We start from the raw sequence: 55,697 nt of genomic DNA, 5'->3' as shown, positions 1-55,697 counted from the left end.
CTTGACACTTCCCGCATATGCTCGAATGCCGTAGGACAAGTAGGTAAAGGGGGATCGGTGCTGGAAACGCTGACGGCGGGCCTGCGCTCGCTGCTGCCCCACGACTCGGTGATCACCGATCCGGTACGCCTGCGCACGTACGAGTGCGACGGCCTCACCTACCACCGGGCGACCCCCGGCGTGGTCGTGCTGCCGGACACGGCCGAGCAGGTCGCCCGCGTGGTCCGCCTCTGCAACGACTTCGGCGTGCCCTTCGTCGCCAGGGGCGCGGGCACCGGCCTGTCGGGCGGCGCGCTCCCCCGCGAGGACGGCGTGCTCATCGTCACCTCCAAGATGCGCCGGATCCTGGAGATCGACCTCGGCAACCGCAGAGCCGTCGTCGAGCCCGGCGTCACGAACCTGGCCATCACCGAGGCCGTGCGCGACCGCGGCTACTACTACGCCCCCGACCCCTCCAGCCAGCAGGTCTGCTCCATCGGCGGCAACGTCGCGGAGAACTCCGGCGGCGCCCACTGCCTCAAATACGGATTCACCGTCAACCACGTCGAAGCCTGCGAGATCGTCACCCCGGACGGCGACCTGGTCACGCTCGACCGCATGGACCCGGGCTACGACCTCCTGGGGGCCTTCATCGGCTCGGAGGGCACGCTGGGCATCGCCACCAAGATCACGGTACGCCTCTGCCGCACGCCCGAGTCCGTGACCACGGTGCTGGCCGCGTTCGAGAGCATCGAGCAGGGCGGGCAGGCCGTCTCGGCGATCATCGGGGCGGGCATCGTGCCGGCCGCGATCGAGATGATGGACGCGCTGGCCATCGAGGCGGCGGAGGCCGCGGTGGCCTGTGCCTACCCCGAGGGCGCCGGAGCCGTGCTGATCGTGGAGCTGGACGGGCCGGCCGCCGAGGTGGAGTGGCAGTTCGCGCAGCTCAGGGAGATCTGCTCGGGGGCGTTCGAGCTGCGGGTGGCGGCCGACGCGGCCGAGCGGGCGGCGATCTGGAAGGGGCGCAAGTCGGCGTTCGCGGCCGTCGGGCGCATCAGCCCGGCCTACATCGTGCAGGACGGCGTGGTCCCGCGTACGGCGCTGCCCGGGGTGCTGGCCGCCATCGACCGGCTCTCGCAGGAGCACGGGATCAAGGTCGCGAACGTCTTCCACGCCGGTGACGGCAACCTGCATCCGCTGGTGTTGTTCGACGACGCGGAGCCGGGGGCGGGCGAGCGGGCCGAGGTGGTCTCCGGGGCGATCCTGGACCTGTGCATCGAACACGGCGGCTCGATCACCGGTGAGCACGGGGTCGGGGTGGACAAATCACGCTATATGCCGAGGATGTTCAGCGAGGACGACCTGGACACCATGCAGCTCGTACGGTGCGCGTTCGACCCCCAAGGGCTGTCGAACCCGGGCAAGGTGTTCCCCACGCCGCGGCTGTGCGGCGAGGTGCCCGGGATGCGCAAGGGCGTGCATCCACTGGTGGAGTCCGGGAAGGCGGAGCAGTTCTGATGCTGGCCGACAGCGGCGTGACCATCAGGCAGGCGGACGCGGATGACGCCGTCAACGGCGTGCGCCCCCGCTGGGTGGCCCTGCCCGAGACGGTCGAGGAGGTCTCGGCCGTGCTGCGCGCCTGCGACGAACGGGACCTGGCGGTGGTGCCCGCGGGCGGCGGCACGAAGCTGCACTGGGGCAGCCCGCCCGAGCGGTGCGACGTGCTGCTCGACATGTGCTGCATGAATTCCCTGCTGGAACACGCCGCCGGCGACCTCGTGGTGCGCACGCAGGCCGGGCTGACCATGGACGCCCTGGCCGCCGCTCTCGCGGAGAAGGGCCAGGAGCTGGCGCTCGACCCGCCGTTCACGGAGCTGACGACGGTCGGCGGCACGCTCGCCACCGCGACGGCGGGCCCGCGCTCGTTCCGGTACGGCACCGCGCGCGACCTGCTCATCGGCATCACCGTCGTGCTCCCCGACGGCACGATTGCGAAATCCGGCGGCAAAGTGGTGAAGAACGTCGCGGGCTACGACCTCGGCAAGCTCTTCACCGGCTCCCAGGGCACGCTCGGCGTCATCGCGGAGGCGACCTTCCGCCTGCACCCGCTGCCCGCCGACCGCCGCTGGGTCACGGCCGAGCTCGATCGTGCCGAGCTGCCGCCGGTCGCCGCGGCGCTGGCCGCCTCGCAGGCCGAGCCGAGCGCGGTCGAGGTGGACTGGCCGGATCCCGGCGGACCGATTGGCCTGGCCGCGCTGGTGGAGGGCACGGCGGCCGAGACACGGGCCCTGGCGCTGCTCGAACTGGTCGGCAAGGGCTCCGTGACCGAGCAGCGGCCGCCCTGGTGGGGGCTGATCCAGCGGGACGAGGTGCTGGTGGAGGTGCGGTTCCCGGCGGCGGCGCTGCGGGCCGTGCTCGACGCGGCGGCCGAGACGGGGCTTTCCCTGCGCGGCTCGGCGGTGTCCGGGCGGGTGCTGCTGGAGTCGTGGCATCCGATCGGCGAACGCGAGCTGGCCGCCGCGGTGTCCGGGTTGCGGGAGAAAGTGGAGGCGGCCGGTGGGCGGGTGAGCGTGCTGTCCACGCCGTACGAGAGCGTCGACCGGTGGGGGCAGGTGAGCGGGCTGCCGTTGATGCGGCGGGTCAAGGAACGGTTCGATCCCGGGCGCAGGATGTCTCCCGGACGGTTCGTGGGAGGGATCTGACGTGTCATCTACGGATGGGGTTTCCAGGGAGGGGCCTGGCATGGACCCGAAGCTGATCAACGACTGCGTGCACTGCGGGTTCTGCCTGCCGACATGTCCGACTTATGCGTTGTGGGGCGAGGAAATGGACTCGCCGCGCGGGCGGATCCACCTCATGAAGCAGCACGTCGAGGGCACGCCGATCACCCCGGAAATGGCGGGACATTTCGATGCCTGTCTTGGTTGCATGGCGTGTGTCACGGCTTGTCCGTCGGGGGTGCAGTACGACCGGCTGATCGAGCAGACCAGGGTGGTGGTCGAGCGGGAGCACGTACGCGAGCCGCGGGAGCGGGCCGTGCGCGGGATCGTGTTCAGCCTGTTCCCCTACCCGCGCAGGCTGCGGCTGCTGCGGCCGACGATGTGGTTGTCCGCGCGGATGGCGCCGTTCCTCACCCGGGTCAATCCGAGCCTCGGCGCCATGGCCGCGCTCGCGCCGCGGGTGCAGCACCGGCAGCGGATGCCGCGCGTGGTCAGGGCCAGAGGGGAGCGCAGGGCCGTGGTGGGGATGCTCACCGGGTGCGTGCAGGGAGAGTTCTTCCCGCAGGTCAACGCGGCCACCGCGCGGGTGCTCGCGCTGGAGGGCTGCGACGTGGTGATCGCGCGCGGCCAGGGCTGCTGCGGGGCGCTCAGCGTGCACTCCGGGCTCCAGGACCAGGCCAGGCGGCTGGCGCGCCGGACGGTCCGGGCGTTCGAGCGGGCCGGAGTGGACACCGTCGTGGTGAACGCGGCCGGTTGCGGCTCGACCATGAAGGAGTACGGCGAGCTGCTCGGCAGCGAGCCCGGGTTCAGGGTCGTCGACCTGTCGGAATATCTGGCCGAGCTGGGGCCCGTGGCCAAGCGGCACCCGCTGCCGCTCACCGTCGCCTACCACGACGCCTGCCACCTGGCCCACGCCCAAGGGATCCGCTCCCAGCCGCGCGAGCTGCTGAGCGGCATCCCCGAGCTGGAGCTGCGCGAGATCCCCGAGTCGGCGATCTGTTGCGGCTCGGCGGGCACGTACAACATCCTGCAGCCCGAGGCCGCCCGCGACCTCGGCGACAGGAAGGCCGCGGCGGTCGGCACGACCGGCGCCGAGCTGCTGGTCTCCGCCAACCCCGGGTGCACCATGCAGATCGCCTCGGCCATGCGGCGCGCGGGAGCGGAGATCAGGGTGGCGCACACGGCCGAGGTCCTCGACGCCTCGCTGCGCGGGGTCTCCCTATGAGTGTGCAGTCGGTCGAGCGGGCGCTCGACGTGCTGGAGGCCCTGGCCGAGCACGGGGGCGAGGCGGGCCTGTCGGAGATCGCCGCCAGGACCGGCCTCCCGTACGGGACCATCCACCGGCTGCTGCAGACCCTGCTCGCCCGCGGCTACGTGCGCCAGGAATCCGACCGCCGCTATGCCCTGGGCGGCGGGCTCGTGCGCCTGGGCGGCATCGCCGAGAGCATGGTGGGCGTGTGGGCGCAGCCGTACCTCACCAAGATGGTCGAGCTGTCCGGCGAGACCGCGAACCTGGCCGTGCTCGAAGGCGACTTCATCGTCTACGTGGCGCAGGTGCCGTCGCCGCGCAGGCTGCGCATGTTCGCCGAGGTCGGCCGGCGGGTGTTGCCGCACAGCACGGCCGTGGGCAAGGTGCTGCTAGCCGGGCGGGCCGCCGCGAACGCGGTCGCGGTGTTCGAGCGGACGGGCATGCCGAGGCGCACCCCGAACACGATCATCGACCTGACCGCCATGCTCGCCGAGCTCGACCTGGTCAAGACCCGCGGCTATGCCATGGACCTGGGCGAGGAGGAGCTCGGCGTGCACTGCCTGGCCGTGCCCGTGTGGGACGGCGACCGGGTGGTGGCCGCGATGTCAGTGTCGGGGCCCGCCGAGCGGATCGCCGCGCTGGACCGCGACGACCTGGCGGAGGGCATGCGTAAGATCGCACTCGACTTCGGCAACGAGCTCAACCCCGTGGCTGACGCAAGCTGAAGAATCCGCCGCCTCCCGGGTGGTTGACGACCGCGATGCGGCCGTAGGGCGACTCGAACGGCGGCACCGGCACCTCGCCGCCCAGCTCGGCCACCTTCGCGGCGGCGGCGTCGAGGTCGGCCACGTCGAAGTAGACCATCCAGTGCGGCGGCACGCCTTCCCAGTGCTCGTCCATCTGCAGCCGCCCGCAGACGGGCTCGCCGCCCGCGTTGTAGACGGTGTAGTCGATGCCGCCAAGCACCGGCTCCGTTTCGTACGGGAACACCGCGCCGTAGAACGCGTCCGCCCCCTTGCCGTCGGGGGTGTTGACCTCGGCCCAGCTCATCGCCCCCGGCTCGGCCTGCACGCCCGCCCCGATGAACTCGGGCGTCGGCTGGTAGATCGCGAACTTCGCCCCGAACGGATCCCTCGCCAGCGCGTAGCTCGCCACCGGCCCCTCGATCAGCTTGCCGCCCGCCGCGTCGAGCCTGGCGATGGTCGCCGACAGGTCGGAGGTCGACAGGTAGACCGTCCACGCGGCCGGGTCGTCGGCCTGCGGGTCGGGCGTGATGGCGGCCACGGGACGGCCGCCGACGTGGCAGATCGTCCACCCGCCCTGGTCACGGCACTCCCAGCCCAGCAGCTCGGCGTAGAAGCGCTCCGCGGCGACGGCGTCTCTGGTGAGGAGCTGCGCCCAGCAGGGCGCGCCGTCGGCGTAACTGGTTTTCTGTACCATGCCGCGAGCCTGCCACACGGCTCCGACAAAGTATTCTGTTGCGCTATGAGCAACACTACGACGGTTCAGTCGGTCGATCGGGCCATCGCGATCCTGGAGATCCTCGCCCGCGAGGGCGCCACCCGCGTCACCGACCTCGCGGTGGAGCTCGACGTGCACAAGTCCACGGCGTTCCGGCTGCTGGCGGCACTGGAGCAGGGCGGGCTGGTGGAGCAGAGCGGCGACCGGGGGCGCTACCGGCTCGGATTCGGCGTCGTACGGCTGGCGGGCGCCGCCACGGCCCAGCTGGACCTGTCGCGGGAGAGCCGGCCGGTGTGCCTGCGTCTGGCGCAGGCGGTCGGCGAGACCGTCAACATCGCGGTGCCGCAGGACGGCGACACGGTCAACATCAGCCAGGTACGCGGCCCCGCGGCGATCAGCGGCCACAACTGGGTCGGGCAGCGCACCCCCTCCCACGCCACGTCCAGCGGGAAGGTGCTGCTGGCCTTCGGCGCCCTGCGGCTGCCCGCCGGGCTGGAGCGTTACACGCCGCGGACGATCACCTCGGAGGCCGGGCTGGAGCTCGGCGAGATCAGGGAGCGCGGCTGGGCCGCCACCGTGGAGGAGCTGGAGGTGGGCCTGAACGCGGTGGCGGCGCCGATCAGGGGCAGCGACGGCTCGGTGGTGGCCGCGGTCAGCGCCTCGGGGCCGTCCTACCGGCTGACGCCGGACCGGCTGCCGGAGGTGGGCGAGCTGCTCGTCGAGGGCGCCCGGGAGATAAGCCAGCGAATCGGCTATTACCGTTAGGGCATGTGTCGAAGCATCAAGACCCTGCGGCCCCCGTTCACCGAGAATGTGACCGACGAGGACGTGCGAGCGGCCGCGTTGCAGTACGTCAGGAAGATCTCCGGCTTCCGCGCCCCGGCCGCGCACAACGCTGAGGCGTTCGATCGGGCGGTCGAGACGATCGCGAAGGCATCGGAGGAGTTGCTGGGGGCGCTCCAAGTTCGCGGAGCTCGTTGACAGCCACTCGCGGCGGGAGAAGTGTTCCCTCGTAGAAGCCCAAGCGAGGGAGCTCCCATGATCAGCGGGCTGTACCAGGGACAGGACGGCGACTCGCGGCTGGCGCTCCGGGTCGACGTCGACGGGGCCAGGCCCACCGGGCGGGTGAGCGGCGACCTGTTCACCGTGGCGGGCGCGACGACGTCCTACGTCGGCTCGTTCGTGGTGAACGCCCCATCCGTGCGGGCCGAGCGGATCCAGGGGCGGGGGGTCTTCACGTTCGACACCGCGGTGAAGGACGTGAGCGTCACGATCATCGACGGGTCGGGGACCGCCGCGGTGGCCGGGCGTACTTATCAGGTGGCCTTCGCCTCGCCGTACTTCCGCAGCGTGCTGCTGGAGCAGGACTCCGTGACGGGGACCGTGCCGTTCGTGTCGTACCAGACCGGTACGCTGCCCGGGCCGAGCGGCTCGCCGGCGAGGGAGCTGAGCGTGAGCGCGGCCTACGCGGAGGCGGGCATCGAGCTGACCCTGGCGCAGCCGGGCGTGATCCCGGTCGACGGGTCGGGCGCGGACCTGGCGTGGGACGACGCCGAGTTGCACCACGCGATGACGCAGCAGTTCAGCGCGTTCGGCGACGCGCCCGCGTGGCGGGTGTGGCTGCTGGTGGCCAGCAAGCACGTGGGCGGCTACCGGGGGATCATGTTCGACTACAACGACGCGCACCAGCGGCAGGGGTCCGCGGTGTTCTACGACGCGATCAAGGGGGCGACGCCGCAGGCGCAACGGGCGCAATTACGGACTTATGTCCATGAGTTAGGGCACGCCTTCAACCTCCTGCATTCGTGGCAGAAGAACCTCGCCACTCCACCTCAACCGCTGGGCCCTGACGGGGGCTTCGGTGATCTGTCGTGGATGAATTATGTGCAGAACTACCGCCCCAACGGCGAGCCCGGCTACTGGGCCGCGTTCCCCTTCGAGTTCACCGATCCCGAGCTGGTGCACCTGCGCCACGGCTTCTACCGGGACGTGGCCATGGGGGCGAACGCGTTCGGCATCGGAGCCGCCGAAATAGCCCCCTTCGAGCAGCCGGTCGAGGACCGCTCGGGGCTGCGGCTGGAGTTGCGCGCCAAGGAGTCGTTCGAGCTCGGTGAGCCCGTCGTGGTCGAGCTCAAGCTGTCCTACGCGGGCGAGCCCCGCGCCACGCACGGCCACCTGCATCCCGACACGGAGTTCACCCAGGTGTCGATCACGCAGCCGGGCGGCAGAACCGTGCTCTACCGGCCGATGATGCGGCACTGCGTGGACACCTCGCCGGAGATCCGGCTGGACGCGGGCAACCCGGCGATGTACCGCAGCGCGTACATCGGGCACGGCCGCGACGGCCACTACTTCCAGCAGCCCGGCGAATACCATGTGCGCGCCCAGTACGTCGCCGCCGACGGCTCCCGCATCGTCTCCCCCGCCTGCCTGGTCAGGGTGCGGTTCCCGGTCACCCGCGACGACCACCAGGTGGCCGAGCTGATGCTGGGCGAGGAGCAGGGCAAACTGTTCTCGCTGCTGGGCTCCGACTCGCCGGCGCTGCGCTCGGGCAACCTGGCGCTGGACGAGGTGATCGACAGGTACGGCGACCACCCGCTGTCCGTCTACGCCCGGATGGTCAAGGGGTTGAACGCCGAGCGGGAGTTCAAGGCGCTGACGGCGGGCAAACGGCTGCGAGTCCGGCCGCCGGACCCCAAACAGGGCATCGAGCACCTCACCCGGGTCGCCCGCGCGGCCAGCATCGACAACATCACGCTCAACCTGGTGATGCGCCGCCTGGCCAGGGCCGAAGCGCGGCAGGGCGATCTGGGGCGGGCGAACGCGGTCATGGACGAGATGGTCGCCACGTTCGAGTCCAAGGGCGTGAACGCCGTCGTCATGGGACAGATCCGACGGCAGGCCGAGCTGACGAAGGCCGCGCTCAGTGCCGAAGCGTGACCGGCTGGCCGCCCGAGCAGATGATCTTGAGTTCGACCTCTTCGCCCTCGTCCGGCTCGAACTCGACCTTGGCCTCGCGGGCCGGCCCCGCCTCGACGCCGTCCACGGAATAGCCCTGGGCGGGGCTCCACGAGCGCAGCGTGACCTGGTCACCGTCGCAGGAGGCGATCACGGTGCCGCCCGCGCTGCGGATCAGCTTGCCCTGGGACGCCTGTGCGGGAGTGCCGGTCGGCGCGGCGACGGTGCGCGGGGTGGCCGTGGTGAGGGCGGCGCGGACCTCCGCAGGGCTGAGCACATGGCTGGAGCTGCCGGTGAGGCCGGTGCCGAGCAGCCCGAGCACCGCCACCGCCGCGCCGGTGGCGGCGACGGCGGTGACGGCCCAGGCCAGGACGAGTCTCTTCATCGCCTTCACCTTTCCCCAGGTACGGCTAAGGCCAGGTTAAGGCGACGCTAAGGCTGCCCAAGGCACGCTCATCGAGCGTCTACGTTCTTGTACATGGCCGACATCCTGCTCATCGAGGACGACGTGGCGATTCGCACGGCGCTCAGCCGTGGGCTGCGGGAGCTGGGGCACGCCGTCTCCTCCTCGCCGACGGCGCTGGACGGGCTGCGGCTGGCCGTACAGGATCGTCCTGATCTGATCGTGCTCGATCTGGGGTTGCCCGACCTCGACGGGGTGGAGCTGCTGCGGATGTTGCGGGCGGTCAGCCGGGTGCCGGTGATCGTGGCGACCGCCCGCGACGGAGACGCCGAGATGGTGCCGGTGCTGGACGCGGGGGCCGACGACTACGTGGTCAAGCCGTACAGCGCGGCGCAGCTCGACGCGCGGGTCAGGGCGGTGTTGCGGCGGGCGGGCGGGTCGGCGCCTGAGCCGCTGGCGGTGGGTTCGCTGCGGGTGGACCCGCGGGCGCGCACCGCCACGCTCGACGGGACGGCGCTGGATCTGACGCCGCGGGAGTTCGACGTGCTGCACTATCTCGCCGCGCGGCCCGGTGAGGTGGTCACCAAGCGGGAGCTGCTGACGGAGGTGTGGCAGTTGCCGTACGGCGGGGCGGACAAGACCGTGGACGTGCACCTGTCGTGGCTGCGCAGGAAGCTGGGCGAGACGGCGTCGGAGCCCCGCTACCTGCACACGGTGCGCGGCGTCGGCGTCAAGCTGGTCGAGCCGTCGTGAGGCGGTGGTTGGCGCTGCTGGTGGCGGCGACGACGTCGCTCGTGCTGATCGCGTTGCTGGTGCCGATGGCGCTGCTGATCCGCGCCGTGGCCGAGAACGGCGCCATGAGCCGGGCCACGGCCGCCGCCGAGTCCGTCGCGCTCGCGGTGGGCACGCCCGACCTCGCGCTGGCCGTGGAGCAGGTGTCGCGTCCTGTGACGGTGTTCCTGCCCGACGGCCGTACGGTGGGCGCGGCCGCCACCCGTACCGACGCCGTACGCCTGGCCGCGACGGGACGCAGCGTGACCGCCTCCGCCACCGGGGGCAGGGAGGTGCTCGTCTCGGCGCAGTCGCCCGGGGGCACGGCCGTGATCAGGGTGTTCGTGCCGGACACCGAGCTGATGAGGGGCGTGCGGGAGGCGTGGCTGGCGCTGCTCCTGCTCGGCCTCGCGCTCGTGGTGCTGGGGATCGTGCTGGCCGACCGGCTGGCGCTGGCCGTGACGCGGCCGGTGGACGGGCTCGCCCGGGTCTCGCACCGGCTCGCTGGCGGCGATCTGACGGCTCGGGCGGAGCTCGGCGGGCCTCCCGAGGTGCGTTCCGTGGCGCTGGCGCTCAACCAGCTCGCGGGGCGGATCGACGAACTGCTGGTGGCGGAGCGGGAGTCGGTGGCGGACCTGTCGCACCGGCTGCGTACCCCGTTGACGGGCCTCAGGCTGGACGCGGAGTCGCTGCGCGACCCGGAGGAGGCGGCGCGGGTGCAGGCCAGGGTGGACGCGCTGGAGCGGGCGGTGAGCGCGGTCATCACGGAGGCGCGGCGCCGCTCGGCCGGGCGCGACTCCTGCGACGCGGCGGTGGTGGTGCGGGAGCGGGTGCGGTTCTGGTCGGTGCTGGCCGAGGACCAGGGGCGCGAGTTGACGATCTCCCTGCCCGCCGCCCCGCTGCCGGTCGCGGTGGGCGCCGAGGAGCTGGCGGCCTGCGTGGACGCACTGCTCGGCAACGTCTTCGCGCACACCCCCGAAGGGTCCGCCATGTCCGTACGGTTGGCGCCCCATCCTTCGGGCGCCCTGCTGGCGGTCGAGGACTCGGGACCCGGGTTCGATCCGGCGCTGCTGGAACGGGGCAACAGCGGCGGCGGCTCGACGGGGCTCGGCCTCGACATCGCCCGCCGCACCGCCGAATCATGCGGCGGCCACCTGACCGTCTCCACGCCTTCTGGGGGCGGCGCGTGCGTAGAGGTGCTCTTGACGACGCGACCCATGCGTGATCGGTCGTTCACGCTTGGTGGCGGCGGGAGCCATTAACCATGGCTTAGCGCGCGGTTATCGATGATCGCGATTTCGTGGAGACATGCGGATCACGAAGAAGTTCATCGTTGCAGGTGCCGGGGTCGTCGCGCTGGTCGCGGGCGGGGGCGCCGCCTTCGCCGCCACCACCTCCGCCGCCGCGCCGAAGGTCACGGCGGAGGGGGCCATGGAGATCGCGCACAAGGCGGTGCCGGGGGCCTGGGTCAGCGAGGTCGACTACGACCGCCGGGGCACGCGGCCGGACGTGTGGGAGATCGAGCTGGTCAAGGGCTCGCAGCGGCACGAGGTGGACGTGGACGCGTCCTCGGGCAAGGTCACCAAGCAGGAGACGAAGCGGGCGGACCGGGACGACGACCACGGGCACGACGACCACGACGACCACGACGACGACTGATCCCCCTGTGCCGGCCCGCCGATCACGACGGCGGGCCGGCGTTCCTATGCGACCTCGAACGTCTGGCCATCCACGGGAAACGCGATGTTGGGCCGCGACGATCCGGTGACCTCGTCGCCGAGATGGGTGGCGATCAGCGGGTCATTCTCATGACGATCGGTCTGTGGTCGGAGAGGGTGCTTGAGAGTACGGAGCCGCTCGTGGTGGTGACTCCTCTCGTGTACACGTAGTCGATGCGGGCGTCGCCGAGGGTCGGCTGGTTGGCGTACCTGGCGCCGGTGTCCGCCCAGCCCGCGCTCACGAACCGCTTCGACAGCGCGTCGGTGGGCAGGGCGTTGAAGTCGCCGGTGAGGATCAGCTGGGATCTGGAGCCGAAGTAGTTGAGGATCTTGTTCGCCTGAGCCTCGCGGCTGACCGCGCGTATAGCCGTCAGCAGCCGTCCAGGATGGTCTCCATGGCGTCCTTCTCCGCCGAGGTGAGCCAGACCTCGTACTTCGCCTTCACGTCGATCTGCCTGGCGATGTAGGCGCAGCGGTACTGCTTGCGGGGCGGGAGCCAGGTGGCGGCGTCGGAGTCGCTCTTCTGGCCGTTCAGGGGGCCGTCCACCGCCATGAGGTTCAGCGGGTCGTTGGCGAACTCCTTGCGCTTGGTCGCCGACCACTGCTGCGCGCCCTTCTGCCAGGCGTCCGACAGCGGTATCAGGTGGTCGATCTGGACCTCCGTGCTGGTGTCCTGGCCGCGCTTGAAGCTGATCGTCTTGCCGCTGTACGGGTCGTCGAGCGTGCCGCTCAGCACGATGCAGTCGTGGGTGCCCGCCTTGAACTTCTCGTTCTCCAGGTCGCGCTTGAGTATGTCGTTACGGGTGTCGCAGCCGTTGTGGTCCACGTCGGACCAGGCTGGGCCGAACTCGTCGCGGTCGAAGCCGGTCTTGGGGGCGCGGCCCTTGACCGCTAACTTGGCCAGCTTCTGGCGGGCCTCCGTCACCGAGGCCGAGTCGGGCTTGGCGGTCTCGGGGCTCGTGGACTGCGCCTCCAAACCGCCACAGCCGGTCAATACCGCCATCGTCGCCAAACCGGCCATGAACGTCCGAACTCGCACCCGTACCCCCAGACTCCGATTTTTCCGTAAAGTCTAGGTAATCAAGTGCCCATAAATGGTCTTATAACGCCGCGAGGGCGTCGATCAGCCACTCTGCCAGGTATCTGGTGAAGGATGATCTGACGTAGATGCGGTACGTGCCGGGGGATCTCCGTTCCAGTAGCACCGCGGTCTGAGCCAGCAGGGTCTGAGCGTGGCCGGGGAACGCTGATGGGTGCAGGTCGATGGGGCAGCCGGTGATCAGCACGTCCTCGGCCTGGGGGCCTGAGAGCTCCAGGATCGTGCGTTGGTCCGATACGTCCACCCATTCCGGCTGTGGTTGGAAATTTCCGGATATGAGCCACCACGACGGGCCCAGCCGGAGGCCCACGCCCGGGTCCGTTCCACGCACCTCCCACGTGGGCTCGAAAGGGGCTTCGCGCAGGCGTACGGACGGGGTGCTCACGGCCTCGAAGCGGGCGGCGAAGGCGGCGGCGGGGCTCTCCACGCGGCATTCGCCCACGTACGAGGGAAGCGAGCCCTCCAGCGGGTCGCCGTCGCGGCGGGCGTTCTCCGGGTCGTAGAAGACGGGCTCCACGACGGTCACGCCGTGCGCCGCTCCCCCGGACACCGCCGTGATCCGGTCGCCTTGCGCGACGTTCCTGGCCATGGCGAGGCTGAACGTGCGGCCGAGCGCGGCGCTGGCATAACTGGAGGTCACATGGCCGATCATCGGTGCGGCGCCGTCCAAGATCCCGCCGGACGGCGCCCCAGCGTCCGCGGGCCGGGCGAGCAGCTGGGCGCCTTCCTCCACGAGCGTCGCCGGGTCGTCGGTCAGCAGGCCGATCAGACGCTTGCGGTCGTTCCTGGCGGTGTCCGGCCGGGCGTGGGAGCGCTTGCCGACGAAGTCCGGCTTGCGCTTGGAGACGATCCACGACATGCCGAGGTCCTGCGGGGTGACGGTGCCGTCGGTCTCCTGGCCGACGATCGCGAACCCCTTCTCGGCGCGCAGCACGTGCATGGTCTCGGTCCCGTACGGCACCGCGCCCAGGTCCAGCACCGCCTCCCACAGCGCCCTGCCGTACCGCCAGGGCACGTTGACCTCGTAGGCCAGCTCGCCCGAGAAGCTGATCCTGAACACCCGGCCTTCGACGCCGAGCACGGAGGTGCTCGCGTACCGCATGAATGCCAGTTCGACCGCTCCGGGCGCGACGGCCGCGATGATCTCCCGGGCGCGTGGTCCGACGACGGCGACCGTCGCCCAGTGGTCCGTGACCGACGTGAACGACACGTCCAGGTCCGGCCACTCCGTCTGATGCCACTCCTCCAGCCAGTCGAGCACCGCGGCGGCGTTGCCCGTGGTCGTGGTCATCAGGAAGTGGTCCTCGGCGAGCCTGGTCGTGGTGCCGTCGTCGAACACCATGCCGTCCGCCGTGCACATCAGCCCGTAGCGGCAGGCGCCGACGGCCAAGGTGGAGTACATGTTCGTGTAGATCCGGTCGAGGAACTCCCCCGCGCCGCCGCCCCGGATGTCGATCTTGCCGAGGGTGGAGGCGTCCATGGCGGCGACGGAGGTGCGGGCCGCGCGGCATTCGCGCCGCACGGCGGCCTCCATCGGCTCGCCGTCCTGGGGGAAGTACCACGGGCGCTTCCACTGGCCGACGTCCTCGAACACCGCTCCCCTGGCCACGTGCGCGTCGTGCATGGCGGTGGTCCTGACGGGGTCGGACAACGCGCCGCGATCACGTCCTGCCAGGGTGGCGAAGGACACCGGCGCGTACGGGGGCCGGAACGTGGTGGTGCCCACCTGGCCGGGCGCGGCTCCGAGGAGGGCCGACATGACGCCCACGACGACCGCTCCCGAGGTCTTGCCCTGGTCGGCGCCGGTGCCCGCGGTGGTGTAGCGCTTGACGTGCTCGACCGACCGCATCCCGGTCGCCGTCGCCCTGGCCAGGTCGGCGACGGTCACGTCCCGGTGCAGGTCCACGAACGCGGGCTCGTCCGAAGGTGCGTCGACCGTCCAGAGGGCGGCTGGTGGCCGTTGAGGCCGCTCGTCGCACTCCGGCACCCGCAACTCGGCCGCCTCGGGGCGTCTGCCGTCAAGCGCCGGCTCGGCGGCCTCCGCGCCGGCGGCGTACCCGTCGGCAATGGCCTCTCGGGTGCCGTAGACGCCCCTGCATGCTCCGGCCGAACGCTCCGCCTGGGCCGAGGTGCCCGGGACGAAAGCCTGCAAGGCCTCGTCGAAGCGAACCCGTCCCTGCGACTGGCTGAACAGGTGCACGGCCGGGTTCCAGCCGCCCGCGACCGCCAGCAGGTCGGCCGGGAAGTGCCGATCACCGACCTGGACGCCCGTGAGCACGCCCTCCGCGTCACCCGTCGTCCCGGTCACCACCTGACCGGCCAGCACCTCGACGTCGTGCGCAAGCCCCTCGGGGCGCGGATCAACGACCGTCACGTCCATTCCGCAAGCCACGAGGTCGCGCGCCGCCTCATAGCCCGAATCCGCGCACGCGAACACCACCGCCCGCCGCCCGGCACGAACGCCGTAGCGGTTCGCGTAGGCCCGCGCGGCCGAGGCCAGCATCACCCCCGGCCGGTCGTTCCCGGGGAAGGCGACCGAGCGCTCGTGCGCCCCCGTCGCCAGCACCACCCTCCGCGCCCTGATGTGCCACAGCCGCTCACCCTGAGCCCTACGCTCCACGGCCACCACATAGTTGTGGTCGTAGTAACCGACAGCGGTCGTCCTGGTGAGCACCCGGGCAGGCAACGAGAGTCCAGCCACCCACTCCAGAGCGGGAGCGCCGTCCAGAACAACCTGGCTGTTCAGCAGGTCACCGCCCAAAAGGGGCTGGTCGTCCACGAGGATCACCCGCGCCCCCGACTGCCCGGCCGCGACGGTGGCGGCCAGCCCGGCGGGGCCACCGCCGATCACCAGGACGTCGCAGTGCAGGTAACCCTTGTCGCAACGCCGATCGTCCGCGGCGTCCAGGTCCACCCGCCCCTTGCCGCGCAGGCTCCACGCCTCCAGCCCGTCGTACAGCTCCACGGTGGTGGCCGCCAGCATCGGATCGGCGCCCACCCGGACCAGCGCGTTCGGCTCCTCGGGCCCGGCGGTGAAGATCCCGCGCGGCCGCCCCAGCTCCACGCTGCGGCCCACCACCCGCACCCCGTTGCGCAGCAGCGCCGCCGCCAGCGTGTCACCCGGCTCAGCCACCAGCGACCGGCCGTCGAACGTGAACCTCATGGGGCCTTCCTGATCTCGTGGGTGACCGTGTGCCGCTCGACGTCGAACCAGGTCCGGCAGCCGTGCCCGTGGAACCAGCGCTCGCGGAACCAGCCCTTGGGGTTGTCACGCAGGAACACGTACTCGGCCCACTCCTGATCCGACGTCTCGCCGGCGGGGTAGGCGATGCCGGCCTGGCCGCCGTACCGGAACTCGTTCTCGTCTCTGGGGCCGCAGTGGGGGCAGGCGATCAGCAACATCAGTGCGCCACCGCCGCCGCGCCGTGCTCGTCGATGAGCGCCCCCGTGCTGAACCTGTCCAGCGCGAACGGCTCCGCCAGCGGATGCGGCCTCTCGTGAGCGAGCGTGTCGGCGTACACCCAGCCGGCGCCGGGAGTGGCCTTGAAGCCGCCGGTGCCCCAGCCCGCGTTGATGTAGAGGCCGTCCACGGGGGTCGGACCGACGATGGGCGACGCGTCCGGGGAGACGTCCACGATGCCCGCCCAGGTGCGCAGCACCCGAACCCGGCTGAAGATCGGGAACAGCTCCAGCGCCGCCGCCATCTGCGCCTCGATGACGTGCACGCCGCCGCGCTGCCCATAGGAGTTGTACGCGTCGATCCCCGCCCCCATGACCAGCTCACCCTTGTGTGCCTGGCTGACGTACACGTGGACGGCGTTCGACATGACCACGCAGTCGAGCACCGGCTCCAGCAACTCTGACACCAGCGCCTGGAGCGGGTGCGACTGCAGTGGCAGCCGGATCCCGGCCTGCGCGGCCAGCACCGACGTGTGCCCGGCCGCCGCGAGCGCGACCTTCCCGGCCGCGATCCGCCCACGCGAGGTCTGTACGGCCATCACCCGATTTTTCGTGATCTCGAACCCCGTGACCTCGCACCCCTGGATGAGATCGATCCCGTACGCGTCCGCCTTGCGAGCCAGCGCCCAGGCCACGTGATCATGCTTGGCGATCCCGCCGCGCCGCTGCAAGGTCGCGCCCATGACCGGGTAGCGGGCCCGGTCGGACACGTTGATGATCGGGCAGAACTTCTTCACCTCGTCCGCGTCCAGCCATTCGGCGTCCACGCCGTTGAGCCGGTTCGCGTTGACCCGCCGCCGGCCCTCGCGCACGTCGCCCAGGCTGTGCGCCAGGTTGAGCACCCCGCGCTGGCTGAACTGCAGGTCGTAGTCCAGCTCCGCGCTCAGCCCCTCCCACAACTTCAGCGAGTGCTCGTAGATCGCGGCGCTCTCGTCCCACAGGTAGTTGGAGCGGATGATGGTGGTGTTGCGGGCCATGTTCCCGCCGGCCAGCCAGCCTCGTTCCAGGACGGCGACGTTCGTCAGGCCGTGGTTCCTGGCCAGGTAGTACGCGGTGGCCAGGCCGTGCCCGCCGCCGCCCACGATCACCACGTCGTACGCCGGCTTGGGGTCGGGGTTACGCCAGAGGATCAACGTTTGATCTTCTCCATCCCGGGGTCGAACAGCGGCTCGGCGGCGACTTCCGCAGGGACGCGGCGGCCGAAGTAGGAAATATCCACAATTGTCCCGGGCACGGCGAGCTCGATCGGCAACCAGGCGTACGCGATGGGACTCTGGATGGTGTGGCCGTAGGCCGCGCTGGTGACGTACCCGACCGTGCGCCCCTCATGCCTTACTGGCTCCTTGCCCATAACCACTTCGGTGCTGAGCAGCGGCACCAGCTTGCGGGTGATCTCCGTGGAGAGGGCGTCGCGGCCGATGAAGTCCTTGTCGGTCTTGACGGCGAAGGCCAGCCCCGCCTCGTACGGGTTGTGCTCGGTCGTCATGTCGACCCCCCACAGCCGGTAGCCCTTCTCCAGCCGCAGGCTGTTGAAGGCCGCCCGCCCACCCGCGACGGCCAGCCCGGGGGCCCAGAGCGTGTCCCACAGCTTGAGGCCCATGTCGGCGCTGGTGTAGAGCTCCCAGCCCAGCTCGCCCACATAGGAGACGCGTAGCGCCAGCACCGGAACATGCCCGATATATCCGGACTTGCAGGTGAAGTAGCGGAAGCCCTCGTGGGACAGGTCCATGTCGGTCAGCCCCTGCACCAGCTCCCTGGCCCGCGGTCCCCACACGCCGACACAGCAGGTGCCGGGCGTGATGTCGCGTACCTGCACGCCGCCGGGCGCGTGCCGGGTCAGCCAGTCGAGGTCGAGGTTGCCGTTCGCGCCGATCTGGAAGCGGTCCTCCGCCAGCCGCGCCACCGTGAGGTCGGACCTGATGCCGCCCCTGGCGTCGAGCAGCAGCGTATAGGTGACCGAGCCGGGCTTCCTGTCGACGTTGTTCGTGGTCATGCGCTGCAGGAACCCCACCGCGCCAGGGCCGCCGACCTCGATCCGCTTGAGCGGCGTCATGTCGTAGAGCGCGGCCTCTTCCCTGGTGGCGTGCGACTCGCCGGCCGCGATCGGCGACCAGTAGCGGCCGGCCCACTCGTCCCGCTGCGCGGCGCCCAGCTGCACCTTCGCGGGGAAGGGGAGATGGGAGGATCTGAGCTTCACGAGGTCCTCAAGGAGCGGCGCGTTGGACTCGAACCAGTGGGGCCGCTCCCACCCGGCCGCCTCCAGGAAGCTCGCCCCCAGCTCCCGCTGGCGCGGGTAGAACGGGCTGGTACGCAGCGGGCGCGGTGACTCCATCGGCTGGAGCGGGTGGATGATGTCGTAGACCTCGACGAAGTTCTGCTTGCCCCGCTCCTCGACGAACGCGGGCGCCAGCTGCGCCTGCTCGAACCTGCTCAGCTCGCACTCGTGCAGGTCGAACCCGGACGTCCCGGTCACCAGCAGCTCGGCGACGGCCTTGGCGACCCCGGCCGAGTGCGTCACCCAGACGGCCTCGGCCAGCCAGAACCCGTCCAGATGCGGCGCCTCGCCGATCAGCGGGAACCCGTCGGGCGTGAAGGAGAAGATCCCGTTGATGCCGTCCTCGTACTTGGACTCGGCCAGCGCGGGCAACAGCTCGACCGCGTCCCGCCAGGCGGGGTCGAAGTCCTCCTCGGTGAACGCCTGCACCGACGGCATGGTGGTGCCCTTGGGACCGATCTCCTCCTGGGTGACCGGCATGGGCCGGTGCGAGTAGGAGCCGACGCCGATGCGGTCGCCGTGCTGGCGGAAGTACAGGTCGCGGTCCTGGTGCCGGAGGATGGGGCCCTCCGGCTGGGGTGCCAGGGGACCGGACTTGGCGTACTGGTGGGCCAGCGGCAGCAGCGGCACGTTGAGCCCGGCCATCTTCCCGATCGAGGGCCCCCAGAACCCCGCTGCGCACACCACCACGTCGGCGGGGATCGTCCGGTATTCGCCCGAGGTCACCACCGAGACGCCGGTGACCCGGCCGCCCTGCTGCTCGATGCCCACCACCGTGTGCCCCGGCAGGAACCTGGCCCCGCGTTCCGTGGCCCGCGCCGCCTGCGCCTCGCCGCACGCGACCGCCGCCGCCAGCCCGTCACTGGGTACGTGGAACCCGCCGAGCACCTTGTCCCGGTCGAGCAGCGGCCACAACTCGGCGCACCTGCCGGTGTCGACCAGGTGCCCCTCGACTCCCCACGACTCGGCCCAGCCGTGCTTGCGGTGCAGGTCGGTCCAGCGTTCCGGGGTGGTGGCCACCTCCAGCCCGCCGACCTGACGGAAGCACCGCTCGCCGAGGGCGGTGTACTTGCGCACCGTGTACGCGGCGAACTCGGTCATCGTCTTCGACGGGTTCGTCTGGAAGACCAGGCCGGGGGCGTGCGAGCTGGATCCCCCAGCGGCGAAGAGCGGCCCCTGGTCGACGACGGTGACATCGGTCCACCCCCGCTCGGTGAGCTCGTCAGCGAGGGCACATCCCACGATCCCCGCCCCCACGATCACCAATCGGGGCCGACTCATGACGCCTCCGGTTGTTCCTTAATGCGCAACACGTACCGGACTACGCAACGACCATAGAGCCCCAGGCACTGCCGAACAAGCCTGACGTAATCTGAATCGGGATCATGGCACGTCAGGAAGAGAGTGACATGGCGCAGCGGCGCTTACTCGAGGGGCTCGGTGTCACCGTCGCCGAGGAGACGGCCTACCGCGCGCTGCTCAGGCACGGCCCCGCCACCCTGAGCCAGCTGGCCACCGAGACCGGCTCGTCCGCCGCCGCCATCCGGCGCATGTTGCCCAGGCTGGAGGACCTCGGGCTGATCTCCCGGGTCGCGGGCCGGCCGCTGCGACTGATCGCCACTCCCCCGAACATCGCCATCGACATCCTCGTCGCCCGCCGCCAGGAGGAGATCACCCACAGCAGGGCGGCCGCCGCGCTGCTGGCCACCGAGGTCGCCGAGCGCACCGGGCCGCACCCGGAGGAGGTGCTGGAGGTGGTGACCGGACGCGACGCCGTGGCCCGCCGCTATCTCCAGCTCGAGCGCAACGCCACCCAGGAGATGCTGGTGCTGGTGCATCCGCCGTACGCGGTGGACATCAGCGACGACCAGGAGAACCGGCAGCGGGCGGCCCGCCAGCGGGCGCCCACCCGCGGGATCTACAGCCCGCTGGCGTTCGAGCATCCGGGCATGCTGGCCCACACGCGAGAGGCCATCGCCGACGGCGAGCGGGCCAGGCTCGGCCAGGTGCCGGTCAAGCTGGCCATCGCCGACGCGGGCACGGCCATCCTGCCGCTGGTCTCCGACGAGGACAGGGCCGTGGAGAGCGCCCTCGTGGTGCACCCGTCGGCGCTGCTCGACGCCCTGGTGGGACTGTTCGAGACGTTGTGGCGCGCGGCCGTGCCGCTGCACCTGACCGCCGAGGACACCCTGGAGCCCGAGGTGTGGCCGCAGCCCCCGGACACGGAGGTGCTGGCGTTGCTGGCGGCCGGCATGAAGGACGACGCCATCGCCAGGCAGCTGGGGCTGAGCCCGCGTACGGTGCAGCGCCGCGTACAGGTGCTGTGCGAGCGCCTGGGCGCCAGGACCCGCTTCCACGCCGGTTTCCTCGCCGCCCAGCACGACCTGCTGGTCGCGCCCGAGAGCTAGGTGAGCAGGACCCCGCCGTCCACCGGCAGCGTCACCCCGGTGATGTACGAGGCCGCGTCGCTCGCCAGGAAAACGGCCGCGGCCACCAGCTCCGCCGGATCGCCGGGCCGCTTCATCACCGTCCTGGACTCCACGATCTGCTCGACGAAACCGGGTTTGAACTGCTCGGTCATCTCCGAGCGGAAGAACCCCGGCTCCAGGCAGTTGACCCTGATGCCGCGCCGCCCGGTCCACTGCTGCGCGAGATCCCGGGTGAGCCCGATCAGCGCCGCCTTCGACGCGCTGTAGGCGGCCTGCGGCAGCCCCACCGTGGTCTCGCCCAGCACGCTGCCGATGTTCACGATCGACGAGCCGGGACCCATCACCCGCGCGCACGCCTGCGCCATCCAGTAAGTCCCGTACAGGTTGACGTCGAAGACCTGCCGGAACTCCTCGGGGGTCTCGCGCACGGCGGGCACGGCACTGCCGATCCCGGCGTTGTTGATCAGCACGTCCACCTGGCCCATGGCCTCGACGGCCGCGGTGACGAGCGCGTCGCAGTCCTCCGGCTGTGACACGTCGGTCCGCACGGCCAGGCACCGGCGGCCGGTCTCCTCGACCAGCCGCCGCGTCTCCACCAGCCGGTCCTCGCGCCTGGCGCCGATCACGACGTCGGCGCCCGCCTCGGCCAGGCCGCGGGCGAAGGCGACGCCCAGCCCCGAGGAGGCACCGGTGACGATGGCCACCTTGCCGTCGAGGCTGAACCGCCCCAGCACGTCAGAGCCCGTATTCCTTGACGATCCGCTCGTGCCGCTCGACCTCGACGTCGATCTCGCGGGCCAGGTCGAGCCAGGCCAGCGGATGCACCCAACGCTCGGTGGCGTCGTCGAGCAGCGCGTCGACCTCGGAGGCCGACACGTCCGGCGGCACCGCGACCCACCCGAACACGCCCGGCAGCGACTCGCCGCTGGTCGGGTGGGTGACGGAGTAGTTTTCGTCGCTGTAGACCCACATCGGCCAGCCGCGCTCGGCCATGACCTCGGTGAAATCCGCCCAGTCAGACTCGCTCGGCGCGGCTCCGTCGAAGAAGTAGCTGGTGTAGCCGCCGGGCCGCAGGATGCGTACCGCCGCGAAGGGCGGCACGAAGTTCTGCTGCTCCTGGGGGTCGTCCGGGACGGGCTCCAGGAGCTGCGGGTCGAACACGACCAGGTCGCCGGCGTTGTAGTCCATGCCGCGTGGCTGCGGCAGGGCCAGCCTGGCGGTGGCGGGCCCGGTGCGGATCGAGAGCACCTGGCGCTGGCCGCCGTCGGGCGCGGGGAGGATGACCCTGATGAGGCCCATCTCCTCCTCGATCGGACCCTCCTTGGACTTGATCGGCATGCCGATCTTGGCCGCGCCCTTGCGCACGGTCTCCCAGTCCTCCGCCGAGGTGGCCATGACGATCATGCGCCAGACGTCCTCCTCGGCGAGCTCGTCGAGCACCTCGAGCAGCACCTCGGCGGCCCTGGCGTTGTGGTCGAGCTGCTGGGCGGCACCGGACAGCAGGCGGCGGGCCTCGACCCCGGCCCCGGCCGCGACGGCGTGCTCGGCGGCGTCGAGCGCCTCCTGCCAGCGCTCACGCGCGGTGTGCAGCCTGGCCAGGGCGACGTGCTGGGCGTCGTGCGGGAGCAGCGCGGCCAGCTGCTCCAGCCGCTCGTCCTGGCGGGCCTCGATGAGCAGCGTGGTCAGGTAGGCCACGTCGTCGGGGTCGGCGCCGGCGATGTCACCGCTGTCGACCAGCAGCTTCCAGTAGATGTCGGCGCCGGTGGCGGGGTAGCCGAGGAAACCGAGCGTGGTGGTGTGGCGGCGGGTGGCCTCCAGGTCCTGGCCGGACAGCGGCGCCAGCCAGCCGACCCACCTCTCCGGGTCGGCGTTGAAGCCGTCGGCGGCGTCGAAGAGGCCGACCCTCTCCTCCAGCGGGCCCGGAGCCTCGGGCTCGGTGGCGGCGCCGGCGACGGTCCGCAGCGCGGCGATGCGCTCGGCCAGCCCGCCGGTCTCGCGCAGCTCGGCGGCGCCCGACTCGGCCAGGTCGGCGAGCAGCCTGGCCTGCCACACGCCCTGCCTGGCGACGGCCAGGTCGCCCGCGATCAGCGCGAGCTCGACGCGGGCGCGGTAGCCGCCCATCATGCCGAAGTAGTCCATCCACTGGCGCAACACGCGGCCGAGCTGCCAGGTGTTGGTGATCTGCGAGGAGCCGGCCAGCTTGCTGACCGCCTGTGACCACTCCACGAACACGCGCGGGTGCTCGCCGACCACGTCGAGGTCGGGCAGCGCGTCCACGGCCTCGGCGGTGCGGCCGAGCGTGGCGAGGATGAGCGAGCGTCGCACGCCGTCGCGGTGCTCCTTGGCCACCGGGTCGTCCGGCTGGAACCCGGCCGCGGTCTGCAGCGCGTCGAGCGCGTCCGCGGCACGGCCCGCGGCGAGCAGCGCGCGGGCGCTCTCGGCGCCGAGCTCCCAGCTCGCCTCGCGCCCGGCCGTGCGCAGCCGCTCGACGGCGGACTCGGCGTAGGTGACGGCCTCGCCGGGCTTGCCCGCGTCGATGAGCGCGGCGACGTATTGCGTCACGAGCCCGGTGAAGGCCGGCCGCTCGGGGCTCACGCCGTCGATGAACGACCCCAGCGTCTCCAGGCGGTCACCCGCGTAGCCGGGGCCGTCGGCGTTGGCCCACGCGATCGCCAGCGCCTCCACCGCGGCCGGGGCGGCCGGGCACTCACGGACGTCTTCGCGCTGAGCGAACGCGAGAAGCTGCTGCGCATCGTCGATCGCGACCGCGCCCTGCGCCCGGTCGCCGATGCGGCCGATCAGGTGCCAGTAGCGGGCGTAGAACTCGAGCCAGGGCAGCTCCAGGGTCTCGGCCTGCTGCGCGATGGCCGGGGCCATGACGTCGAGCTGCGGATATCGGCCCTCATAGGCCTGTGCGGGGAGGTCTCCCAGCGCCATGGCGAGGCCAACGTTGCCCGCCTCGGAAAGCTGCTGCTGGGTTTCGCCGACCCAGGCCCAGATGTCCACGTCCATGGGCAGTCAGTCTGCCAGGTCAACGGGCGTGCCCAAAACGCAGAAGCTCGATGAGCTCGTCCGATTCACCGTCGTCGAGGGCCGAAAATACCGGCGCCATCAGGTCGTCGGTCTTCTCCTCCACCGCCGCCCGCCGCGCCACGACGTCAGGCCCGGGCGTGGCGTAGGGCTCTGGCCAGTTGAAGAACCTGGCGATCATCTCGCCCGCCGCCGTCCCGAACGGGGTCGCGTCGTGCCTGGTCGCGAGCGTCGCCTCCAGCGGGTGCAGGCCCGCCGCGATCACGGCGTTGGCGTGCAGGCCGCCGCGCAGCTCGCGTACGACGTGCATGAGCTGGACGGCGCGAGCGGGCGGGTCGTCGGCCAGCGGCACGGTCCGCCACCCGGCGAATAACGGGACGCCGACCGGCGAGGCCCGCTCGACGACCGGCTGGAGCAGCTCGGCGATCCTGCCGCAGCCGTCGTAGCCGCCCAGCTTGCGCCTGCCCCAGGCCCTGCACACCTCGGTGTAGAGTTCGACGGCGCGCTCGACGGGGAGCTTGCGGCCGCCGTTCCAGCTCTCTTCGACGTGTTCCGGCGGGAAGAAGACGACGACCGAGTTGACCACGTCGGCGTCGCACTCGCCGAGCACGCCGCAGCGGCCTCTGAAGTAGAGCTCGCGGGCGCCGAGCCCGTGTTCCTCGCAGACGGCCTTGGCCTCTCTGGAGACCATGAACCCGCCGCCGAACTGGCCGATGGGCGCCTTGGCCAGGGCCGCGGTCGTGCGTGGATCAGCCATGTCCACCACCTCGGTTCGGGAAGCGGACTCAGCATCCCTCAGGAGAACATCATTCTGCAAGCATCAGTTCGCCCTCGGCCACGATGATCGCGGCGCCCGTAAGGTAGCTGGTGTCCTCGTCGAGGGTGACGGTCAGCGTGCCGCCCGGCACCTCGACCGTCCACGTGCCGGTGGTGTCGCCCGACAGGTGCGCCGCGGCGATGGCCGTGGCCACCGCGCCGGTGCCGCAGGAGCGGGTCTCGCCGGAGCCGCGCTCGTAGACGCGCATGACCACGCGGCTGACCCCGACCGGGTTGAACAGCTCGATGTTGACGCCGCCGGGGAAGACGCCGGGGTCGAAGCCCGGCTGGTGGGTGAGGTCGAGCTGGACGACCGGGTCGCCGATGGCGCAGGCCAGATGGGGGTTGCCCATGTCGACGTGGAGCCCGGTGTATTCCTGGCCGCCGACGCTGGCCACGCTCTCGCCGTACACGACGGGCTTGCCCATGTCGACGGTGATGTCGCCGCTGGGCTCGACCCGGATCCTGCGCACGCCGCCCCTGGTGGCCACCGCGAACTCCGGCGGCTCCACCAGCCCGGCGTCGACCAGGTAGCGGGCGAACACGCGTACGCCGTTGCCGCACATCTCCGCCATGCTGCCGTCGGCGTTGCGGTAGTCCATGAACCACTCGGCCGCGGACGCCTGCTCGGTCACCTCGTGGCTCTGCTTGGTGCGCGCCACCCTGAGCACTCCGTCGGCCCCGATGCCGGCCCTCCTGTCGCAGATCCTGGCGACGAGCGCGGCGGACACGTCCACCCCGCCGTCGGGATCAGGCAGGATGACGAAATCGTTCTCGGTGCCGTGCCCCTTGAGAAAGCGCATTCTAGGAGTTTATGCGCACGGGTGTCCTGCGATCCGCGCGAGGGATCTCTCCAGGAGGTCGGGAGCGTCGTAGGGCAACCAGCACACCCGGGGGTCGCGGCGGAACCAGGACTCCTGGCGGCGGGCGAAGCGCCTGGTGGCCCTGACGGTCTCCTCGATCGCCTGCTCCTCGCTCCACTCGCCGTCCAGGAAGCGGATGACCTGGGCGTATCCGAGTGCGCGGCCCGCCGTGCGGCCCTCGGCCAGGCCCTGCCCGAGCAGCGCCCGTACCTCCTCGACCAGGCCCGCCCGCCACATGCGCTCGACCCTGACCGCGATCCGCTCGTCCAGCTCCGGCCTGGGCACCTCCAGGCCGAGCTGCACGCTGGGGTAGACGGCGTCGTAGGAGGGCATGGTGGCCGAGAAGGGACGCCCTGAGTGCTCGATCACCTCCAGGGCGCGCACGATGCGGCGGCCGTTGCTCGGCAGGATCGCCGCCGCGGCGGCCGGGTCGAGCTCTTTGAGCCGCTCGTAGAGGGGATCCGGGCCGCGTTCGGCCAGTTCGGACTCCAGCCTGGCCCTGATCTCCGGGTCGGTGCCGGGGAACTCCAGGTCGTCGATGGCCGCCCGGACGTAGAGGCCGCTGCCGCCGACCAGCACGGGCGTCTCGACGGACTCGAAGACCGCCCTGGCCAGCCGCTGGTATTCGGCCACGCTGGCCGTGACGGTGACGTCCCAGATGTCCAGCAGGTGGTGCGGGACCCCGCGCCGCTCGGCCGGGGTGAGCTTGGCCGTGCCGATGTCCATCCCCCGGTAGAGCTGCATGGAGTCGGCGTTGACGCATTCGCCGCCCAGCCGGAGCGCGAGGTCCACGGCGAGGTCGGACTTTCCGGCCGCGGTGGGGCCCACGACGGCGATGACTGGCTGCTGGCGCACAGCGACAAGTGTGCTAGAGATCCAGCAGTGTCGGCTGCAGGTAGCCCTCGTGGGTCAGCAGCCAGCGCTTGGTCTCCACGCCCTCGCCGCCGCTGAAGCCGCCCAGGCCGTTGCCCGCGATCACGCGGTGGCAGGGCACGACGATCGGGATCGGGTTGGAGCCCATGATCGAGCCGATCCCCCGGGCGGGCACGCTGGAACCGCTGCGCCGGGCGAGTTCGCCGTACGTGACGGCGGTGCCGTACGGGACCTGGTGGAGCGCCTGCAGGACCCGCAGCCGCGAGCCGGACATGAGCCGCCAGTCGATGGGCGTCTCGAAGGCCCGCAGGTCGCCGGCGAAATAAGCGTTGAGTTCGGCGACCGCGAAGGCCGTACGATCCGCATCATGGACTTCAGCCAGCCCGAGACGGTCGGCCAGCCCCGCACGGGACCCCCAGCCCGACGCCATGAGACCGACCTCGGTGACGGCCAGCACGAACGGGCCCACCGGCGTCGGCACCTCGGCCAAGGCGACTGTGGTCATCATGTCCTCACGTGAGCTCGTGGTGCTGGGCACTTCCAGCGCGGTTCCTACCCGACACCGTAACCACAACGGGTACCTTCTGCGCTGGGACGGTCAAGGCTTCCTTTTCGACCCCGGCGAGGGCACGCAGCGGCAGATGGTGCACGCCGGGCTGAGCGCGCACGACGTGCACTGGCTGTGCCTCACGCACTTCCACGGCGACCACTGCCTGGGCGTGCCCGGGATCGTCCAGCGCATCGCCCGCGACCGGGTCAGGCATCCGGTGCGCGCGGTCTTCCCCGCCTCCGGCGAGTCCTACTGGCGCAGGCTCCGCCACGCCGCCGCGTTCGCCGACACCTCCGTCATCTCCGAGCATCCCGTCTCCGGCGACCTGGCCGGCGTCGGCCCGCTGACCGCGCGCCGCCTGTCCCACCCCATCGAGTCGTACGGCTACCGCGTCCAGGAGCCCGCCGGGCGCCGCATGGTGCCCGGCAAGCTGGCCGCGCACGGCATCCGCGGCCCTGAGGTCGGCGAGCTCCAGCGCACCGGCTCCGTGCGCGGGGTCACGCTGGACCAGTGCAGCGTGCCCAAACCGGGGCAGAGCGCGGCGTTCGTCATGGACACCCGGCTCTGCGACGCCGTCTTCGAGCTGGCCTCGGGGGCGGACCTGCTGGTGATCGAGTCCACGTTCCTGTCCTCGGAGAGCGGGCTGGCCAAGGAATACGGGCATCTGACGGCGTTCGAGGCGGGGCTGGTGGCGGCGGACGCGGGGGTGCGCAGGCTGGTGCTCACACACTTCTCCGAGCGGTACGGGTTCGCCGACGAGCCGTCCTTCGCCGCGGAGGTGCGGCGCAGCTTCGACGGGGAGGTCGTGCTCGCCCGCGACCTGATGACGATCCCCGTACCGCGCCGTCAGGTCCACAGCCCGGATCAGTAGGGACTCTGACCTTCCCGCACCTTCGCGAACAGCCCCTGGGCGTAGACGTGCGCCGCCTGGTGCAGCCCGCCGCCGAAGCTGATCCTGGCCACCCCCAGCTCACCCAGCCGCGCGAGCGCCGGAACCCCCGGCCTGAACAGCACGTTCACCGGCGCTCCCAGTTCCCCGACCAGCGCCCGGATCTCGTCCTCATCGCCCAGCCCGATCGGGTACACGCAGTCGGCCCCCGCCGCCAGATACCGCCGCCCGCGCTCGACGGCCTCCTCGCGCGACGTCCGCCCGCGAATGTACGTGTCGATCCGCGCGTTGATCACCAACCCCGGCCCCGCGGCGTCCCGCACCCCCGCCAGGAAGTCCGCCTGGGCGCCGGCGTCGGCCAGCTCGCCCGTACCCGGAATGGAGTCCTCCAGGTTGCAGCCCACGGCTCCGGTCGCCAGCAGGCGTTCGGCCAGTTCGGCGGGCTTGAGCCGGTAGCCGCGCTCGACGTCGGCGGTGACGGGCACGTCGACGGCCCTGACCACCCGGGCCACGGCCGCCATCATCTCGCCGACCGGCGTGCCCTCGCCGTCCGCGTACCCCAGCACGCGGGCCACGGCCGCGCTGCCGGTGGCGACCGCGGGAAACCCGGCTTCCTGAACGGCGCGCGCGGAGGCGGCGTCCCACACGTTGGGCAGCACCAACGGGGTCCCAGGAACGTGCAACGACCGCAGGGCGGCCGCGTGGTCAATCGTCATCCCACGACCCTACGAACCGGAGTGGCTCCCGCCATAGGTCCAATACCACCCATAAACGCCAAGCCACTTCACCGGTACGGCGTCAGCAACCGCTTGAGGCGCACTGTCCGGAGAGCTCCCCGGCCGGGCCGTCGGCCGGGTTGTCGCCCGCGGGTGACTGCGGCGGTTTGGTGGGGGACGTGGTCGAGGGCTTCTTGCCGCCGCCGGTCTGAGGCGTGCCGCCAGTGGAGTCCGTGCCCTTCGAACCGGTGTCGGCCGCGGGGTCGCCGCCGCTGCCCGGATCGGTGTTGACGTCGCCCACGCTGCCGTCGTCCGGCGCGTCGGTCGACACGCCGCCGTCGGGGGCGTCGGTCTTGACGTCGCCCATGGTGGCGTCGTCGTCCTGGAGCTCCTCGTCGCCGCCGGCGCTCTGGGAGGTCACGGGCCGGCCGCTGCCCTGTTGGGTGGCGCCGAGGGGGTTTCCGGCCAGCAGGTAGCCGGCGCCGCCTGCCGCGAGCACGGCGACGAGCACCGAGGCGGCGATGATGGCGGTCTTCTTCTTGTTCTTCGGGGCTTGGGTGCTCGAGTTCGCATTCCTCGATGCCAGCCGGGTGTCGCCTGGTCCGGACAGGACCTCGTGACCATCCGGCTCGATCGGATCACGCATGGTTGTGACAGCTCCCTGCGGTCGTACTCGGGGAAAGCTCACCGGCTTCCGCGGGTGATAGACCACACTAGCCGCAACGACTGAATGCTCGCACACCAATCACAAAGGAATCACGACTTGTCCCCCCATAGATCCATTTGCCCAGGTCGTCGCGCCCGCCTGGCATCCGTGGCCGGAGTCACCGGGGTACTCGTCACCGCCACCCTGGGAATTTTCCTGGCATTCACAAACTCGCCGGAGCCGTCTCCGGAATTCGATCGGAAATCCCCGCTTTCCCCAAGATCGAATTCCCCAAGTCCGTCGCCTTCCGCCACAGAGGTTCCGGCCACATCGGGAGTCCTGCCACTGCCCTGGATCCAGGCGGTCCCGTCGCTGGCCGCCGGCTCCTCCATCCCGTCCCCCACCACGGCGGCACCGCCGCTCGCATCTCCATCTCATCTGGAACGTTCCAAACCCACCCGGCCAGCGGGATCCCCCTCCCCTCAGGCGCCACCCACCCCGGAACCGGACCGACGCAGGGTCGCACCGCCGTCTTCGCGAGGCATCGACCCATGCGCCACGTTCCACGACTTCCGCCGCGAACCGTGCTACAGCTTCCTGGACCGCCTCACCCGCTGACCGCCCACCGGCCGTGCGCCGGTGGGCGAAAAGGCACCTCAGACAGCCGAGCAGGAAGCCTCGGGAGCGGACGCCGGGCGTCCGATGGTGGGCATGCCCAGCAGCACGCCCGAGCCCGCCGCCGGACCCGACTGGCGGGACTCCCAGGCGTCGCCCGCCCTCGTGCGCCTGACCTCCCGCACGGCACCGTCCGCCACCAGGTGGTGCGGCGCGGCGTACGTCACCTCGACCGTCACCATGTCCCCGGGCCGGGGCGTCTCGGCCCCGACCGCGAAGTGCACCAGCCTGTTGTCGGCGGCCCGGCCCGACAGGCGACGGGTGGCCTCGTCCTTGCGGCCCTCACCCTCGGCCACCAGCACGTCGAGCGTCCTGCCCACCTGCTTCTTGTTCTCCTCCCAGGAGATCTCCTCCTGCAGCGCCACCAGCCGCTCGTAGCGCTCCTGCACGACCTCCTTGGGCACCTGGTCGGGCATGGTGGCCGCAGGAGTCCCCGGGCGGATGGAGTACTGGAAGGTGAAGGCGTTGGCGAAGCGGCTCTGCCGGACCACGTCGAGCGTGCCCTGGAAGTCCTCCTCCGTCTCCCCCGGGAAGCCGACGATGATGTCGGTCGAGATGGCGGCGTCCGGCATCGCGGCGCGGACGCGTTCGATGATGCCCAGGTAACGCTCGGCCCGGTAGGAGCGGCGCATCGCGCGCAGCACCCGCGACGAGCCGGACTGCAGCGGCATGTGGAGCTGGTGCATGACGTTGGGCGTCTCCGCCATGGCGGCGATCACGTCGTCGGTGAACGCGGCCGGATGCGGCGAGGTGAAGCGGACCCGCTCCAGGCCGTCGATGGTGCCGCACGAGCGCAGCAACTTGCCGAAGGCCAGCCGGTCGCCGAACTCGACGCCGTACGTGTTGACGTTCTGGCCCAGCAACGTCACTTCCAGGACGCCCTGGTCCACCAGTGTCCGGACTTCGGAAAGGACGTCGCCCGGCCGCCGGTCCTTCTCCTTGCCGCGCAACGACGGCACGATGCAGAACGTGCACGTGTTGTTACAGCCGACCGAAATGGACACCCACGCGGCGTAGGCCGACTCGCGCTTGGTGGGCAACGTCGAGGGGAAGACCTCGAGCGACTCCTTCAGCTCGACCTGCGCCTCGCCCTCGATGCGCGCCCGCTCCAGCAGCACCGGCAGCGAGCCGATGTTGTGGGTGCCGAACACCACGTCGACCCACGGGGCCTTGCGGACGATCTCACCCTGGTCCTTCTGCGCCAGGCAGCCGCCCACGGCGATCTGCATGCGCGGATTGCTCACCTTGGCGGGCCTGAGGTGGCCGAGGTTGCCGTAGAGGCGGTTGTCGGCGTTTTCCCGCACGGCGCACGTGTTGAACACGACCACGTCGGCCGTCTCACCGTCCGGGGCGGGCACGTAGCCGGCGTCCTCCAGCAGGCCTGACAGCCGCTCGGAGTCATGAACATTCATTTGGCACCCGTATGTGCGCACTTCGTATGTGCGGGCGCCCTCCTGGGTCACAGTCATGGCACGTTCAAGGGTAGTCGTTGTCCGGCTTGCGGTGGCCCGTACCGATCTAAAAGACCAGCTTGATGGCATGATGTGATCGGATCGGTACCGCTCAGTTAGTGACCAGCGCTCTAATGCCCTCTACCGTTTTGGTCCATGACGGAGAACGGCGACGCCACTCCACTGGTTCAGTTGGAGAACGTCAACAAGCACTTCGGGGCGTTGCATGTCCTGAAGAACATCAACTTGACCGTCTCTCGTGGCGAGGTTCTGGTCGTCATCGGTCCTTCGGGCGGCGGGAAGTCCACGCTCTGCCGCGCGATCAACCGTCTGGAGACGATCGACGACGGGAAGATCATATTTGACGGCCAGGTGCTGCCCGAGGAGGGAAAAGCGCTGGCTAGACTACGTTCTGAAGTAGGCATGGTCTTCCAGTCGTTCAACTTGTTCGCGCACAAGACCATCCGCGAGAACGTCACGCTCGGCCCGGTCAAGGTGCGCCGCACCGCCAAGGACGCGGCGAGCAAGCGGGCGATGGAGTTGCTCGAGCGCGTGGGCATCGCGGCGCAGGCCGACAAATATCCGGCCCAGCTCTCCGGCGGTCAGCAGCAGCGAGTCGCCATCGCCAGGGCGCTGGCCATGGACCCGAAGATGATCCTGTTCGATGAGCCGACCTCCGCACTGGACCCCGAGATGGTGCAGGAAGTGCTCGATGTCATGATCGGGCTGGCGCGTGACGGGATGACCATGATGGTCGTCACGCACGAGATGGGGTTCGCCCGCAGGGCCGCCAACCGGGTCGTATTCATGGCCGACGGGCAGATCGTGGAGGAGAACACCCCCGACGAGTTCTTCACCAACGCGCAGACCGACCGGGCGCGTGACTTCCTTTCGAAGATCCTCACGCACTGATTATTGAGGCAGGTACACATGCACATGCGTCGAACGGGAGCAGCGGTGCTCTCGGTAGCGGCTCTCGCCGCCGGTCTGGCCGCTTGTGGCGGCGGGGACCAGACCTACGCCAGCGTGATCGACAAGGTTCAGGGCGCCAGCAAGATCGTCGTCGGCACCAAGTGGGACCAGCCGAGCCTGGGCCTGAAGATGGGCAACGAGCCTGAGGGTTTCGACGTCGACGTGGCCAAGGCGGTCGTGAAGGAGCTCGCCGGCGGCAAGGACGTGCAGATCGAGTGGAAGGAGTCGGCCTCCTCCAACCGCGAGCCGTTCCTCCAGAACGGCACGGTCGACATCGTCTTCGCCACCTACTCCATCACCGAGGAGCGCAAGGGCAAGGTCACCTTCGGTGGCCCCTACGTCGTCGCCCACCAGGACGTGATGGTCCGCAAGGACGACACCTCGATCACCAAGCCGCAGGACCTCACAGGCAAGAAGATCTGCAAGGCCGCGGGCTCCAACTCGTACAAGCGGATCACCGACCCGCCCCCGGACGGCGAGCTCGACCTCGACGCCACCACCGTCGACGCGGCCAACTACTCCGAGTGCGTGCAGAAGCTGACCGGCAGCAACCTCGACGCCGTGACCACCGACGACCTGATCCTGGCGGGCTTCGCCAAGCAGGCCGGCGGCAACTTCAAGGTGCTGGGCCAGGGCTTCACGGACGAGAAATACGGCATCGGCCTGAAGAAGGGCGACACCAAGACCTGCGAGGCCGTCAACACAGCGGTGAAGAAGCTGTGGGACAACGGCACGATGAAGCAGCTGCTGTCCAAGTGGTTCGCCGGAATCGAGGGACTGAAGGTGTCGGAGGCCGCACCGCCGGCCGAGGGCTGCGCCTGATCATGCCAGAGGCGGCGGCCGGCGACCCGGCCGCCGCCGCCCTATGCGGTGGAGCACGATGGAAGATCTGATTAGGTACGCGCCCGACCTCGCACAGGGGTTCCTGGAGAACGTCAAGCTCTCCATCGTGGGCGCGATCGCGTCGCTGATTCTCGGCACCATCCTGGTGGCGATGAGAGTTTCCCCCACACCGGTCCTGCGCGCGGCCGGCACGATCTACGTCAACGTGGTGCGCAACACCCCCCTGACGCTGGTGCTGGCGTTCTCCGCGCTGGGCCTGAGCGACCAGCTCGGCCTGGTCTTCTCCGGGGTGCCGCGGACCAACTCCTTCTGGATCGTCGCGATGGGCCTGTCGGTCTACACCGCGGCCTTCGTCTGCGAGGGGCTGCGCGCGGGCATCAACACGGTGCCCCTCGGCCAGGCGGAGGCGGCCAGGGCGATCGGGCTGACGTTCATGCAGTCGCTGCGCATGATCATCCTGCCCCAGGCGTTCCGCGCGGTCATCGCGCCGCTCGGCAGCGTGATGATCGCCATGATCAAGAACAGCACCGTCGCGGTGGCCGGCGGGTTCGCCGCCGACGCGGCCGCCAACATGAAGGGGGCCTTCGACCAGGTGGGTGCCTCGATCCCGATCTTCCTCGGAATCGTCGTGGCCTTCATGGCCGTGACCCTGCCCATCGGCTACTTCACCGGCTGGCTGGCCCGGCGCCTGGCGGTGGTCCGATGAGCAGCGCCGTCCTGTTCGACGCGCCGGGGCCGCGCGCCCGGGTGCGCAACGGCCTCCTCACGGTCATCAGCATCGTGGCGGTCGCCGCCGTCCTGTACGGCGTCTACTCCGGCTTCGACGCCAAGGGCCAGTGGGAAGCCAAGATCTGGCAGCCGTTCCTGCAGTGGGAGACGTGGGATTTCTACATCATCCCCGGCCTGCTCGGCACGCTGCAGGCCGCCGCGGTGGCCGCGGTGCTCGCGCTGCTCTTCGGCGCGGTCTTCGGCCTGGCCAGGCTCTCCGACCACACCTGGATCCGGGTCTCGGCCGGCGTGGTGGTCGAGGTGTTCAGGGCCATCCCGCTGCTGCTGCTGATCTTCTTCATCTTCTACCTCGCACCGGCCGTGGCGGGCGGCGGCGACTACACGTTCATGGCAGTGGTCCTGGGCCTGACCTTCTACAACGGGTCGGTGCTCGCCGAGGTCGTCAGGGCCGGCGTGCACGCCGTGCCCAAGGGCCAGTCGGAGGCCGCGTACGCGGTGGGCATGCGCAAGAACCAGGTGATGCGGCTGGTGCTGCTGCCACAGGCCGTCACCGCGATGATGCCGGCCATCGTCAGCCAGCTCGTGGTGCTGCTGAAGGACACCGCGCTCGGCTACATCATCGCCTACGTCGACCTGCTCAACACCGGGTTCAAGATCCTGCCGGCCCGCTTCTTCGGCTCGCTGATCCCGGCGGCGATCGTCATCGGCATCATCTACGTGGCGCTCAACATGGCGCTGAGCTACCTGGCCACCTGGCTGGAGCGGCGCAGCAGGCGCAGCCGCAAGACGGCCGTCAAGGGCCCGATCGCGGCGCCCGGCGCGGTCGCCGTCAGCCTGGGGGCCGGTGAGGGCACCGAGGGCGCGGGCATGGCGCCCGACCGCGGCGTGGAGTGAGCGGGCGGCGGGTGCCGTGCCCGCCGCCCGTAACACCCACAGACCTCCAAAGAAGTCCCATATCTTAGTAAGTGCCGCCCTAAAACTGTCCTGCGTGGGTTACCCATAGTGCGTAGGGGAGATCGGGGTGACCATGCGTGTGGCGACGCTCGCGGCGGCGGCCACGGCGGTGGGCCTGGCCGCGTGCGGCGGCGGGGGCTCGTACACCACCGTCGTGGACAAGATCAGGCATGCCGGTGAGGTCGTCGTCGGCACCAAGTGGGACCAGCCGAGCCTGGGGCTGAGGACGGGCGACCACGATCCCCAGGGCTTCGACGTGGACGTCGCGAAATACCTCGTCAACAGGCTCGCGGACGGCGGCGACGTGCGGATCACGTGGCGGGAGTCGCCCTCGTCCACCCGCGAGGCGCTGCTCCAGAACGGCACCGTGGACATGATCGTCGCCTCCTACACCATCACCGAGGCACGCAGGCCCTTGGTGACGTTCGCCGGTCCGTACCTGATCGTCCCCCAGGACACGCTGGTCCGCGCCGGCGAGACCAGCATCAAGAAGGTCACCGATCTGCGTGGCAAACGGATCTGCCTGGCCGAGGGCTCGAACGCGTACCGGCGGATCGTAGACCCGCCCCCGGACGGCAAGCTGCACATCCCCGCCGTGCTGGTGCCCGCGACCAGCTACTCCGACTGCGTGCGCAAGCTCGCCAACGGCCAGCTGGACGCGATCAGCGCCGAGAGCCTGGTGCTGGCCGCGTTCGCCGAGCAGGAGCCCGGCAGGTTCAGGTTGCTGAACGACTCGATCATCGACGAGAAGTGGGGCGTCGGGCTCAAGAAGGGCGAGACGGCCACCTGCGAGGCGGTCAACCGGGCGATCGGCGATATGTGGCGGGACGGGACGGCGACGCGGCTGCTGCACAAGTGGTTCGGCAGGACGGGGCTCAAGCTGCCATCGTCCCTGCCCCGCCCCGAAGGCTGCCCCTGATCCCTGATCTGGGGGGACTGGTCCGCACCGTTGCCGATCTTCCGGCAGGATGCGGGTATGCCTTTCTGGCCCTCCCCCATTTCGACCAGAGACGTGGCCGGTTCTGGCGTGCGCCCCGGCTGGCCCACGGCCCAGGACGGCCGGGTGTGGTGGACCGAGGACCGTCCCGACGAGGGCGGGCGCACCACGATCGTCTGCCGCGCCGCCGACGGCACCCATCGTGAGCTGCTGCGGGCCCCGTGGAGCGCGCGCACGCGAGTCCACGAGTACGGCGGCAGCCCCTACGCCGTGACCCCCGCCGGCGAGGTGGTCTTCGCCAACCTGAAAGACCAGCGCCTGTACATTCTGGGAGAAAACGGCGAGCCGAAACCCCTCACTCCCGAGGGTTGCCGCTACGCTGACCTGCTGGTGCACGACGACCAGGTGTGGTGCGTACGCGAGCGCCACGCCGAAGACGGCAAGGTCACCCGGGCCATCGTGTCGATCCCGCTGGACGGCGGCGAGTCGCGCGAATGGGCCACCGGCTGCGACTTCTACGCCTCTCCCGCCATTTCCCCCGACGGGCGGCATCTGGCCTATGTCTGCTGGAACCACCCGCGCATGCCCTGGGACGGCACCGAGCTCCGCGTCACCCGCCTGTCGGGCGGCGGCTCGTGGACGGTGCGGGGCGGCGCCACGGAGTCCGTGCTGGCGCCGTCGTGGAAGGACGATTCCCGCCTCTACCTGGTCTCCGACTGCTCCGGCTGGTGGAACCTCTACGAGATCGGCCGCCACGGCGACGGCCTGCGGGCGCTGTGTCCGGCCGAGGAGGAGTTCGTGTCGCCGCCGTGGCGGCTGGGCGGGCGACCGTACACCGTGCTCGGCGACGGGCGGCTCGCGGTCCTGCACGGGCGCGGCGACCTGCGGCTGGGCCTGCTGGACCCGGTGTCGGGCACGCTCGCGGACCTCGACGTCCCCTACGCGGGGTGGGACGCCGCGCTGGCCGCCGAGGGCACGTCCGTGGTCGGGATCGGGTACACCGCCACGACCCCCTCATCGGTCGTCGGCGTGGACGCGGCGACGGGCGGGCACCGATCGCTCCGCCGTGACCTCGTGCGCTTGCCCGACCCCTCCTACCTGCCCATTCCTCAAGCGGTGGAGGCGCCGGTCCCTGCCTTCCTCTACCCGCCGCACGGCCCGGCGACCGCGGGCGCGCCCCCTTACGTGATCTTCGTGCACGGAGGGCCGACCGCGCACGCCGGGACCGTGCTCGACCTGGAGAAGGCGTTCCTGACCTCGCGGGGCATCGGCGTGCTCGACGTCAACTACGGCGGCTCGACCGGCTACGGCAGGGCGTACCGGGAGCGGTTGAAGGGGCAGTGGGGGCTGGTTGACGTGGCCGACACGGTCGCCGCCGCCGAGTGGCTGGCCGCGGAGGGGATCGCCGATCCGGCCCGGATCGCGGTGCGCGGGCGCAGCGCGGGTGGGTGGACCGTGATGGCCGCGTGTTGCCGGTCGGAGGTGTTCGCGGGCGGGGTGTCGTACTTCGGGGTCAGCGCGCTCGCGCCGCTCGTCGCGCACACGCACGACTTCGAGTCACGATACGTGGAGTGGCTGGTGGGGGCCGATCCTGAGGTGTACGCCGACCGGGAGCCGCTCGCCCTCGTGAACGGGGTGTCGTGCCCCATGCTGCTCCTGCAGGGGCTCGACGATCCCGTGGTGCCGCCCGAGCAGTCCACGGCCTTCGCCGACGCGTTGCTGGAACGCGGTGTCGCCTGCACCTATCTGGCGTTCGAGGGCGAGGCGCACGGCTTCCGCCGTACTGAGACGCGCACTGCGGCCCTGGCCGCCGAACTGGCCTTCTACCAGCAGCTCTTCGGTTAACGGGCGAACTCGGTGGCGCGGGACTCCCGCACCACGGTGATGCGGATCTGCCCGGGATAGGTCAGCTCCTCCTCCACCTGCTTGGCCACATCGCGGGCGATCACCTGGGCCTGGATGTCGTCGATCGCGTCCGGCTTGACCATGACCCGGATCTCCCGCCCGGCCTGCATGGCGAAGACCTTCTCCACGCCCTCGTACGACTGCGCGATCTCCTCCAGCCGTTCCAGCCGCTTGACGTACGCCTCCAGGGACTCGCGCCGGGCCCCCGGACGGCTGCCGCTGATCGCGTCGGCGGCCTGGGTGAGAACCGCCTCGACGGTGCGTACCTCGACCTCGTTGTGGTGCGCCTCGATGGCGTGCACCACGTCCTCCTGCTCGCCGTACCTGCGGGCGATCTCCGCCCCGATCAGCGCGTGACTGCCCTCGACCTCGTGCGTGAGCGCCTTGCCGATGTCGTGGAGCAGGGCGCAGCGCTTCAACAACGGCTGGTCCAGCTTCAGCTCGGCCGCCATGATCCCGGCGATGTGGGCGGACTCGATGAGGTGCTTGAGCACGTTCTGTCCGTAGGAGGTGCGGTAGCGCAGCTGCCCGAGCAACAACGTGAGCTCGGGATGCATGTCGGTGATCCCCAGCTCCACGAGGGTGTCCTCACCGGCCCGCGCGCACAGGTCCTGCACCTCCTGGCGGCTGCGGTCGTGCGCCTCCTCAATGCGCTGCGGATGGATCCGGCCGTCCAGGACCAGCTTCTCCAGCGTCAGCCGGGCCGTCTCCCTCCGCACCGGATCGAAGCACGACAACAGCACCGCCTCGGGCGTGTCATCGATGATCAGGTTCACACCCGTCGTGGACTCGAACGCCCTGATGTTCCGGCCCTCGCGCCCGATGATCCGCCCCTTCATCTCGTCGCCGGGCAGATGCAACACGCTGACGACCGACTCCGCCGTCTGCTCCGCCGCCACCCGCTGAACCGCCAATGTCACGATCTTGGTGGCCCGCTTCTCGCCCTCCTTGCGGGCGTCGCCCTCGATCTCCCTGACGATCAGCGCGGCCTCGCGCTTGGCCTGGTTCTCGATCTCCTTGACCAGCTCGGCCTTGGCCTGGTCACCGGTCAGGCCGGAAACCCGTTCGAGGATGACCCGCCGCTCCTGCTCGACCTGGAGCAGCTCCTCGCGGCGGTCGGCCAGCTCGACCTCGGTCTCGGCCAGCTTCCTGTCCCGCTCGGACTGCCGCCTGGCCTCCTCGTCCAGCCGCTGCTCCCGCTCGGCCAGCCTGGCCTCCCTGCGTTCGAGGTCGGAGCGCAGCTCCTTGAGCTCGGACTTCAGCATCCGGCTCTCCTCTTCGACCTCCCGCCGCATCTGCGCGGCGCTCTGCGCGGCGGTCTCGGACCTGCGCAGGATCTCCTCGGCGTCGGTCTCCGCCTTGTCACGGATCTCCCGCGCCTGCTCACGCGCCTGTTCGAGCTCTTCGTGTACGGCCTGCACCTGCTCAGGACTGGGCTTGGCCGCGCGGGGCAGGCTGCTGCCTGAGGTGCGTCGTATGACGACGAGGAGTGCGACGATCATCCCGAACGCGAGCACGAGCACCGCCACCATCAGCACCACGACAAGCGGCCCCATGTGTGCCCCGCCCTCCTCGCGTCGTCAACACCTCATAACGCGGCCTCAAATCGGGAGGGGTCACAAGCGCGCCACGTCAAGCCCGGCCACCAGGATCGATATCACCCCAAGACTGACCGGGCGTCGACTGGTAAAGCCGACACCTCGCCTGCCTCGATCGCCCGAGCTCGTTCGTCCGTCGTTCACCGGTATGGCAATCCGCGCTGCGCGGAGTAACTCCTCACTGCCGTCGAGGTTATGCGTCGAACAAGTCACGAGCAAGCAAACGCGTCATCAAGCGTGTCTTACAGGCTCGCATCTCCACACTTAGCCCCATATCACCCCTTACCGCCCGAATTGCCGCTGAGGCAGGGGTCGGCCGAGCCTGGCCGGGTTACGGGTGCGCACCATCACAGGGGCAAACCGAGTCACGCCGACTTCGGACGCGCATGGAGGCAACCCCAGGTACGGAGACGGACCCGGCGCGAGCACGCGGCCGGGGCGCGGGCACGAAGCGCAGCCGCGAGCGTGGGCGCAGTCGTGAGGACGGCAGGTTATGGAAAGTCCTCCTCCAGTTCGATGCCCTCCTGTTCGAGCGCCTCCCGGATGACGCGGAACGCCAGCCCCGAGGAGTAGCCCTTGCGCGCGAGCATGCCCGCCAAGCGCCGGGTACGAGTCTGCGGGTCGAGGGATCGGGTGGCGGCGAGTTTGCGTTCCACCAGCCGCCGGGCCGTCTCCGCCTCCTGGTCGGAATCGAGGCGCTCCACGGCTTCGTTCACCGTGTCGGTGTCCACGCCCCGATGGCGCAGCTCGGCCGCCAGGGCACGCTTGGCCAGGCCGCGACCATGGTGCCGGGAATCGACCCAGGCCGCCGCGAATGCCTCGTCGTTGATCAGGCCGAGCTCGGAGAAGCGACCGAGGACCGCCTCGGCGGCTTCCTCCGGCACGTCCCGTTTGCGAAGGGCTTCGGCGAGCTGGGCTCTCGTCTTAGGGGCCATGGTGAGGAGGCGAAGGCAAATGGCCCGGGCCACCGACTCCGGATCGGCCTCGGGTCCAGCACCGGCAGGGCTCTCTACATCAGGCCCTCCGGGCAGCCGGCCCCGCGCATCCTTCCCAGCCCGTCCGTTGGACCGGCCCGATCGGCGCCCTCTGCCCGATCGTTTCTTACCGACGTCCGCCTGCTCGTCCGAGAACCAGCTATTCCCAGCCAATACCTCGGAATGCCACCCGTCGCCCCGCTGGTCACCGGATGCAGCATCCGCACCCGAACGCCGGCCGACACCTTCCTGACCGCCGGTAAGAGCCTGTCCGCCCGAACGCCGGCCGGCGTCCTCCTGATCGCCGACGGCCCGATCAACGATGACCTGGCCACTTAGCCCGGCTTCGGCAGCGCTGGGTTGGCCTTCGTGGGCCTCCGCGGATGACGGTTCTGAGGAGCGGAGGCGGGTGCGTTGTTCGCTCCACTCGTCGACCGATGGCCAGCCACCCGCAGCCGACCGAGCCACGTCACGCCTGCGTGACGAGGTGCCGTCGTCACGAAGGCCTGGCGAAGTGGCGTCACGGTCCTGTGACGAGTTGTCGTCCGTTGCGGAGTGGGCGGGCCAGGCGCCCCCGGCTTGAGGGTGGGGCGCCTGTGGCCGGTCCGTGTCACTCATAGGACTACCGATCAGACGTCACCCGGCTTCGGGGTGGGCTTCGAGGCCCGCCCGGAGGGGGCGGCGGCCGGGGCCGGGGTGGGGGCGGGCTCGGAGGGAGTGTCGAGGCGGGGACCCACGCCCAGCTTGTCCTTGATCTTCTTTTCGATCTCGTTGGCCATGTCGGGGTGGCTCTTCAGGAAGTTGCGCGCGTTTTCCTTGCCCTGGCCGAGCTGGTCACCCTCGTACGTGTACCACGCGCCGGACTTCCGGACGAAGCCGTGCTCCACGCCCATGTCGATGAGGCCGCCCTCACGGGAGATGCCCACCCCGTAGAGGATGTCGAAGTCGGCCACCCGGAACGGCGGGGCCATCTTGTTCTTGACGACCTTGACCCTGGTGCGGTTGCCGACCGCCTCCGTGCCGTCCTTGAGCGTCTCGATGCGGCGAATGTCCAATCTGACCGAAGCGTAGAACTTTAGGGCCTTTCCGCCCGTTGTGGTCTCAGGTGATCCGAACATCACCCCGATCTTCTCGCGGAGCTGGTTGATGAAGATGGCGGTGGTGCCGGTGTTGCTGAGGGCACCGGCGATCTTGCGCAGGGCCTGGGACATGAGGCGGGCCTGGAGGCCGACGTGGCTGTCGCCCATCTCGCCCTCGATCTCGGCCTTGGGCACCAGCGCGGCCACCGAGTCGATGACGATGATGTCGACGGCGCCCGACCTGATCAGCATGTCGGCGATCTCGAGCGCCTGCTCGCCCGTGTCGGGCTGGGAGACCAGCAGGGCGTCGGTGTCGACTCCCAGCTTCTTGGCGTATTCGGGGTCGAGGGCGTGCTCGGCGTCGATGAACGCCGCGATGCCGCCGGCCCGCTGGGCATTGGCCACCGCGTGCAGGGCGATCGTGGTCTTGCCCGAGGACTCCGGGCCGTAGACCTCGACGATGCGCCCGCGCGGCAGCCCGCCGATGCCGAGGGCCACGTCAAGGGAGATCGATCCCGTGGGGATCACCTCGATGGGGGCTCGGGCGTCATCGCCCAGTCGCATGACGGAGCCCTTGCCGAATTGCCGCTCGATCTGAGCGAGGGCGGTCTCGAGGGCCTTCTCGCGGTCGTTGATAGCCATGGGAACTCCCCCTGGAGAGTCGTGGTCCGATCAGTCGAGTGAAAGCTACGGCCTGCCACCGACATTTTCATCGACAGTCGAGGAAGACGTGGTCCATCGTAGCCGAACGGCTGTTCGATCTCAGCAGGAACACGCAGGTGGCCGCAATTAGCCGTCTCGGGGGCGGCGAGCAGGCGGAGGGCCGCACCAACGCGGGCACGATCCGGCTCACCGCGCCTGACGGCAGGGCCATCCAAGGCGCGATCGGCACGTCCTGGCATCCTCATGGACCCGAGCGTGATCCCGCGATCTCGTCAAGTGATGTTCACAAGGGTCCCCATCAGCGTGTTGCGAGGCGGGTGAGCTGGGGAGACTCTCTGCAGGGGCGAGAGTTGGAGGGGCACGTGGCGAGTGGCTACACCGGGGAACGGCTTGCCCATCTGGAGGCACTCGCCGAGTTGCTGCCCAGCCAGGGCCTGGTGAGCCGCATGATCGGCGGCGACGATCCGGTGTTGTGGGTGTGGCACCCGCGCACCGGCCGCCAGACGATCGTCTTCGCCACCCCGTCGGCCCGCGGATGGCTCTTCCTGTGGTCGCCCGGGGGTCAGGGCCGCGCGGACGACCTGGAACGTACGGCCGCCGCGCTCCGGCAGACCCTGGACACGGCGCAGACCTAGCGCAGCCTGGGTGAGACGTCCTCGACCTGGCAGACGGCGCGCCAGACGGTCTTGGCGCTCTCCCCGTCGGCCAGCGCCTGCATGACCGTGCGCCCGCCCAGCGGGGCGATCACGTAGTCGCGGGCCCACGACTCGGCGTACGTCTCGCCGAAATGAGCGTTCATCCGTCTCCAGAACTCGGTCAGGCGCATGAACTCAAGTATGGAATCGCCCGGGGTGTGGGTAAGACACACGCATGCCAAAGACCCCCAAGTCTTCACCCCCGAAGACAGCCAGGACCAAGGCCAACCGGGCCAGGCGCCGCCAGTTACTGCTCGCGCTGCGCCTCGCCGTACAGAAGGAGAAGGGGGAGCGATCGGAGCGGCACGCGGGCATCAGGCAGGCGCCGCGTGCGGGCAAGCCGCGCACGCGCCGGGCGTCGCGACGTTAGAGCACGTCACAGCACCCGCGAGCCGTACATCTCACCGAGATGGTCGGCGAGCAGCTCCAGGCGGGCGCCGTCGGGGTCCTTGAAGTAAATGGAGGCGCCGCTCTCTATCTGGTGCGGCACGCCGGCCATCTCCAGCTTCCCGCGCAACCGTTCCCAGGTGGCGGGGTCGACGGAGATCGCCACGTGGTGCAGCCCGCCCAGCACTTCCTGGTACGGTCCCAGGTCGAGCCCCGGGAAGTCGAAGAACGCCAGCAGGTTTCCGTTGCCGATGTCGAAGAAGAAGTGATTCGAGCCCTTGTAGTCGCGGTTCTCGATGATCTCCGTCAACGGGAACTCCAGGAGGTCCTGGTAGAACCGGATGGTACGCTCCACGTCCGATGAGAGCAGGGCCATGTGGTGCAGGCCGCGTGCGCTGCTCGATGGCCGGTGCGGTAACACGTAACGCTGCCTGATGTCGGCACGGCGAGCCTCAATGGCCGCATAGTCAATGCTCACGGTCGCTGTATGTCCGCCCCGGCCACCGCTCAATCACCTGCCGCCGGGACAATGCGTTTTCTGTCGGTGCGGCGAGGCAGTATGTGCTGGTGAGCTCCCTCGACCACTTCAGCCAGGTGACCAGGCAATGGTTCACCGGAGCCTTCCAAGCGCCCACGGCCGCCCAGGAGGGGGCGTGGGAGTCGATCGCGCGCGGCGACAACACCCTGGTCGTCGCGCCCACCGGGTCGGGCAAGACGCTGGCGGCCTTCCTTTGGTCCCTGGACAAGCTGGCCTCGGAGCCTGCCGGTCGCAAGGGGACGCGGGTGCTCTACGTGTCGCCGCTCAAGGCCCTGGCCGTCGACGTCGAGCGTAACCTGCGGGCGCCGCTGGCCGGGCTCAAGCAGACGGCGCGCAGGCTCGGGGAGCCGGTGCCGGAGATCTCGGTGGCGATCCGTTCGGGTGACACGCCCGCCGAGGATCGCCGGCGGTTCGCGGCCAAGCCGTCCGACATCCTGATCACCACGCCCGAGTCGCTGTTCCTGCTGCTCACCAGCCAGGCGCGGGACGCGTTGCGGGGTGTGGAGACGGTGATCGTGGACGAGGTGCACGCGGTCGCTGCGACCAAGCGCGGCGCCCATCTGGCGCTCAGCCTGGAGCGGCTCGACGCGCTGCTCGACCGGCCCGCCCAGCGGATCGGGTTGTCGGCGACCGTGCGGCCGGTGAGCGAGGTGGCGGCGTTCCTGGGCGGGATGCGGCCGGCCACCGTGGTGCAGCCGCCGTCCGAGAAGCGGATCGAGGTCGAGGTCGTCGTGCCCGTGGAGGACATGACGGAGATGGAGGGCGGGCGGCTCGACGAGGGTGCGGAGCCGGCCAACAGGTCCATCTGGCCCCATGTCGAGGAACGGCTGTTCGACCTGATCGAGGCGCACAGCTCGACGATCGTCTTCGCCAATTCCCGCAGGCTGGCCGAGCGGCTGTGCACGCGGCTCAACGAGCTGGCCTATGGGCGGGAGCAGGGGACGGAGGCCGTGGATCTGTCGATCTGGGAGACGCCTCAGCCGGACGCGGAGCCGCCCAAGCGGATGCCGGCCGAGATGATGGCGCAGGCCGGGGCCGGCAAGGGCGTCGTCACCGAGATCGTGCGCGCTCACCACGGCTCGGTCTCCAAGGAGGAGCGGGCGCAGATCGAGGAGGCGCTCAAGTCGGGCCGCCTGCCCGCCGTGGTCGCCACCTCCAGCCTGGAGCTGGGCATCGACATGGGCGCGGTGGACCTGGTCGCGTGCGTGGAGGCGCCGCCGAGCGTGGCCAGCGGGCTGCAGCGCATCGGCCGGGCGGGCCACCAGGTCGGGGCGGTGTCCAAGGGCGTGATCTTCCCGAAATACCGCGGCGACCTGGTGCAGACGGCGGTGGTGGCCGAGCGGATGAAGAGCGGCCAGATCGAGGAGCTGCGCTATCCGCGTAATCCGCTCGACGTGCTGGCCCAGCAGATCGTGGCGATGACCGCGCTGGAGGAGTGGACGGTCGACGAGCTGGAGTCCGTGGTCAAGCGGGCGGCCCCCTACGCCACGCTGCCGCGGAGTGCGCTGGAGGCGACGCTCGACATGCTGGCCGGGCGCTATCCCAGCGAGGAGTTCGCCGAGTTGCGGCCGCGCATCGTGTGGGACCGGGTGACCGGCACGCTCCAGGGGCGTCCGGGCGCGCAGCGGCTGGCGGTAACCAACGGCGGCACCATCCCCGATCGCGGGCTGTTCGGCGTGTTCCTGGTGGGCGAGCGGGCGTCCAGGGTGGGCGAGCTGGACGAGGAGATGGTCTACGAGTCGCGCGTGGGCGACGTGTTCGTGCTGGGGGCGACGTCCTGGCGGATCGAGGACATCACGGCCGATCGGGTGCTGGTGTCCCCCGCGCCCGGTCAGCCGGGCAAGCTGCCGTTCTGGCACGGCGACGCGCCGGGGCGGCCCGCCGAGCTGGGCAGGGCGATCGGGCAGTTCCTGCGGGAGCAGGCCAAGCAGGGTTCGACGGACCGGATGCGGGCGGCGGGGCTCGACGAGTTCGCCGCGGGCAACCTGCTGGCCTACCTCGACGAGCAGCGCCAGGCCACCGGCTACGTGCCCGACGACCGCACCCTCCTCGTCGAGCGCTTCCACGACGAGCTCGGCGACTGGCGCGTCGTCATCCACTCCCCCTACGGCGCGCGGGTGCACGCCCCCTGGGCGCTGGCGATCAACCGGCGGCTGCGCGAGCGCTACGGCATCGACGTACAGGCTGTGCACTCCGACGACGGCATCGTGTTGCGCATCCCCGACACGCTGGCCGAGCCCCCGACCGACGTGGCGGCGTTCGACGCCGAGGAGATCGAGCAGATCGTCACCGAGGAGCTGGGCGGCTCCGCCATGTTCTCCTCCCGGTTCAGGGAGTGCGCGGGGCGGGCGCTGTTGCTGCCGCGCCGCACGCCGGGGCGGCGCAGCCCGCTGTGGCAGCAGCGGCAGCGGGCGGCCCACCTGCTGGGGGTGGCCTCGCAGTACGCCTCGTTCCCGATCGTGCTGGAGACGATGCGCGAGTGCCTGCAGGACGTGTTCGACGTGCCGGGGCTCGTGCGGCTCATGCGGGACATCGCCGCGCGCAGGGTGCGGCTGGTGGAGGTGGAGACGTCGCAGGCCTCGCCGTTCGCGGCGTCGCTGCTGTTCCACTACGTGGGCGCGTTCATGTACGAAGGCGACGCCCCGCTGGCCGAGCGGCGGGCGCAGGCGCTGGCGCTGGACACCTCGCTGCTGGCCGAGCTGCTGGGTCAGGCCGACCTGCGCGAGCTGCTCGATCCCGACGTGATCTCCGACACCGAACGCGAGCTGGCCCGGCTCGACCGGCCGCTGCGCGATCTGGAGGACCTCGCCGACCTGCTGCGCTCGCACGGGCCGCTGCCGGCGCCCGACGTGACCGTGCGCGGCGGCGACCCGGCCTGGCTGGAGGAGCTCGAACGCACCCGGCGGGCGATCAGGATACGCATCGCGGGCGAGGAGCAGTGGGCCGCGATCGAGGACGCGGCGCGGATGCGCGACGCGCTGGGCACGCCGCCGCCCGTCGGGGTGCCGCACGCGTTCCTGGAGCCTGTGGCCGATCCGCTGGCCGACCTGGTGGCGCGGCACGCCCGCACGCGCGGGCCCTTCCACGCCGGTACGGCGGCCGCCCGGTTCGGGCTCGGCGTGGCCGTGGTGACGGATGCGTTGCGGCGGCTGGCCGCGTCCGGGCGGGTCGTGAACGGGGAGTTCCGGCCTGGGGGGCGGGGCGAGGAGTGGTGTGACGCCGGGGTGTTGCGGATGTTGCGCCGCAGGTCCCTCGCCAGGTTGCGCAAGGAGGTCGAGCCGGTCGCCCCGGAGACTCTGGCCTTGTTCCTGCCTGCCTGGCACGGGATCACCGGATCGAGTGCGAGCAACGTCGGGGCCGCTCGGGCCATGGACTCGCTGGTTCGTTCGATCGAGCAGCTCCAGGGGGCCGCCGTGCCCGCGTCGGCGCTGGAGACGCTGGTGTTGCCGGCGCGGGTGCCCGGCTACCATCCGGCGCTGCTCGACGAGCTGACCTCGGCGGGCGAGGTGATGTGGGTGGGGCAGGGATCGTTGCCCGGTGGTGATGGCTGGGTTTCGCTCTACTTCGCCGACACGGCGCCGCTGCTGTTGCCCGAGCCTGCGGAGATCACGATGACGCCCGTGCACGAACGCGTGCTGGAGCTGCTCAGTGGAGGTGGGGCGCTGTTCTTCCGCGGGATCTCCGACCAGTTCGGGTCGCTGGACGACGCGGCGCTGGTCGCCGCGCTGTGGGACCTGGTGTGGTCCGGGCGGGTTTCCGGTGACACGCTCGCGCCATTGCGGGCGACGCTGGGCACCGGGCGCCCCGCGCATCGGCCGGCGACGACGCGGCGGCGGCGGGCCGTGTTGCCGAGCAGGAGCGGGCCGCCGACCGTGGGCGGGCGATGGTGGTTGTTGCCCGCGCCCGCCGCCGACTCGACCCAGCGGGCCCATGCTCAGGCCGAGGTCCTGCTGGAACGGCACGGGGTGGTGACGCGCGGGGCGGTGACCTCGGAGCGGTTGCCCGGAGGATTTACGCCCATTTATCAGGTCCTGCGGGCCTACGAGGAGAGCGGGCGCTGCCGCCGGGGTTACTTCGTCGAGGGCCTCGGGGGTGCGCAGTTCGCCCTGCCGGGCGCGGTGGACCGGATGCGCGCCATGGCACCCGGCCTCGCCCCTGAGCCCGGGGGTGGGCCCTTCGGCACGAGTGAGCGGGCGAGGGTTGCCGGGCGGCGGGCGGTGGTGCTGGCGGCGGCCGATCCGGCCAGCCCGTACGGCGCCGCGCTCGCCTGGCCGCAACATCCCGGCGACGTCGGGCACAAGCCGGGCAGGAAGGCCGGTTCGCTGGTCGTGCTCGTCGACGGCCACCTGGTGCTCTATGTCGAGCGTGGCGGCAAGACGCTGCTGTCGTTCGCCGACGACGAGCGGCTGCAACCGGCCGTGGACGCGCTGGCCCTGGCCGTACGGGACGGGGCGCTCGGGAAGCTGACCGTGGAGCGGGCCGACGGCGCGTCGATCGTGGAGTCGCCGCTGGCGGCGGCCCTGGAGGCGGCCGGGTTCCATCCGACGCCGCGCGGGCTCCGGCTGCGCGCCTGACTCGGACTAGATGCCCTGATGGTCTGTACGGCACCGCTACCTGGACCACATACCGGGCGAAGATACACCTGTATACGATTAGTCCGATATGACTGATCTGACGCTGGGCGCGGCCCACCGGACCTTACGCGACGAGGTCACCAAGGAGCTGCGGCGGCGCATACTGTCCGGCGAGCTCGCCCAGGGTGCCCGCCTGGTCGAGGACCGGCTGGCCGCGGCGCTCGGCGTGTCGCGCAACCCCGTGCGCGAGTCCATCAGGGTGCTGGCCGCTGAGGGATTCGTCCAGGTCGTTCCCCGGCTCGGCGCCACGGTCGCGAGCCTGTCCGCCGCGGAGGGCGAGGAGCTCTTCGACGTGCGGATGGCGATCGAGGGGCTGGCGGCCCGGCTGGCGGCGCGCAAGCGTTCCCCCGCCGCGGCCGAGCGACTGCGGCGGGTGCTCGAACAGGCGAAGGAGGCCGTGGACAACGGCCGGCTGGAGGAGGTGGCCGACCTGAACACCGCCTTCCACCTGGCCGTCGGCGATGCGGCGGGCAACTCCTACCTCAGCCTGATGATGAAGCCGATGCTCCAGCGGGCGCAGTGGGTCTTCAGCCAGACGGCCGCCGCCCGCGGGCCGCATTCCTGGACGGAGCATCTGAGCCTGTGCGAGGCCATCGCGGCGGGCGACGAGGCGGAGGCGGAGGCGCGGGCGGTCGCGCACGTGGCCGCCGCCAGGCGATCGTTTCTCGCGGCGATTGGCCGCACAGCGAAACACCCGAACGATTAGAAAACGCTCAGATAACAACACAGTGCCAGGAAACACAAGTGAAATGTCAGGTCTTGTATACAGTCTCCTAAACCATTCAACGGAGGCCCCATGAGACCGTCCCCCAGGCTCCTCGCGGCGCTCACCGTTCTCCCCGTGGCCCTGGCGGCTTGCGGCGGAGGCGGCTCGAGTAGCACGCCCGCGGCCCCTCCCTCCATCGCCGACGCCTCGGCCGACAACCGGCCGGTCAAGAGCGGCGGCACGCTCAACGTGGCGCTCAACGCCGACCCCGACGCGCTTGATCCGAGTATCTCGACCACGCTGGTGGGCCGCGAGGTGTTCGCGAACCTGTGCGAGAAGCTCTACGACATCGACGCCACGTCCACGCTGGTCCCGCAGCTGGCCAGCGCCCTGCCCGAGGTCTCCGGCGACGGCAAGGAGGTGACGATCAAGCTGCGCGAGGGCGTGAAGTTCAACGACGGCACCGCCTTCGACGCCGAGGCGGTCAAGAAGTCGCTGGACCGGCACCGTACCTGGGAGAAGTCCGCGCGCCAGGCCGACCTGGCGGCGGTGTCCAAGGTCGCCGTGGTCGACCCCGCGACGGTGAAGCTCACGCTGTCGCAGGCGTTCACGCCGCTGACCGCGCAGCTCGCCGACCGCGCCGGGATGATCATGTCGCCCAAGGCGCTGGACGCGAGTAACGACAACTTCGGTGCGAGCCCGGTGTGCGTCGGGCCGTTCAAGTTCGCCAGCCGCACCTCCGGCAGCCAGATCGCGCTGGACAAGTCCACGGACTACTACGACGCGGCCAAGGTCAAGCTGGACCACCTCGTATACAAAATCATCGTCGACCCCAACGTACGCGCCGCGAACCTGAAGTCCGGCGACGTGCAGGTGGGCGACCAGCTCGCCACGACCACGGTCAAGGGCGTGCAGTCCGACCCCAACCTGACCGTCGTGTCCGGCGGCGGGCTGGGCTACTACGGCATCACGATCAACACCGGCAACGCCAACGGCTCCATCGAGAAGCCCGGCACGGTCAACACGGCGCTGGCCAAGAGCCCGGAGCTGCGCGAGGCGTTCGAGCTGGCCCTCGACCGCGACGTGATCAACAAGACCGTCTACAACGGCCTGTACGAGCCGGACTGCTTCCCCGCGCCGATGGACAGCCCGTTCCGCGCCGCGGGCCTGCAATGCCCCAAGCGCGACGTGGCCAAGGCCAAGCAGCTCGTGCAGGCGTCCGGGGTGCAGACGCCGATCCCGGTCACGCTCACCACCCCCAACGACGCCACCAACATCCGCCTGGCGCAGGTCATCCAGCAGATGACCAAGGAGGCGGGCTTCAACGTGAGCGTGCAGACGGCCGAGTTCGTCAGCACGCTTGACCAGGGCAAGTCCGGCAAGTTCGACGTCCTGCTGAACGGCTGGTCGGGCCGCGTGGACCTGGACGGCAACCTGACGAACCTGATCACCAGTCGCGGCAGCAACAACTACAGCGGCATGTCCGACCCGGGCATCGACGACCCGATCAAGCAGGCCGCCGCCGAGTCCGACCAGGCCAAGCGGGCCGAGCTCTACGCGAGCGCGATGAAGAAGGCCGCCGAGGTGCGCGGCGTCCTGTACCTGTACCACAACAAGTACTACCTGGGCATGAACAAGACCGTGGCCGGCGTCCAGTACTTCAAGGACGGCCTGCCGCGCTTCGTCACCGCTGGGTTCGCCGCGTAATGCTGTGGTTCATCCTCCGGCGCTGCGGGTCCGCGGTGATCGTGATGTTCCTGGGCAGCGTCCTGATCTTCCTGGGGATCAGGGCGCTGCCCGGCGACCCGGCCGTGGTCATGGCGGGCGAGGAGGCCTCGCCCGCCGTGGTCGAGGCGATCCGGAACGAGTTCGGCCTGAACAAGCCGCTGCCCGCCCAGTACGTGGACTACCTCGGCCAGACCCTCACCGGCAACCTCGGCCGCTCGACGCAGGACCAGCTCCCGGTGATCGGCATCATCGTCGAGCGACTGCCGGTGACGCTGGAGTTGTCGGCGCTGGCCATGCTGGTGGCGATCGTGGTCGGCGTGGGCGCCGGCATCGTGGCGGCCACCAGGCGCGGCAAGCCCGCCGACTACGTGGCCACCGGGTTCGGCCTGGCCGGGCTGTCGGTGCCGCACTTCTGGCTGGGCCTGGTCGGCATCCTGCTGTTCGCGGTCACCTGGCGCGTCCTGCCCGCCTCCGGGTACGTCCCCTTCACCCAGGACCCCGGCCAGAACCTGCAGCGCATGATCCTGCCCGCCCTCGTGCTCGGCACCGGCTTCGCGGCCATCCTGATGCGGCAGACCCGCTCGGCCATGCTGGGCGCGCTGTCGGCCGACTACGTCAGGACCGCCAGGTCCAAGGGCCTGTCCGAGGTCAAGGTCGTGGGCGCGCACGCGCTGCGCAACAGCCTGACCACCGTGGTCACCGTGCTCGGCCTCCAGCTCGGCGCCCTGATCAGCGGCGCCGTGGTGACCGAGCAGATCTTCGTCATCCCCGGGTTCGGCAAGCTGACCGTGGACGCGGTGCTGACCAGGAACTACCCCGTCATCCAGGCCGTCGTGCTGATCACGGTCATCGGCTACGTACTGGTCAACCTGCTGGTCGACATCGCCTACGCGCTGCTCAATCCACGGATCCGGCTGTCGGGAGCCCACCATGACTGACACGCTCGCGGCGCCCGTGACTGTACCCGTGCGGCGCGGCAGGTTGTGGCGGCGCTTCCGGCGGCGGCCGATGCCGATGGCCGGGCTGGTGCTGGTGGCCGGGTTCCTGCTGCTGGCGCTGATCGGGCCGCTGGTGACCGGCGACCCCGCCGCGCAGGACTACCTCGCCACGCTCGCGCCGCCGTCGGGCGCGCATCCGATGGGCACCGACGACCTGGGCAGGGACGCGTTCGCCAGGATCGCGCACGGCGCGCAGGTCTCGCTGCAGGCCGGGGTGTTGTCCACGCTGCTGGCGATGGTCGTGGGCATCCCGATCGGGCTGGTCGCCGGGTTCTACCGGCGCTGGCTCGACCCGGTCGTGATGCGGCTGGTGGACGTGACGCTGGCGTTCCCGTTCCTGGTGTTCGCGGTGGGCCTGGCGGCGATCATCGGCCCCTCGCTCAAGGGCGTGGTGCTGGCGCTGGGCTTCTCCCAGCTCCCCGCCGTCATCAGGATCACCCGCGGCGAGGTGCTGGCGATCAGGGAGATGGACTACGTGGCCGCGGCCGTCGCCGACGGCGCGGGCGACGGGCACATCATCTTCAGGTACGTGCTCCCGAACGCCGCCAGCCCCCTCATCGTCCAGGCGACGGTCGCGATCCCCGCGGCCATCATCGGCGAGTCCACGCTGTCGTTCCTCGGGCTGGGCGTGCAGCCGCCGACGCCGTCGTGGGGCGTGATGCTGACGACCGCGCAGCAGTACCTGAGCGACGCGCCCTGGCTGGCCATCTGGCCTGGGCTGATGATCGCGCTGGCCACGCTCGGCTTCAACCTGCTCGGCGACGGGCTGCGTGACGTTCTGGACCCGAGGAGCGGCCGATGAGCCTGCTGGAGATCACCGACCTGACCGTCGACTTCGACACCGAGGACGGGCTGGTGCAGGCGGTCAGGGACATCTCGCTCACGCTGGAGGAGGGCGAGATCCTGGCGCTGTGCGGCGAGTCGGGCTGCGGCAAGTCGGTCACCGCGATGTCGGTGCCCAGGCTGCTGCCGCCCGACACGACCCGGTTGTCGGGCTCGGTGAAACTGGACGGCCGCGAGCTGACCACGCTGCCGGAGCCGGCCATGCGGCACGTACGCGGCAAGGACGTCTCGGTCGTCTTCCAGGAGCCGATGACCTCGCTCAACCCGTCGTTCACCGTCGGATACCAGATCGCCGAGGTGCTGCGCCGGCACGAGCGCCTCTCCCGCCAGGCCGCCGGGAAGCGGGCCGTCGAGCTGCTGGAGCTGGTCGGCATCCCGGCACCGCTACGCCGGATGAAGGAGTACCCGCACCAGCTCTCCGGCGGCATGCGGCAACGCGTGATGATCGCGATCGCGGTGGCGTGCTCGCCCCGGGTGCTGATCGCCGACGAGCCCACCACGGCGCTCGACGTGACGATCCAGGCGGGCGTGCTGGACGTGTTCCGCGACCTGCGCGACCGGCTGGGCACGGCGATCATCCTGATCACGCACGACCTGGGCGTGGTGGCCGACATCGCCGACCGGGCCGTGGTCATGTACGCGGGCCGCGCCGTCGAGCAGGCCACGGTGACCGAGTTGTTCAAGAACCCGCGCCACCCGTACACGCTGGGCCTGATGAACGCCCTCCCCTCCGCCGCCGTGAACGGCCGCCTGGCCGAGATCCCCGGCATGGTGCCCTCGCCGCTGTCGGACCCGGACGAGTGCGCGTTCCAGGCCCGCTGCCCGCGCGCCCAGGCGGACTGCCTCCTGTCCAGACCCCAGCTGGAACGGCACGCGGAAGGCCATCTGGCGGCCTGTTTCCACCCGGGAGGGAAGTCGTGATCCTGCGCATCGACAACCTGGTCAAGCACTACGGCCCGGTACGCGCCGTGGACGGCCTGTCGCTGGAGATCGGCCAGGGCGAGGTGCTCGGCCTGGTCGGCGAGTCCGGCAGCGGCAAGTCCACGGTCGGCAAGTGCGTGTTGCGCCTGACCGAGCCCACCGCGGGCGGCATCGAGCTGGACGGCCGCGACATCACCCACCTGTCGCGGCGGGCCATGCGGCCGCTGCGCAGGGACGTCCACATGGTCTTCCAGGACCCCTACTCCTCGCTCAACCCGCGCTTCACGATCGGCCAGATCGTCGGCGAGCCGCTGCTCAGGCACCGGGTGACGGACCGGCGCGAGACCTCGAACCGGGTGTCCGCCATGCTGGAGAAGGTGGGGCTACGCCAGGAGATGCGATCCAGATTCCCGCACGAGTTGTCCGGCGGGCAGCGGCAGCGGGTGGGGCTGGCCAGGGCGCTGATCCTGGAGCCCAAGCTGGTCGTGGCCGACGAGCCGGTGTCGGCGCTCGACGTGTCGGTGCAGGCGTCGGTGCTGAATCTCATCACCGACCTGCAGCGGGACATGGGGTTCTCGTGCCTGTTCATCACGCATGACCTGTCGGTCGTGGAGTTCCTGGCCGACCGGGTCGCCGTCATGTACCTCGGCAAGATCGTCGAGTCGGGTCCGACGGCCGAGATCTTCGCCGCGCCGCGGCACCCGTACACGCAGGCGCTGTTGTCGGCGGCTCCGGTGGCCGATCCGATCAGGCAGCGGGAGCGGCGCAGGATCGTGCTCGGCGGTGACGTGCCGAGTCCGGTCGATCCGCCCGCCGGGTGCCGGTTCCACACGCGGTGCCCGCTGGCGTACGACGCCTGCCGTACCGACGAGCCCCCCTTGCACGATCCACGTGGCAACGGCCATCCGGCCGCGTGCCACCTGGTCACAGCGGACCGCGTCCCTGACGCGGGCGTACATCTATAAAGGAGACAAGTTTGTTCACCACCAGGCCCGAGCTCACAGGCGACTTCGGCATGGTCGCCAGCACGCACTGGCTGGCCTCGGCCACCGGCATGGGCGTGCTGGAACGCGGCGGGAACGCCTTCGACGCGGCGGTGGCCGCCGGGTTCGTGCTGCAGGTCGCCGAGCCGCACCTGAACGGCCCCGGCGGGGAGGTGCCGATCCTGTTGTGGAGCGAGGCCGAGCAGCAGGTGTCCGTGGTGTCCGGGCAGGGCGTGGCCCCTGCCGCGGCCACCATCGAGCGGTTCGCCGAGCTGGGCCTGGACGTCGTGCCCGGCACGGGGCTGCTGGCGGCGACCGTGCCGGGGGCGTTCGGCGGCTGGATGCTCATGCTGGAGCGCTGGGGCACCTGGTCGCTGGCCGACGTGCTGGCGCCCGCGATCCACTACGCCGAGCACGGAGTGCCGGCCCTGGAGCGGATCTCCGCCACGATCGCGTCGGTCGAAGGATTGTTCACCAATGACTGGCCCACGTCGGCGGCGACCTGGCTGCCGGACGGGCACGTGCCCGCGCCGGGGTCGCAGCTGGCCAACCCGGTGCTCGCCGCCACCTACCGGCGGCTCGTCGCCGAGGCCGAGGCGGCGTCGAGCACCCGCGAGGGACAACTCGAAGCCGCCAGGAAGGCCTGGTACGAGGGCTTCGTCGCCGAGGCGATCGCCGAGTTCAGCGCCAAGACGGCCTGGCGGGACAGCTCGGGCGAGGTGCACGGCGGCCTGCTCACCGGCGACGACCTGGCCGGCTGGTCGGCCTCGGTCGAGGAGCCGGTGACCTTCGACTACCGCGGGCACACCGTGGCCAAGACGGGGCCCTGGGGGCAGGGGCCGGTGTTCCTGCAGCAGCTCGCGCTGCTCGACGGGTTCGACCTGGACGCGATGGGGCACCTCAGCGCCGACTACATCCACACCGTGACCGAGGCCGCCAAGCTCGCCTTCGCCGACCGCGAGGCCTGGTACGGCGACACCGACGTTCCCATGTCCGACCTGCTCAGCGCGGCGTACAACGCCGAGCGGCGACGGCTGGTCGGCCCCGAGGCCAGCTTCGAGCTGCGGCCCGGCGCACCCGGCGGTCGCCAGCCCAGGCTGCCCGACTTCCCCGCCCCCGGCACGGCCAGCAACGCCCCCGGCCTCTCGGGCGCCCGCCGCCCGCAGGGCGTCGGCGAGCCGACCGTGGAACGCAACGGCATCGTGAAGGGCGACACCTGCCACGTCGACGTGGTGGACCGGCACGGCAACATGGTCTCCGCCACCCCCAGCGGCGGCTGGCTGCAGAGCTCCCCCACCATCCCCGAGCTGGGCTTCTGCCTGGGCACGCGGGCGCAGATGTTCTGGCTGCAGGAGGGCCTGCCCGCCTCGCTGCGGCCGGGGACGCGCCCGCGCACCACGCTGTCGCCGTCGTTCGCGCTCAGGGACGGCAAGCCGTGGCTGGCGTTCGGCACCCCGGGCGGCGACCAGCAGGACCAATGGAGCCTGAACTTCTTCCTGTCCGTCGTCCACGGCAAGCCGAACCTGCAGGAGGCCATCGACGCCCCCATGTTCCACTCCGAGCACTTCCCCAGCTCCTTC

The 55,697-nt window shown here is 70.6% G+C and carries 52 protein-coding genes (2 of these 52 running past the window's edge); 30 read left to right on the top strand and 22 right to left on the bottom strand.

Annotated elements, in window-relative coordinates; genetic code table 11:
- The 5 genes in view from aceB to ACFLIM_RS04285 are tightly spaced (at most 40 nt apart) and all read left to right on the top strand, a layout consistent with a single transcriptional unit that may run on beyond the window.
- On the top strand, window positions 1-34 hold the end of the coding sequence (gene aceB / locus ACFLIM_RS04305) for a malate synthase A (protein ID WP_393162092.1). The gene continues 1,544 nt to the left of window position 1, outside the view; 34 of the gene's 1,578 nt are visible here — the last part of the coding sequence; its start codon lies off the left edge, out of view; the stop codon is at window positions 32-34.
- A 26-nt stretch (window positions 35-60) separates the two neighbouring features.
- The gene (locus ACFLIM_RS04300) at window positions 61-1,497 is read left to right on the top strand and encodes an FAD-linked oxidase C-terminal domain-containing protein (protein WP_393162516.1); all 1,437 of its coding nucleotides are present in this window, start codon (window positions 61-63) and stop codon (window positions 1,495-1,497) included.
- Window positions 1,497-2,681 carry an FAD-binding oxidoreductase gene (locus ACFLIM_RS04295; protein WP_393162090.1) on the top strand — a complete coding sequence of 395 codons (1,185 nt, stop codon included), beginning with the start codon at window positions 1,497-1,499 and terminating at the stop codon, window positions 2,679-2,681. The genes ACFLIM_RS04300 and ACFLIM_RS04295 overlap by 1 nt, the downstream gene beginning before the upstream one ends.
- A gap of 40 nt (window positions 2,682-2,721) precedes the next feature.
- On the top strand, window positions 2,722-3,924 hold the full coding sequence (locus ACFLIM_RS04290) for a (Fe-S)-binding protein (protein ID WP_393162088.1): 1,203 nt from the start codon (window positions 2,722-2,724) through the stop codon (window positions 3,922-3,924).
- Complete coding sequence (locus ACFLIM_RS04285) at window positions 3,921-4,673, top strand: IclR family transcriptional regulator (RefSeq protein WP_393162086.1); 753 nt, start codon at window positions 3,921-3,923, stop codon at window positions 4,671-4,673. The genes ACFLIM_RS04290 and ACFLIM_RS04285 overlap by 4 nt, the downstream gene beginning before the upstream one ends.
- On the opposite strand, the gene ACFLIM_RS04280 is transcribed toward ACFLIM_RS04285, so the two are convergent.
- Window positions 4,648-5,388 (bottom strand): VOC family protein, encoded by a 741-nt coding sequence (locus ACFLIM_RS04280; protein WP_393162084.1) that lies wholly within the window; start codon window positions 5,386-5,388, stop codon window positions 4,648-4,650. The two genes, ACFLIM_RS04285 and ACFLIM_RS04280, sit on opposite strands and share 26 nt — an antisense overlap.
- A gap of 45 nt (window positions 5,389-5,433) precedes the next feature.
- On the opposite strand from ACFLIM_RS04280, the gene ACFLIM_RS04275 reads away from it, so the two are divergent.
- From ACFLIM_RS04275 to ACFLIM_RS04265, 3 genes are read left to right on the top strand one after another with little or no spacing between them, the layout of a single operon-like run.
- Entirely contained in the window at window positions 5,434-6,174 is a 741-nt protein-coding gene (locus ACFLIM_RS04275) for an IclR family transcriptional regulator (RefSeq protein ID WP_393162082.1), read from the top strand.
- Between the two features lie 3 nt (window positions 6,175-6,177).
- Window positions 6,178-6,390: a DUF2277 domain-containing protein gene (locus ACFLIM_RS04270; protein ID WP_393162080.1), complete on the top strand. Its 213-nt coding sequence runs from the start codon at window positions 6,178-6,180 to the stop codon at window positions 6,388-6,390.
- Between the two features lie 57 nt (window positions 6,391-6,447).
- Window positions 6,448-8,349, top strand: coding sequence for a hypothetical protein (locus ACFLIM_RS04265; RefSeq protein ID WP_393162078.1), 1,902 nt, complete (start codon window positions 6,448-6,450; stop codon window positions 8,347-8,349).
- Here the strand turns inward: ACFLIM_RS04265 and ACFLIM_RS04260 are convergent.
- Window positions 8,333-8,752, bottom strand: a complete 420-nt coding sequence (locus ACFLIM_RS04260) for a hypothetical protein (RefSeq protein WP_393162076.1) — start codon at window positions 8,750-8,752, stop codon at window positions 8,333-8,335. The genes ACFLIM_RS04265 and ACFLIM_RS04260 overlap by 17 nt on opposite strands.
- Window positions 8,753-8,845: 93 nt before the next feature.
- Between ACFLIM_RS04260 and ACFLIM_RS04255 the strand changes: the two genes are divergently transcribed.
- From ACFLIM_RS04255 to ACFLIM_RS04245, 3 genes are read left to right on the top strand one after another with little or no spacing between them, the layout of a single operon-like run.
- The gene (locus ACFLIM_RS04255; protein WP_393162075.1) at window positions 8,846-9,523 is read left to right on the top strand and encodes a response regulator transcription factor; all 678 of its coding nucleotides are present in this window, start codon (window positions 8,846-8,848) and stop codon (window positions 9,521-9,523) included.
- Entirely contained in the window at window positions 9,520-10,803 is a 1,284-nt protein-coding gene (locus tag ACFLIM_RS04250; protein WP_393162073.1) for a sensor histidine kinase, read from the top strand. The genes ACFLIM_RS04255 and ACFLIM_RS04250 overlap by 4 nt, the downstream gene beginning before the upstream one ends.
- A gap of 46 nt (window positions 10,804-10,849) precedes the next feature.
- On the top strand, window positions 10,850-11,200 hold the full coding sequence (locus ACFLIM_RS04245) for a PepSY domain-containing protein (RefSeq protein ID WP_393162071.1): 351 nt from the start codon (window positions 10,850-10,852) through the stop codon (window positions 11,198-11,200).
- Between the two features lie 133 nt (window positions 11,201-11,333).
- Here the strand turns inward: ACFLIM_RS04245 and ACFLIM_RS04240 are convergent, their stop codons facing one another.
- The 6 genes from ACFLIM_RS04240 to ACFLIM_RS04215 all read right to left on the bottom strand — a co-directional run bounded on the left by ACFLIM_RS04240 (window position 11,334) and on the right by ACFLIM_RS04215 (window position 19,373).
- Entirely contained in the window at window positions 11,334-11,684 is a 351-nt protein-coding gene (locus ACFLIM_RS04240) for an endonuclease/exonuclease/phosphatase family protein (protein WP_393162514.1), read from the bottom strand.
- Window positions 11,630-12,298, bottom strand: coding sequence for an HNH endonuclease family protein (locus tag ACFLIM_RS04235; RefSeq protein WP_393162070.1), 669 nt, complete (start codon window positions 12,296-12,298; stop codon window positions 11,630-11,632). Before ACFLIM_RS04235 ends, ACFLIM_RS04240 begins: the two co-directional genes overlap by 55 nt.
- A 61-nt stretch (window positions 12,299-12,359) precedes the next feature.
- The gene (locus tag ACFLIM_RS04230) at window positions 12,360-15,521 is read right to left on the bottom strand and encodes a 2Fe-2S iron-sulfur cluster-binding protein (RefSeq protein WP_393162068.1); all 3,162 of its coding nucleotides are present in this window, start codon (window positions 15,519-15,521) and stop codon (window positions 12,360-12,362) included.
- Window positions 15,518-15,760 carry a sarcosine oxidase subunit delta gene (locus ACFLIM_RS04225; protein WP_393162066.1) on the bottom strand — a complete coding sequence of 81 codons (243 nt, stop codon included), beginning with the start codon at window positions 15,758-15,760 and terminating at the stop codon, window positions 15,518-15,520. The genes ACFLIM_RS04230 and ACFLIM_RS04225 overlap by 4 nt, the downstream gene beginning before the upstream one ends.
- Window positions 15,760-16,950: a sarcosine oxidase subunit beta family protein gene (locus ACFLIM_RS04220; protein ID WP_393162064.1), complete on the bottom strand. Its 1,191-nt coding sequence runs from the start codon at window positions 16,948-16,950 to the stop codon at window positions 15,760-15,762. Before ACFLIM_RS04220 ends, ACFLIM_RS04225 begins: the two co-directional genes overlap by 1 nt.
- Window positions 16,947-19,373, bottom strand: coding sequence for a GcvT family protein (locus ACFLIM_RS04215; protein WP_393162062.1), 2,427 nt, complete (start codon window positions 19,371-19,373; stop codon window positions 16,947-16,949). The genes ACFLIM_RS04220 and ACFLIM_RS04215 overlap by 4 nt, the downstream gene beginning before the upstream one ends.
- Window positions 19,374-19,477: 104 nt before the next feature.
- On the opposite strand from ACFLIM_RS04215, the gene ACFLIM_RS04210 reads away from it, so the two are divergent.
- Complete coding sequence (locus ACFLIM_RS04210) at window positions 19,478-20,500, top strand: helix-turn-helix domain-containing protein (protein WP_393162060.1); 1,023 nt, start codon at window positions 19,478-19,480, stop codon at window positions 20,498-20,500.
- On the opposite strand, the gene ACFLIM_RS04205 is transcribed toward ACFLIM_RS04210, so the two are convergent.
- The 6 genes from ACFLIM_RS04205 to ACFLIM_RS04180 are packed head-to-tail and all read right to left on the bottom strand — an operon-like array spanning window position 20,497 to window position 26,611.
- A complete protein-coding gene (locus ACFLIM_RS04205) occupies window positions 20,497-21,255 on the bottom strand; it encodes an SDR family NAD(P)-dependent oxidoreductase (protein WP_393162058.1) in 759 nt (252 codons plus the stop codon). The two genes, ACFLIM_RS04210 and ACFLIM_RS04205, sit on opposite strands and share 4 nt — an antisense overlap.
- 1 nt (window position 21,256) lies before the next feature.
- A complete protein-coding gene (locus tag ACFLIM_RS04200) occupies window positions 21,257-23,533 on the bottom strand; it encodes a tetratricopeptide repeat protein (protein WP_393162056.1) in 2,277 nt (758 codons plus the stop codon).
- 19 nt (window positions 23,534-23,552) lie between these two features.
- Window positions 23,553-24,308, bottom strand: coding sequence for an SCO6745 family protein (locus ACFLIM_RS04195; RefSeq protein WP_393162054.1), 756 nt, complete (start codon window positions 24,306-24,308; stop codon window positions 23,553-23,555).
- 49 nt (window positions 24,309-24,357) lie between these two features.
- Window positions 24,358-25,170 carry a diaminopimelate epimerase gene (gene dapF / locus ACFLIM_RS04190; protein WP_393162052.1) on the bottom strand — a complete coding sequence of 271 codons (813 nt, stop codon included), beginning with the start codon at window positions 25,168-25,170 and terminating at the stop codon, window positions 24,358-24,360.
- Window positions 25,171-25,179: 9 nt separating this feature from the next.
- On the bottom strand, window positions 25,180-26,085 hold the full coding sequence (miaA, locus tag ACFLIM_RS04185; RefSeq protein ID WP_393162050.1) for a tRNA (adenosine(37)-N6)-dimethylallyltransferase MiaA: 906 nt from the start codon (window positions 26,083-26,085) through the stop codon (window positions 25,180-25,182).
- 13 nt (window positions 26,086-26,098) lie between these two features.
- Window positions 26,099-26,611, bottom strand: coding sequence for a methylated-DNA--[protein]-cysteine S-methyltransferase (locus ACFLIM_RS04180; RefSeq protein ID WP_393162048.1), 513 nt, complete (start codon window positions 26,609-26,611; stop codon window positions 26,099-26,101).
- Here ACFLIM_RS04180 and ACFLIM_RS04175 point away from each other — a divergent pair.
- Window positions 26,610-27,524, top strand: a complete 915-nt coding sequence (locus ACFLIM_RS04175) for a ribonuclease Z (RefSeq protein ID WP_393162046.1) — start codon at window positions 26,610-26,612, stop codon at window positions 27,522-27,524. The genes ACFLIM_RS04180 and ACFLIM_RS04175 overlap by 2 nt on opposite strands.
- On the opposite strand, the gene ACFLIM_RS04170 is transcribed toward ACFLIM_RS04175, so the two are convergent.
- The 3 genes from ACFLIM_RS04170 to miaB all read right to left on the bottom strand — a co-directional run bounded on the left by ACFLIM_RS04170 (window position 27,518) and on the right by miaB (window position 31,048).
- Window positions 27,518-28,258 (bottom strand): isocitrate lyase/PEP mutase family protein, encoded by a 741-nt coding sequence (locus tag ACFLIM_RS04170; RefSeq protein ID WP_393162044.1) that lies wholly within the window; start codon window positions 28,256-28,258, stop codon window positions 27,518-27,520. The two genes, ACFLIM_RS04175 and ACFLIM_RS04170, sit on opposite strands and share 7 nt — an antisense overlap.
- An 82-nt stretch (window positions 28,259-28,340) precedes the next feature.
- Window positions 28,341-28,904 (bottom strand): hypothetical protein, encoded by a 564-nt coding sequence (locus tag ACFLIM_RS04165; protein WP_393162043.1) that lies wholly within the window; start codon window positions 28,902-28,904, stop codon window positions 28,341-28,343.
- A gap of 656 nt (window positions 28,905-29,560) precedes the next feature.
- Entirely contained in the window at window positions 29,561-31,048 is a 1,488-nt protein-coding gene (gene miaB, locus ACFLIM_RS04160) for a tRNA (N6-isopentenyl adenosine(37)-C2)-methylthiotransferase MiaB (protein ID WP_393162041.1), read from the bottom strand.
- A 138-nt stretch (window positions 31,049-31,186) separates the two neighbouring features.
- Between miaB and ACFLIM_RS04155 the strand changes: the two genes are divergently transcribed.
- The 6 genes from ACFLIM_RS04155 to ACFLIM_RS04130 all read left to right on the top strand — a co-directional run bounded on the left by ACFLIM_RS04155 (window position 31,187) and on the right by ACFLIM_RS04130 (window position 37,310).
- Window positions 31,187-31,942 carry an amino acid ABC transporter ATP-binding protein gene (locus ACFLIM_RS04155; RefSeq protein ID WP_393162039.1) on the top strand — a complete coding sequence of 252 codons (756 nt, stop codon included), beginning with the start codon at window positions 31,187-31,189 and terminating at the stop codon, window positions 31,940-31,942.
- Window positions 31,943-31,987: 45 nt separating this feature from the next.
- A complete protein-coding gene (locus tag ACFLIM_RS04150) occupies window positions 31,988-32,824 on the top strand; it encodes a glutamate ABC transporter substrate-binding protein (RefSeq protein ID WP_393162037.1) in 837 nt (278 codons plus the stop codon).
- A 58-nt stretch (window positions 32,825-32,882) separates the two neighbouring features.
- On the top strand, window positions 32,883-33,551 hold the full coding sequence (locus ACFLIM_RS04145; protein ID WP_393162035.1) for an amino acid ABC transporter permease: 669 nt from the start codon (window positions 32,883-32,885) through the stop codon (window positions 33,549-33,551).
- A complete protein-coding gene (locus ACFLIM_RS04140; RefSeq protein ID WP_393162033.1) occupies window positions 33,548-34,468 on the top strand; it encodes an amino acid ABC transporter permease in 921 nt (306 codons plus the stop codon). The genes ACFLIM_RS04145 and ACFLIM_RS04140 overlap by 4 nt, the downstream gene beginning before the upstream one ends.
- A 133-nt stretch (window positions 34,469-34,601) precedes the next feature.
- Window positions 34,602-35,447: a glutamate ABC transporter substrate-binding protein gene (locus tag ACFLIM_RS04135; RefSeq protein ID WP_393162512.1), complete on the top strand. Its 846-nt coding sequence runs from the start codon at window positions 34,602-34,604 to the stop codon at window positions 35,445-35,447.
- A 57-nt stretch (window positions 35,448-35,504) separates the two neighbouring features.
- A complete protein-coding gene (locus tag ACFLIM_RS04130; protein ID WP_393162031.1) occupies window positions 35,505-37,310 on the top strand; it encodes a S9 family peptidase in 1,806 nt (601 codons plus the stop codon).
- Here ACFLIM_RS04130 and rny read toward each other — a convergent pair.
- Both rny and ACFLIM_RS04120 read right to left on the bottom strand, forming a co-directional pair.
- Window positions 37,307-38,926 (bottom strand): ribonuclease Y, encoded by a 1,620-nt coding sequence (gene rny, locus ACFLIM_RS04125; RefSeq protein WP_393162029.1) that lies wholly within the window; start codon window positions 38,924-38,926, stop codon window positions 37,307-37,309. The two genes, ACFLIM_RS04130 and rny, sit on opposite strands and share 4 nt — an antisense overlap.
- Window positions 38,927-39,459: 533 nt before the next feature.
- On the bottom strand, window positions 39,460-39,903 hold the full coding sequence (locus ACFLIM_RS04120) for a regulatory protein RecX (RefSeq protein WP_393162027.1): 444 nt from the start codon (window positions 39,901-39,903) through the stop codon (window positions 39,460-39,462).
- Window positions 39,904-40,125: 222 nt separating this feature from the next.
- Here ACFLIM_RS04120 and ACFLIM_RS04115 point away from each other — a divergent pair, with 222 nt between their 5' ends.
- Window positions 40,126-40,281: a hypothetical protein gene (locus tag ACFLIM_RS04115; RefSeq protein ID WP_393162025.1), complete on the top strand. Its 156-nt coding sequence runs from the start codon at window positions 40,126-40,128 to the stop codon at window positions 40,279-40,281.
- Between the two features lie 290 nt (window positions 40,282-40,571).
- On the opposite strand, the gene recA is transcribed toward ACFLIM_RS04115, so the two are convergent.
- A complete protein-coding gene (recA, locus tag ACFLIM_RS04110; protein WP_393162023.1) occupies window positions 40,572-41,663 on the bottom strand; it encodes a recombinase RecA in 1,092 nt (363 codons plus the stop codon).
- A 383-nt stretch (window positions 41,664-42,046) separates the two neighbouring features.
- Between recA and ACFLIM_RS04105 the strand changes: the two genes are divergently transcribed.
- Window positions 42,047-42,319, top strand: coding sequence for a hypothetical protein (locus tag ACFLIM_RS04105; RefSeq protein ID WP_393162021.1), 273 nt, complete (start codon window positions 42,047-42,049; stop codon window positions 42,317-42,319).
- On the opposite strand, the gene ACFLIM_RS04100 is transcribed toward ACFLIM_RS04105, so the two are convergent.
- Window positions 42,316-42,510: a DUF3046 domain-containing protein gene (locus ACFLIM_RS04100; RefSeq protein WP_138720415.1), complete on the bottom strand. Its 195-nt coding sequence runs from the start codon at window positions 42,508-42,510 to the stop codon at window positions 42,316-42,318. The two genes, ACFLIM_RS04105 and ACFLIM_RS04100, sit on opposite strands and share 4 nt — an antisense overlap.
- 44 nt (window positions 42,511-42,554) lie before the next feature.
- Here ACFLIM_RS04100 and ACFLIM_RS04095 point away from each other — a divergent pair, with 44 nt between their 5' ends.
- Window positions 42,555-42,749 (top strand): hypothetical protein, encoded by a 195-nt coding sequence (locus tag ACFLIM_RS04095; RefSeq protein WP_393162019.1) that lies wholly within the window; start codon window positions 42,555-42,557, stop codon window positions 42,747-42,749.
- Window positions 42,750-42,755: 6 nt separating this feature from the next.
- Here the strand turns inward: ACFLIM_RS04095 and ACFLIM_RS04090 are convergent, their stop codons facing one another.
- Window positions 42,756-43,244: a VOC family protein gene (locus ACFLIM_RS04090; RefSeq protein WP_393162017.1), complete on the bottom strand. Its 489-nt coding sequence runs from the start codon at window positions 43,242-43,244 to the stop codon at window positions 42,756-42,758.
- 86 nt (window positions 43,245-43,330) lie between these two features.
- Between ACFLIM_RS04090 and ACFLIM_RS04085 the strand changes: the two genes are divergently transcribed.
- The 8 genes from ACFLIM_RS04085 to ACFLIM_RS04050 all read left to right on the top strand — a co-directional run.
- Window positions 43,331-47,878 (top strand): ATP-dependent helicase, encoded by a 4,548-nt coding sequence (locus tag ACFLIM_RS04085; protein WP_449291463.1) that lies wholly within the window; start codon window positions 43,331-43,333, stop codon window positions 47,876-47,878.
- An 88-nt stretch (window positions 47,879-47,966) separates the two neighbouring features.
- Entirely contained in the window at window positions 47,967-48,644 is a 678-nt protein-coding gene (locus tag ACFLIM_RS04080; protein ID WP_393162013.1) for a GntR family transcriptional regulator, read from the top strand.
- Window positions 48,645-48,734: 90 nt separating this feature from the next.
- Window positions 48,735-50,351 carry an ABC transporter substrate-binding protein gene (locus tag ACFLIM_RS04075; RefSeq protein ID WP_393162011.1) on the top strand — a complete coding sequence of 539 codons (1,617 nt, stop codon included), beginning with the start codon at window positions 48,735-48,737 and terminating at the stop codon, window positions 50,349-50,351.
- The gene (locus ACFLIM_RS04070) at window positions 50,351-51,310 is read left to right on the top strand and encodes an ABC transporter permease (RefSeq protein ID WP_393162009.1); all 960 of its coding nucleotides are present in this window, start codon (window positions 50,351-50,353) and stop codon (window positions 51,308-51,310) included. Before ACFLIM_RS04075 ends, ACFLIM_RS04070 begins: the two co-directional genes overlap by 1 nt.
- Window positions 51,303-52,172: an ABC transporter permease gene (locus tag ACFLIM_RS04065; protein WP_393162007.1), complete on the top strand. Its 870-nt coding sequence runs from the start codon at window positions 51,303-51,305 to the stop codon at window positions 52,170-52,172. The genes ACFLIM_RS04070 and ACFLIM_RS04065 overlap by 8 nt, the downstream gene beginning before the upstream one ends.
- On the top strand, window positions 52,169-53,134 hold the full coding sequence (locus ACFLIM_RS04060; RefSeq protein WP_393162005.1) for an ABC transporter ATP-binding protein: 966 nt from the start codon (window positions 52,169-52,171) through the stop codon (window positions 53,132-53,134). Before ACFLIM_RS04065 ends, ACFLIM_RS04060 begins: the two co-directional genes overlap by 4 nt.
- Window positions 53,131-54,099 (top strand): ABC transporter ATP-binding protein, encoded by a 969-nt coding sequence (locus ACFLIM_RS04055; RefSeq protein ID WP_393162003.1) that lies wholly within the window; start codon window positions 53,131-53,133, stop codon window positions 54,097-54,099. Before ACFLIM_RS04060 ends, ACFLIM_RS04055 begins: the two co-directional genes overlap by 4 nt.
- Window positions 54,100-54,149: 50 nt before the next feature.
- Window positions 54,150-55,697: the 5' portion of a gamma-glutamyltransferase family protein gene (locus tag ACFLIM_RS04050; RefSeq protein ID WP_449291462.1), read on the top strand. It continues 207 nt past the right edge of the window; only the first 1,548 of its 1,755 coding nucleotides appear in the window; it begins with the start codon at window positions 54,150-54,152; its stop codon lies beyond the right edge, outside the window.

It is taken from the genome of Nonomuraea marmarensis (assembly GCF_043197025.1).
Classification (GTDB): Bacteria; Actinomycetota; Actinomycetes; order Streptosporangiales; family Streptosporangiaceae; genus Nonomuraea; species Nonomuraea marmarensis.
The sequence above is the reverse complement of the archived record's forward strand: the minus strand, read 5'-3'. Positions and strand labels throughout refer to the sequence as shown.

Excerpts from the sequence above, each read along its gene's own strand:
- ACFLIM_RS04195 (WP_393162054.1), bottom strand. The coding sequence starts at position 24,308 with ATGGCTGATCCACGCACGACCGCGGCCCTGGCCAAGGCGCCCATCGGC.
- ACFLIM_RS04155 (WP_393162039.1), top strand. The coding sequence starts at position 31,187 with ATGACGGAGAACGGCGACGCCACTCCACTGGTTCAGTTGGAGAACGTC.
- ACFLIM_RS04140 (WP_393162033.1), top strand. The coding sequence starts at position 33,548 with ATGAGCAGCGCCGTCCTGTTCGACGCGCCGGGGCCGCGCGCCCGGGTG.
- ACFLIM_RS04245 (WP_393162071.1), top strand. The coding sequence starts at position 10,850 with ATGCGGATCACGAAGAAGTTCATCGTTGCAGGTGCCGGGGTCGTCGCG.
- dapF (WP_393162052.1), bottom strand. The coding sequence starts at position 25,170 with ATGCGCTTTCTCAAGGGGCACGGCACCGAGAACGATTTCGTCATCCTG.
- ACFLIM_RS04280 (WP_393162084.1), bottom strand. The coding sequence starts at position 5,388 with ATGGTACAGAAAACCAGTTACGCCGACGGCGCGCCCTGCTGGGCGCAG.
- ACFLIM_RS04215 (WP_393162062.1), bottom strand. The coding sequence starts at position 19,373 with ATGAGTCGGCCCCGATTGGTGATCGTGGGGGCGGGGATCGTGGGATGT.
- miaB (WP_393162041.1), bottom strand. The coding sequence starts at position 31,048 with ATGACTGTGACCCAGGAGGGCGCCCGCACATACGAAGTGCGCACATAC.
- recA (WP_393162023.1), bottom strand. The coding sequence starts at position 41,663 with ATGGCTATCAACGACCGCGAGAAGGCCCTCGAGACCGCCCTCGCTCAG.
- ACFLIM_RS04135 (WP_393162512.1), top strand. The coding sequence starts at position 34,602 with ATGCGTGTGGCGACGCTCGCGGCGGCGGCCACGGCGGTGGGCCTGGCC.
- rny (WP_393162029.1), bottom strand. The coding sequence starts at position 38,926 with ATGGGGCCGCTTGTCGTGGTGCTGATGGTGGCGGTGCTCGTGCTCGCG.
- ACFLIM_RS04270 (WP_393162080.1), top strand. The coding sequence starts at position 6,178 with ATGTGTCGAAGCATCAAGACCCTGCGGCCCCCGTTCACCGAGAATGTG.
- ACFLIM_RS04080 (WP_393162013.1), top strand. The coding sequence starts at position 47,967 with ATGACTGATCTGACGCTGGGCGCGGCCCACCGGACCTTACGCGACGAG.
- ACFLIM_RS04065 (WP_393162007.1), top strand. The coding sequence starts at position 51,303 with ATGACTGACACGCTCGCGGCGCCCGTGACTGTACCCGTGCGGCGCGGC.
- ACFLIM_RS04275 (WP_393162082.1), top strand. The coding sequence starts at position 5,434 with ATGAGCAACACTACGACGGTTCAGTCGGTCGATCGGGCCATCGCGATC.
- ACFLIM_RS04075 (WP_393162011.1), top strand. The coding sequence starts at position 48,735 with ATGAGACCGTCCCCCAGGCTCCTCGCGGCGCTCACCGTTCTCCCCGTG.
- ACFLIM_RS04115 (WP_393162025.1), top strand. The coding sequence starts at position 40,126 with ATGCCACCCGTCGCCCCGCTGGTCACCGGATGCAGCATCCGCACCCGA.
- ACFLIM_RS04070 (WP_393162009.1), top strand. The coding sequence starts at position 50,351 with ATGCTGTGGTTCATCCTCCGGCGCTGCGGGTCCGCGGTGATCGTGATG.
- ACFLIM_RS04285 (WP_393162086.1), top strand. The coding sequence starts at position 3,921 with ATGAGTGTGCAGTCGGTCGAGCGGGCGCTCGACGTGCTGGAGGCCCTG.
- ACFLIM_RS04145 (WP_393162035.1), top strand. The coding sequence starts at position 32,883 with ATGGAAGATCTGATTAGGTACGCGCCCGACCTCGCACAGGGGTTCCTG.
- ACFLIM_RS04060 (WP_393162005.1), top strand. The coding sequence starts at position 52,169 with ATGAGCCTGCTGGAGATCACCGACCTGACCGTCGACTTCGACACCGAG.
- ACFLIM_RS04225 (WP_393162066.1), bottom strand. The coding sequence starts at position 15,760 with ATGTTGCTGATCGCCTGCCCCCACTGCGGCCCCAGAGACGAGAACGAG.
- ACFLIM_RS04230 (WP_393162068.1), bottom strand. The coding sequence starts at position 15,521 with ATGAGGTTCACGTTCGACGGCCGGTCGCTGGTGGCTGAGCCGGGTGAC.
- ACFLIM_RS04180 (WP_393162048.1), bottom strand. The coding sequence starts at position 26,611 with ATGATGACCACAGTCGCCTTGGCCGAGGTGCCGACGCCGGTGGGCCCG.
- ACFLIM_RS04260 (WP_393162076.1), bottom strand. The coding sequence starts at position 8,752 with ATGAAGAGACTCGTCCTGGCCTGGGCCGTCACCGCCGTCGCCGCCACC.
- ACFLIM_RS04255 (WP_393162075.1), top strand. The coding sequence starts at position 8,846 with ATGGCCGACATCCTGCTCATCGAGGACGACGTGGCGATTCGCACGGCG.
- ACFLIM_RS04175 (WP_393162046.1), top strand. The coding sequence starts at position 26,610 with ATGTCCTCACGTGAGCTCGTGGTGCTGGGCACTTCCAGCGCGGTTCCT.
- ACFLIM_RS04170 (WP_393162044.1), bottom strand. The coding sequence starts at position 28,258 with ATGACGATTGACCACGCGGCCGCCCTGCGGTCGTTGCACGTTCCTGGG.
- ACFLIM_RS04210 (WP_393162060.1), top strand. The coding sequence starts at position 19,478 with ATGGCACGTCAGGAAGAGAGTGACATGGCGCAGCGGCGCTTACTCGAG.
- ACFLIM_RS04165 (WP_393162043.1), bottom strand. The coding sequence starts at position 28,904 with ATGCGTGATCCGATCGAGCCGGATGGTCACGAGGTCCTGTCCGGACCA.
- ACFLIM_RS04130 (WP_393162031.1), top strand. The coding sequence starts at position 35,505 with ATGCCTTTCTGGCCCTCCCCCATTTCGACCAGAGACGTGGCCGGTTCT.
- ACFLIM_RS04095 (WP_393162019.1), top strand. The coding sequence starts at position 42,555 with ATGCCAAAGACCCCCAAGTCTTCACCCCCGAAGACAGCCAGGACCAAG.
- ACFLIM_RS04295 (WP_393162090.1), top strand. The coding sequence starts at position 1,497 with ATGCTGGCCGACAGCGGCGTGACCATCAGGCAGGCGGACGCGGATGAC.
- ACFLIM_RS04100 (WP_138720415.1), bottom strand. The coding sequence starts at position 42,510 with ATGCGCCTGACCGAGTTCTGGAGACGGATGAACGCTCATTTCGGCGAG.
- ACFLIM_RS04120 (WP_393162027.1), bottom strand. The coding sequence starts at position 39,903 with ATGGCCCCTAAGACGAGAGCCCAGCTCGCCGAAGCCCTTCGCAAACGG.
- ACFLIM_RS04290 (WP_393162088.1), top strand. The coding sequence starts at position 2,722 with ATGGACCCGAAGCTGATCAACGACTGCGTGCACTGCGGGTTCTGCCTG.
- ACFLIM_RS04265 (WP_393162078.1), top strand. The coding sequence starts at position 6,448 with ATGATCAGCGGGCTGTACCAGGGACAGGACGGCGACTCGCGGCTGGCG.
- ACFLIM_RS04200 (WP_393162056.1), bottom strand. The coding sequence starts at position 23,533 with ATGGACGTGGACATCTGGGCCTGGGTCGGCGAAACCCAGCAGCAGCTT.